23 protein-coding genes are annotated in these 51,103 nt (G+C 64.7%); 8 read left to right on the top strand and 15 right to left on the bottom strand.

Annotation, left to right across the window (positions count from 1 at the left end; all coding sequences use genetic code 11):
- Positions 1-1,698: 1,698 nt before the first annotated feature.
- The 4 genes from cas7u to ACIRG5_RS47575 are packed head-to-tail and all read left to right on the top strand — an operon-like array spanning position 1,699 to position 8,232.
- The gene (gene cas7u, locus ACIRG5_RS47590) at positions 1,699-2,910 is read left to right on the top strand and encodes a type I-U CRISPR-associated RAMP protein Csb1/Cas7u (RefSeq protein ID WP_402918151.1); all 1,212 of its coding nucleotides are present in this window, start codon (positions 1,699-1,701) and stop codon (positions 2,908-2,910) included.
- A gap of 5 nt (positions 2,911-2,915) precedes the next feature.
- A complete protein-coding gene (gene csb2 / locus ACIRG5_RS47585) occupies positions 2,916-4,454 on the top strand; it encodes a type I-U CRISPR-associated protein Csb2 (RefSeq protein WP_402918148.1) in 1,539 nt (512 codons plus the stop codon).
- Positions 4,451-7,210, top strand: a complete 2,760-nt coding sequence (gene cas3u / locus ACIRG5_RS47580; protein WP_402918146.1) for a type I-U CRISPR-associated helicase/endonuclease Cas3 — start codon at positions 4,451-4,453, stop codon at positions 7,208-7,210. The genes csb2 and cas3u overlap by 4 nt, the downstream gene beginning before the upstream one ends.
- Positions 7,207-8,232: a hypothetical protein gene (locus ACIRG5_RS47575; protein WP_402918143.1), complete on the top strand. Its 1,026-nt coding sequence runs from the start codon at positions 7,207-7,209 to the stop codon at positions 8,230-8,232. Before cas3u ends, ACIRG5_RS47575 begins: the two co-directional genes overlap by 4 nt.
- Positions 8,233-9,880: 1,648 nt before the next feature.
- Here the strand turns inward: ACIRG5_RS47575 and ACIRG5_RS47570 are convergent.
- A complete protein-coding gene (locus ACIRG5_RS47570; RefSeq protein WP_402918140.1) occupies positions 9,881-15,088 on the bottom strand; it encodes an NACHT domain-containing protein in 5,208 nt (1,735 codons plus the stop codon).
- 880 nt (positions 15,089-15,968) lie between these two features.
- Here ACIRG5_RS47570 and ACIRG5_RS47565 point away from each other — a divergent pair.
- Positions 15,969-17,690, top strand: coding sequence for a ribbon-helix-helix domain-containing protein (locus tag ACIRG5_RS47565; protein WP_402918137.1), 1,722 nt, complete (start codon positions 15,969-15,971; stop codon positions 17,688-17,690).
- A 986-nt stretch (positions 17,691-18,676) separates the two neighbouring features.
- Complete coding sequence (locus ACIRG5_RS47560) at positions 18,677-21,271, top strand: tetratricopeptide repeat protein (RefSeq protein ID WP_402918134.1); 2,595 nt, start codon at positions 18,677-18,679, stop codon at positions 21,269-21,271.
- On the opposite strand, the gene ACIRG5_RS47555 is transcribed toward ACIRG5_RS47560, so the two are convergent.
- The 3 genes from ACIRG5_RS47555 to ACIRG5_RS47545 all read right to left on the bottom strand — a co-directional run bounded on the left by ACIRG5_RS47555 (position 21,263) and on the right by ACIRG5_RS47545 (position 24,872).
- Positions 21,263-22,234: a phosphotransferase gene (locus tag ACIRG5_RS47555; protein WP_402918132.1), complete on the bottom strand. Its 972-nt coding sequence runs from the start codon at positions 22,232-22,234 to the stop codon at positions 21,263-21,265. The genes ACIRG5_RS47560 and ACIRG5_RS47555 overlap by 9 nt on opposite strands.
- 118 nt (positions 22,235-22,352) lie before the next feature.
- A complete protein-coding gene (locus ACIRG5_RS47550; RefSeq protein WP_402918129.1) occupies positions 22,353-23,519 on the bottom strand; it encodes a hypothetical protein in 1,167 nt (388 codons plus the stop codon).
- Between the two features lie 282 nt (positions 23,520-23,801).
- Positions 23,802-24,872, bottom strand: a complete 1,071-nt coding sequence (locus ACIRG5_RS47545; protein WP_402918128.1) for a sugar phosphate nucleotidyltransferase — start codon at positions 24,870-24,872, stop codon at positions 23,802-23,804.
- A 1,164-nt stretch (positions 24,873-26,036) separates the two neighbouring features.
- Between ACIRG5_RS47545 and dprA the strand changes: the two genes are divergently transcribed.
- The gene (dprA, locus tag ACIRG5_RS47540; RefSeq protein ID WP_402918125.1) at positions 26,037-26,918 is read left to right on the top strand and encodes a DNA-processing protein DprA; all 882 of its coding nucleotides are present in this window, start codon (positions 26,037-26,039) and stop codon (positions 26,916-26,918) included.
- Between the two features lie 529 nt (positions 26,919-27,447).
- Here the strand turns inward: dprA and ACIRG5_RS47535 are convergent.
- From ACIRG5_RS47535 to ACIRG5_RS47520, 4 genes are read right to left on the bottom strand one after another with little or no spacing between them, the layout of a single operon-like run.
- Positions 27,448-29,550 (bottom strand): DEAD/DEAH box helicase, encoded by a 2,103-nt coding sequence (locus tag ACIRG5_RS47535; RefSeq protein ID WP_402918122.1) that lies wholly within the window; start codon positions 29,548-29,550, stop codon positions 27,448-27,450.
- Entirely contained in the window at positions 29,543-30,862 is a 1,320-nt protein-coding gene (gene brxD / locus ACIRG5_RS47530; protein WP_402918120.1) for a BREX system ATP-binding protein BrxD, read from the bottom strand. The genes ACIRG5_RS47535 and brxD overlap by 8 nt, the downstream gene beginning before the upstream one ends.
- A complete protein-coding gene (gene pglZ, locus ACIRG5_RS47525) occupies positions 30,862-33,522 on the bottom strand; it encodes a BREX-2 system phosphatase PglZ (RefSeq protein ID WP_402918117.1) in 2,661 nt (886 codons plus the stop codon). The genes brxD and pglZ overlap by 1 nt, the downstream gene beginning before the upstream one ends.
- Positions 33,509-37,186 carry a hypothetical protein gene (locus ACIRG5_RS47520; protein WP_402918114.1) on the bottom strand — a complete coding sequence of 1,226 codons (3,678 nt, stop codon included), beginning with the start codon at positions 37,184-37,186 and terminating at the stop codon, positions 33,509-33,511. The genes pglZ and ACIRG5_RS47520 overlap by 14 nt, the downstream gene beginning before the upstream one ends.
- A 212-nt stretch (positions 37,187-37,398) precedes the next feature.
- Here ACIRG5_RS47520 and ACIRG5_RS47515 point away from each other — a divergent pair, with 212 nt between their 5' ends.
- A complete protein-coding gene (locus tag ACIRG5_RS47515; protein WP_402918111.1) occupies positions 37,399-37,893 on the top strand; it encodes a hypothetical protein in 495 nt (164 codons plus the stop codon).
- A 4-nt stretch (positions 37,894-37,897) separates the two neighbouring features.
- Here ACIRG5_RS47515 and ACIRG5_RS47510 read toward each other — a convergent pair whose 3' ends face one another.
- The 7 genes from ACIRG5_RS47510 to ACIRG5_RS47480 form a co-directional block, all read right to left on the bottom strand.
- Complete coding sequence (locus ACIRG5_RS47510) at positions 37,898-38,233, bottom strand: hypothetical protein (RefSeq protein ID WP_402918108.1); 336 nt, start codon at positions 38,231-38,233, stop codon at positions 37,898-37,900.
- Between the two features lies 1 nt (position 38,234).
- Complete coding sequence (locus ACIRG5_RS47505) at positions 38,235-38,642, bottom strand: YbaB/EbfC family nucleoid-associated protein (RefSeq protein WP_402918105.1); 408 nt, start codon at positions 38,640-38,642, stop codon at positions 38,235-38,237.
- An 8-nt stretch (positions 38,643-38,650) separates the two neighbouring features.
- Complete coding sequence (locus ACIRG5_RS47500) at positions 38,651-39,304, bottom strand: hypothetical protein (RefSeq protein ID WP_402918102.1); 654 nt, start codon at positions 39,302-39,304, stop codon at positions 38,651-38,653.
- Between the two features lie 15 nt (positions 39,305-39,319).
- A complete protein-coding gene (locus tag ACIRG5_RS47495) occupies positions 39,320-39,703 on the bottom strand; it encodes a hypothetical protein (RefSeq protein ID WP_402918099.1) in 384 nt (127 codons plus the stop codon).
- Between the two features lie 97 nt (positions 39,704-39,800).
- A complete protein-coding gene (pglX, locus tag ACIRG5_RS47490) occupies positions 39,801-43,700 on the bottom strand; it encodes a BREX-2 system adenine-specific DNA-methyltransferase PglX (protein WP_402918096.1) in 3,900 nt (1,299 codons plus the stop codon).
- Between the two features lie 449 nt (positions 43,701-44,149).
- Positions 44,150-48,364: a BREX system serine/threonine kinase PglW gene (pglW, locus tag ACIRG5_RS47485; RefSeq protein ID WP_402918094.1), complete on the bottom strand. Its 4,215-nt coding sequence runs from the start codon at positions 48,362-48,364 to the stop codon at positions 44,150-44,152.
- A 104-nt stretch (positions 48,365-48,468) separates the two neighbouring features.
- Complete coding sequence (locus ACIRG5_RS47480) at positions 48,469-50,457, bottom strand: DUF262 domain-containing protein (RefSeq protein WP_402918091.1); 1,989 nt, start codon at positions 50,455-50,457, stop codon at positions 48,469-48,471.
- Positions 50,458-51,103: the final 646 nt, after the last annotated feature.

The raw sequence follows: 51,103 nt of genomic DNA, 5'->3' as shown, positions 1-51,103 counted from the left end.
CGGATGCGTTGAGAGGCGCACGTCCGGTGCGGGAGGCGGCTCGGGGAAACGGACTGGCTGCGAGGCCAGCACCGCGTCCCGAGTCGACCTCACCCTGGTCTCCTGCAAGCGATCAGCTCAACGAGTCGAGTGCGTCTTGTGTTCGATGCTGATCGGTCGGCGCCGCTTGCCACTGAGAAGTCGGGCTTTGGCACGCCCGAGCCGCAGTCCCACCTCGATGAGGAGGCGGTTGCGCCGCATGTTGACCGGCAGACACGTGGCAGGAGAGCGCCGGAAGACCTTCTGGTGCGGGCGCGGCGAGAGGATGCAGCTCATCGGGCAGCTCATCAGAAGCCGATTTCGGCTAACACCTTGCGTATCAGGCTCGGTGTGGGTGCAGCTCGGGCCCGACGGCTCGTCAAGATCGTCCGCTCTGAGTTCGACGAGCAGGCCCAAGAACCCGAATGCAATGTTGCGCGAGAGACACGCGGTGAGACGATCGTGGCAGCCTGAAGCTGCCGATGCCCGCAGCTGCGGCTCTCGAACAGATTGAAAGACGAATCCCACTGTCAGTGCGCGCCGAGGTCGAGTAAAGCGAGGAGATCCAGGAAACCGAACGCGGACTGCTCCCTAAATGAAGGGCGGTTCGCGAGCGAACCGCGATCTTGCGTGATCATCTGCAGCCATGGACCAAGACAGTCCTGGCCTCAATGAAGAGCGGTTCACGAGCGAACCGCAGTTTCGGTCCGGTGACGGTTGTAGGCCTTGGCACCCTCACCTCAATGAAGGGCGGTTCGCAAGCGAACCGCGATTGAAGTGCTGCAACGACGACAGCCGTTCGAGCTGCTGGCCACCTCAATGAAGGTGGTTCGCGGGCGAACCACGATCCTGGCCTGTTCTAGCGGGATCACGCCCGTGCCGTTGGCACCTCAATGAAGGGCGGTTCGCGAACAAACCGCGATCGCTCGCGGGCCTGGAGTACGGCCTGACCCGCGGCTACGACCCGCAATGAAGGGCGGTTCGCGAGCGAACCGCGATACGCATTCGCGCGACACCGGGCGGTGAGCCCATTCTCGGACCTCAATGAAGGGCGGTTCGCAAGCGAACCGCGATTGCGGCCGCTCTTGGTGCGGCCGTGGTAGCCGGTGCGCGTACCTCAATGAAGGGCAGTTCGTGAGCGAACCGCGATCAGGCGATCCACACCATCGCCCCGGCAGTGAAGATCATCTGGCCGCAATGAAGGCGGTTCGCTCGCGAACCGCGATCGATCATTCTGCCGTGGGGAACGCACAGCGACACCTACACCAGACCTTAATGAAGGGCGGTTCGTGAGCGAACTGCGATTGGGTGGTCATGTTACCGCGTGTGAGCTTGGTGGACAGCGCGCTTCGTAAGGGGTCCGCCATGGAGGTGACTTGCTGGAGCGCGGAGAGGCCTGGTGGCTGTAGTGGAGGTCCTCTGAGCTGCGGCTTTGAGCGGCGAGAGGTTCGTGCCTGGGCGGTGGTCTGCCGGAGCCTTCGGGGTGTTATGGGACAAACGGCCCGTCTGCGGTAAGTGGCCGTCCACGTCCCAGGTAGTCCAACTGTTGGGCGTGGTCGCGACGGAGCGGTCACTCGATCGGGTGACAGTTTGGGTCTCTCTCGACGGATGGGCCCGTTTTTGTCAGAGGGCGTCCCTATGGTCCGCCGCGTTAGGTGATCGCGAGAAGGGATGTCGTCTGTGACCGCGTTGTTGACGGTGGAGCGGCTGGTGCGGGCCGTATCGCCGGGCGGGCCAAGTTGTCTGAGTTCGATGACGGAGCTGGCGCCGGCGGGTGGGCCGCAGTGTGCGATCGCTCCGGCCAAGTTTGCGATGCCGCGGTCCGCGCTGGGGACCTACGCCTATGAACGCCGTTACCTCGATGGAGAACTTCGGCAGGCGGTGATCGTGGACTCGAAGCAGAGCCAGCTCAACCGAGCCGAAACGGCGTTGCAGCAGGCCATTGACGATGGGCATCCGCTGCTGGGGCGGTTGCCGCGAGTAGAGGTGACCTACCAGCGCGGAGATACGGCTGAGCACTACACGGATTTGACGCTGCCGCACCGGGTGTTCGACGCGCACATCCGGGCCGGCACGGTGGAGGGCGACGCGGTGACCGCGGTGCCGGCGTACCGGGCGGCTCGGGACGCGACGGCCGCTGCCGCGCGGGCGTTGCTGGAGCTGAGCCCGATCACCCTGGTGTACGGGGGCTGGGACTCCAGCCGTGCCGCCCGGCAGGGGCGGTGGCGCAGCATCCTGGTCGGTGAGGTGCTGGGGTTCTGCGACACCATCGAGACCCCAAAGCGGGGTGGGGCACGGGTAGACGGGGTGGGCATGCGAGTCAGCCTGCCCGGCCCGGTGCTCAAGGAGATCGCTGAGACGCAGCGTGCGGAGCTGAGCAGCAAGACCTACGACAAGGTGATCAAGGAAGCGGGCAAGCTCGCCAAGGGCGCTACGGCGTCGGCGTCGATGTTGGGGCTAGGGGGAATCCCGCCGACGCTGGAACAGTTGGCCGGGGTGGCCTGTGACCGGATCGTCCGCTCGCACGTGCTGTCGTTCGCGGCGTTGCGGCAGCTGCGGTTCGGCGCAGGCCCCGAAGGAGACGCGGCCTGCCGGGCGGTGCTGGCGGCGTTGGCGCTCAACGGGTTGGCCCGGTCGGACGCGGAACTGTGCCTGCGCGCCAACTGCGACCTGATCGAAGCCGGCCCGACCGTGGTTCGGATCGACCAGCGCGGCGGGCAAACAGACCAGCTGACGCCGCTGGACATTGCTGCCGCGGACAGTTTGCTGGCCGAGGCATTGGCATTGGCCGAAGCGGCCGCCGGTCTGCGCTGGGACGGAGTGGCACTCCAGGTGGCCGGGAATCCGGCCATCGTGGCCGGTGCGGTCGACGACACCGATAGCGACGAGTGACGCCGGTGAGTTTCGCGATCATCGCTGATCTGCCGCTGGGCGTGTACCGGGGGCATGTCGGTGACGGGGATCTGGACGTGGTGGTCTCGCCGGCGCGTCTGCACGCGGCGTTGCTTTGCGCGGCGGCGGCCGGCCCGCGCGCAGTGGAGGAGGACGGCCGGCTGGTGCCGTGCGAACAGGACGATGTGGCGCTGCAGTGGCTGGAGCGGCACCCCCCTGATGGCATCCGGCTGCCCCGCCGGTGGTTGAACACCGGCGCGGCGGTGGCGTTTCGTGACGAGGGGTTGCTGAAGAAGTCGAAGGCCGGGTGGGCGGTGAAGAAGAACGGCAAGCCGGCCGCGATGTCGGTGGCCGTGGACGGGCCGTTTGCCTGGGTCTGGCGTCAGGATCCGCCGGAGGCGGTGCGTGCGGCGCTGGCGGCGATGTGCGCGGATGTGTCGCATCTGGGCATGGCGGAATGTCCGGCGCGGATGTGGACCGGGACCGGTGAGGCGGTGCAGCCCAGCCACGTGTGGGACACCGAGGCCACCTTGTTTGGCGGTTCTGGCGCGGGGGTGGATGTGGTGGCGCCGGCACCTGGGAGGGGCACGGTGCTTGCCGCCGCGCACGCGGCCAGGGTGGGGGTGACGCCGTCGGTGAAGGCGGATGCGATCAAGACTGACGAGCAGAGCGTGCGTGCCCCGGTTGCTGGTGAGGCGCTGCAGATGCTGCGTTACGTTCCCTGCGGCGGTCCGGTCTCGGCGGCACCGTGGAGCACGGTGTGGCTGGCGCCGTTGGATAAGCCGGTGGAGCACGACGAGCGCGTTGCTTGGGCGGTAGCGGTGCATCGCGCGTTGATCAGCATTATCGGTGACGGCGCGCCAGGCGTGATTACCGGCGCTTACCCGAGGGGCGTGTCGCGTCCGGCCAACCGGGTGGCGATCCAGTTCCTCGAAGTGGGGATGCCGTTCGCGTACGCCACGAGCGCGCCTTCGACGGTGGCGGTGCTGTTGCCGTCGGATGCCGCCGAGATGGACGTGCAGGTGGTGGGGGAGGCGCTGGCGCGCTTGCGGGTCATCCGGCGGCCCGGAGGCGAGCAGCGCGCGGTGGTCGGTCAGATCGCGGTCACCACCGGCGAGGACTTCTGGCCCGCGCCCCGAGCGGGCCTGCGCCGGTGGTGGATCACCGCGCCGGCTGCGGTCGCTGACAATCGCCCGCCCCGTGGCGCGTGGTCGGTCGCGGACACCGTGGCGACCTCGGTCGGGCTGGTGTGGCGGGACACGTTCCCGGTTACCGGACGCAGCGACGCCCGCTACCGCGCCCTGGCCCACGCCGTCGCGGAGCGGGGTGTTCGGGTCAGCTGGGCGAGCCTGATCACCAGTGGGAATCCGCGCCGGTTCGTGCACAAGATCCAACCCGGCGCCGTGCTGCAGCCGTATCGGGCGTTGTTGTCGCTGGGCAGCTTGGCGGGCGAGCGGACGCTGGTCGCGATCGGGCAAAGCCGCCACCTGGGCGGCGGGCTGCTCACCCCGGTCGACCTTCCGGTCGAGGAGGTGGCCGAGTGAGCCTGACCCGTGAGGACTTCGCCGCGTTCTTCGACCACGTCCACGGTTCGCAGGGGTACAAGCCGTTTGCCTGGCAGTGGCGGCTGCTGGACCGGGTGCTGGACACGGGCCGGTGGCCGGACCGGATCGACGCGCCGACCGGAGCGGGCAAGACCGCGGTGATCGACGTGCACGTGTTCGTGGTGGCGCTGATGGCCTGCGGGCATCCGGTACGAGTGCCGCGCCGACTGGCACTGGTGGTCGGCCGCCGGGCGCTGGTCGACGACCAGTACGAGCACGCCCGCACGGTCGCCCGGTTGCTGACTGAGCGGGATGACCGGCCGGAGGTGCTGGGCCGGGTAGCGGCGGCGCTGGCCACGTTGCGCTGGCCTGGTGAGGACGGTTCTCCGCTGCTGGTGGGCCGGTTGCGGGGCGGCATTCCCCCGTCGCGGGCGTGGCGAGGTGATCCGACCGCCTGCGCGGTGCTGTGCTGCACCCCGGACATGTGGGGCAGCCGAATCCTGCTCCGCGGCTACGGCACGAGCCGCCAGGCACGCCCGCGAGAGGCCGGTCTGCTGGCGTTCGACAGCGTGCTGGTCGTCGACGAGGCCCACCTGTCACGCCAACTGCTGACCACCGCGCGCCGCGTTGCCAGCCTGGTCGACGTCGCCGACGCGCGGCTAGGGCCGATGGGGCTGCAGGTGGTGGAGACCACGGCCACCCCCGACACGAGCACGGCCGTCGAAGGCACGGTCGGCGTCAGGGCTGAGGATCTGGACCATCGCGATGGCGCAGAGCTGGCGCGGCGGATGCGGACCACCAAGCCGGTGCGCACACTGAGCATGCCGGTCTGGCCGGTGCCGAACACGGGACCGAAACGCGCAGCCGCCATCCAAGCGCTGGCCGAGGCGGTGGTCGCCTTGCGGGAGGAATTCGGCCCCACCGTGGGATGTTGGGTCAACACTGTTGGCGTCGCAGTCGCTGTCAACACCGAACTGACCCGCCGTGGCCTGAGCACCGCGCTGGTGTGCGGCCGGATGCGCCCACACGACCTGGACCAGCTCACCCGCTCGGGACTGCTGACCGCCCAGGGGAATCCTTCAATCGACGTCCTCGTCAGTACACAGACCACCGAGGTGGGCGCGGACCTGGATCTGTCGGCGGGCCTGAGCGAACTGGCTCCCGGCACCGCGCTGACGCAGCGCGCGGGCCGCGTCAATCGCCGGGGACAACGCGACACAACGGCGTTCACGATCGCGGTGCCCGCCACCGGCGTGAACGGCAAGACCACGTCCGGTCCCTACCGTCCCGACGAGCTTGAGGCGGCGGCCGACTGGGTCGCGGGCCTGACCGAATTCGCGCCGTGGCCGCTGCGCACGACCCCGCCACCCGAGCCTCGCCCGCGGCGGGATCTGTTGCAGCGCTTGGAACTGGCCGATGCGTGGCAGCTGGCGCGCACCAGTGACGAGCTGGCCGCCGAGCCGGATCTGGATCTGTGGCTGGCCGAGGACTTCGACGACGAACTCGACGTCGGCGTCGTGGTCCGCGCGGACATGCCCACTGACCCGCAGGACGCCGTGGCGCTCATCGAGGCGCTGCCGCCTCGCGCCCACGAGGTGTTCCCGACCCCGATCTATCTGGCGCGCCAGGCCATCGAAGGCATGTTGCCGACCAGGGACACGGTGGGGCGGGTGCCGAGTGTGGTGCGGGTGCGAGGCGAGGAGGTGTGTGCCCTCGACCATCCCGAACCACAGTCCACAGTGGACGTACATGCGGGGGATGTGTTCGTTGTTGACGAGACCGCCGCGATCTTCCAGTCCGGGGTGGTGCGCCCGGCCGGTGGCGAGACCAGTACGGACGTGTTGGAGGACTACGACACACCTGGGCCGGGCCAGGTCGTGATCCGCCTCGGTACCGGATCTACGCTTCCCCACAGCGACCATGTGGCCGCGGTCCTGGCTGTGATCTATGAGGCCATGGCCGAGGAGGACACCCAGCTCGCCCATAAGGCAGTGGCCGAGGCGCTGGATGGGATCGGCTATCCACGGCCGCGGATGCTGGCCGCCGCGATCGAGCTGCTGCGCGAGAAGACTGAGCAGTGCGAGGTGCTGCTGCATCCGGACACGCCGGGAGAAGAGCCGCCGACCCGAGTGATCGTGCGGGACTTGCGTACCGCCGTGCGAGACGAGCTAACTCGGCAGAGCTGGACCCCCACTCACGAGGTGCCGCTCACCATGCACAACGAAGCGGTGGCCGCCCGTTCGATGAAGCTGGCCGAGCGCGTGGGGATGGTTGCGGAGCTGCAGGAGGTGCTGCGGTTGGCCGGGTTGCACCACGACGACGGGAAAATCGACAGCCGATGGCAACGCTGGCTGGGCGTCGATCCCACCGCGGGCGAGCCACTGGCCAAGAGCAGCCGCACGACCGTCACCCAACGGCGGCAACGACAACGAAGCGGCCTGCCACTGGGCTGGCGGCACGAACAACTGTCGGTGCTGAACTGCTGGCCCCACCTACCCGTGCACGAGCGGGAGACGATCGCCCGGCTCGTGGGCACCAGCCACGGACACGGCCGACACGAATTTCCGCACACCGCCACCGAACTCCTCAACCCTGGCCTCCCGGCCGATGCCGAGCTGGCGCGGTGGCTGTTCGACGAGGGCGGCTGGGACGCGCTGATCGACACCACCCACCGGCGGTGGGGTGTGTGGGGCTGCGCGTTCCTGGAGGCGGTATTGCGTGCCGCCGACGGCCAGATCTCCGGGGAGGGTTCATGAATCCCCTCGTGCTGGACCGCGGCGATCCGCAGGTGTTGTTGTCGCACATGGCCTTCTACGGCCTCACCACGATCCTCCACGACGCCGGGCACACCGATGTTCGGATGTCGTGGACACTGGGGATGCGGCCGCGTCCCCAGTTGTCTGCCGCGGATCTGACCTGGCAGCAGGTCGGCGAGACGGTCCGCGCCCACGCCGCGCACCAAGCCAACCCCGACGGGTGGCTCGCACAGAACATTGTCCTGAAAGGCAGCCCGCGGGGTGTGATGAGCCCGCGGATCACCACGATCCCCGACCAGCAGTGGCCCGAGGTACAGGCCCTCCGGCATGTTGTGCTCGATCACCTCACCGCAGACCGGCGTCAGCTGGATCTCCGGCTCCTCGCCGCACTGGGCGAACCCAGCTACTGGCGGCGCAACCCTCAAGGGGACCGGCTGCAGGACGACGGAGCCAGCCGCCTGGAGATGCAGGCCCGCAACCAAGGCTCCGAAATCGTCGGCAACAAACTCCGCAAAATCGCCGACACCGTCGGCCACTGGCCGGCCGAGTACATCATCGAGGGCCTGTCCGGGGCCGCCGTCCGAGACGACATCAACCACAACAAACACGACAGCCGCACACCGACCGGCTTCGCCGCCCCGGGCCCCACCGACAACGCGGTCGCCTGGTGCGCGCTGTGGGGTATCTCCCAATTCCCCCTCGCCCACCAGACCTCCCGCACCTCGGTCACCACCGGGCATCTGGGCGCCGCCGGCTCGGGCTGGTTCTACGTCCCTGTCTGGAACGGACAGTGGCTACCAGCCCGGCTGCGCACCGTGCTCGCCTCGGCAGCGTTGCGCGAGGTCGCCGGCCACGGACTCCACACCAACGCCAACCATCCACCCCTGGCCCAAGAAGCCGCACGCCGACGGTTGACCGCCCAGGGCGTCACGGCGATCGTCCGGTTCCCCATCCACCGGTACGGCTCCGACAACGCACCCGAACGCCGCGCCCAACGCGGCCAAATCCTGCGCTACCGCTAACCACACCGAACCAACATGTGCGTATGCGCTGTGGGGGTTCCCAGCTCCGAGGAGCAGGGAACCCACGCAACAACAGCGGTAGCGGACGTAACCACGACCAGGCGCGGCGGCGGGGGCGTCCGGCTGTGGACGGCGACCTCAATGAAAGGCGGTTCGCGAGCGAACCGCAATCTGCTCGCCTGCACCGTGGCGTTCGTCGTCGGCGTCGCGGCACCTCAATGAAGGGCGGTTCGCGAGCGAACCGCAATTGCCTGGCCTGTCGGGCGTCATCGGCCACGCCGACTGGACACCTCAATGAAGGGTGGTTCGCGAGCGAACCGTAATAATTTTCTACGAGCGTGCGGGTCTGTACCTCGATTCCGAGGCCTCAATGAACGGTCGTTCGCGAGCGAACCGCGATCAGCACCGGCTTTGCGCCCAGCTCCTGACCCGCACGCGTGATACCTCAATGAAGGGCGGTGCGCCGGCGAACCGCAATGCGCGGTGCTGGTTGCGCGTGGCCTCGTCCTCGCCCGCACCTTAATGAAGGCGGTTCGCGAGCGAACCGCAATGCCCTGCGGTGCGGCAGCTCTAGGCGTTGTACCTGGTAATCCAAATGAAACGCGGTTCGCGAGTAAACCGCAATCGCGATGTCGAGGGCGATGTCTTCAGTATCGAAGAGACCTCAATGAAAGGCGGTTCCCGAGTGAACCGCGATCCGCCTGCGCAAGCAGAACGTCCCCACGGTCGGTGGCTAACGTCAAAGAAGGGCGGTTCGCGAGCGAACCGCAATGTCCAGGCGGTCCGCGTTGACGGGCACGCGCTTGAGCGGACCTCAATGAAGGGAAGTTCGCAAGCGAACCGCAATCGTTGAGCTTCTCGCCGGCGAAGTCCTCTGCTTTCTGACCTCACCGAAGGGCGGTTCGCGAGCAAACGCAATCGACCAGCCGCCGGACACCTCACGCAGTCAGGACTCGACGAGGCCTCAATGAAGGGCGGTTCGCGAGCGAACCGCAACGGACGCGGACGGTGCCGGCCAGCAGCGCGGAGCCGTCACCTCAATGAAGGGCGGTTCGCGAGCGAACCGCAATATTGGTCAGGCCTGCGATCTGGGCCTCGGCGATCGTACCTAAATGAAGGGCGGTTCGCGAGCAACCGCAATCTGGCCGCCGACGACACAGTCCGCGCACACGGTGCGGCAACCTCAATGAAGTGCGGTTCGCGAGCGAACCGCAATTTCTGCGGCACCGCGGTGTTGTTGCCCTCGCCCCAACCTCAATGAAGGGCGGTCCGCGAGCGAACCGCAATCGTGCGCGTCGGCCGGCCAGTCGAGGTGTACGAACGGCACGTCGCCTCAATGAAGGGCGGTTCGCGAGCGAGTGAACCACAATGCTCACCCAGAGCCAGCCCTACCGGCACGTCATGGGTCCTCAATGAAGGGCGGTTCGCGAGCGAACCGCAAAGGAGGCCGCCATCCTACCGCCTGTGACCTCGGCGAACAGGACGCTCTGCAAAGGGTACGCAGTCGGAGGCAGCGGGTGGACAGGCGTGGGGCTGGCTCGCTGGAGGGAATGCCCGCTGAGCTGCTACTTCGCGCCGCGAGAGGTCCACGCCTGGACGACGGCGCCCGCAGCCGCGGCTCTCGAACAGATTGGAGGGCGGATCGCAGTCAGCGCGCGGCGAGGTCGAGTACAGCGAGGCAGAGTGGACCCTCGTGGTTGGTGAAGGGGTTGTGCACGACGGTGTCCGGCGACGCGGATTCCAGGACGTGGATGGCCGCTGCCGCGTCCGGCTGCGGTAGGGCACCCGTTTGGCGCAGTACCACGGCGAAGAGGTGCGTACGTTGCAACGGTTGCAGTTCCAGGTATGCGTGGGCAATCGGATCCCAAGGAGCCGCCATTATGGGACTGTTCTGACGAATTCCCATTGGTTCTCGTAGGGCGGCTTGGAACGCTTCGACGGCGTCTGTGTCCACTCGCAGCCGTCGCATCAGCGGCTTGGTGAACATGGGCAGGTACCAGTCCGACATGCCCATCCGAATTCTGGTGTGAACGCGGGTCGCTATGGCTGGCAGATCTTGCGGTTCGGCTGCACCGAAGGCGATGCCCAGCGTGTCGTTCCAGCCTCGGTGCTCACGAGTTGCGGAGTCTGACTCGAACCACGTTTCGAGGTCTCGGAGCGCGGCGATAGCCAAGCTGTCCGTTGGAAACAGCTGGGTGTAGGCAGCTAGCTCTGCGCTCGGATAGATGTGGCCTGACTGGGTGTCGAGGGCGTCCTCGGCGAGGATGGCCTTGAACACCGCGTCGGGCACATTCCAACTGTCTCGGTCCAGCACCGAGTCGAGGAGCTGGTCGTCCCGGAGGTGCATTGTGTGGCCGAGTTTTGGCACGAGTGTACGAAGGACTCCTTCGTCACCCCTGTTCTCTTCTTTGGCCCACAAGAGAAAGTTGCGATCTTCGCGGAGCGTGGCATCACTGTCGGCCTCGTGACGGAGCATCTCGGCGATGGCCGGGTACCGGGAAGCGACTGTCGCGAGCGCGGACATGACGTGGCGCCGTTGCTCGATGGCCGACATACGCCGACTGTCGGACTTCCCGTTCAGCCGCTCGAAGATGTCGTCGCCGAAGTGATCACACAACCGTTCCCAGTTCTCGGCGACGAGGTCTACGAGGATCTGATCCACATCACCGAGTGGGACATCGAGTTTGACGCCGGGCGCGCCTGAATGACCGATCGTTTCCTCAATGCCGTCAATCAGCGTGAGGTCACCGAGCATGAGCATGCCGATCCACGCCAGTTGCCGGCGCTCTTCGAGTTCAGGGCCGTAAGCGCACAGGTCCCGCTTGATCTCCTCGCGCAGCCATTCCATCTCTGACGTGAGAGTGTCAGAGCCCGCTAGGTCGTTGTGGGCCTGCTGGTGACGCGTGATCGCTTGGATGAGCCCAATGAAGGCATTCCGGCGAACCTCGGTGTCCGGCTCGTTCTTCCATTCCGCCATGACGTCGATGAGGTCGGCCGCGGCGAGCGAGCTGCGTGAAAGCTCGAACGCCAGGACTTCGCGCAGCCCTGGCTCGATGTGCTTAAGCAGGTTGAGGGTCTTGTCGAGGATCCGGAGGGAGGGTTCGTCGGTCCTGCCGCAGTACGCACTGAGGATTGCGGCTGGAATGGTGTCCGGAATTCCTGAAGTGATGGGCCTTGGGTCGTGGATGAGCTTGTCGGCGAACTCCTGGACAGCTGGCTGCCCAGGCCAGGCGGTGATGACCTCTGGGACGTGCCACATCAAGATGTGCGGGCTCACGTCCGTGCACAGCGCTGCCAGTTCGGCTGGATCATAGCTGGCAAGCACCTCTCGCATGGCGTCGGCTTCAGCATCCGGCTCCCTGACGGCATTCTCGAACCGCTTCCAGGCATCGGCTACGGCTTCGGCCACGACGACGCGATTCTCGCTCGGACTACCTGGGTCGGGCCGGCGCAGCAGGGACACCAGGACGGCGAAGCCCTCGGTCGGACCGAGTACGTCGACGGCTACGCCGGCCATAGGCGCGGCCTGCGCAAAGTCGCCGCGGAGCCGGCTGGCGAGGACTGTCTGGACGTGCTCGTCTTCGGCGTACCGCTCGACCAGCGTGCGGGCCGCGGCGTATGGCCGCATGCTGTCCAGACCTTGCAACAGCACCGTCCGCGCGTCGGAGGGCGGCAAGGTGGTGGCGAGACCAGTGACGCTGTATGCCGTGAAGTCTTGCACTTTGACGTCCACATAGGAGCGTAGAGCCAGTGCAAATTCCGGATCGTCGCTCCACTGCTCCGGGATCATGCCGACGTTGTACAAGATCAGGCCGCGTCCCTCCGGATCTGCGAGCTCTGCGGCCACCCAGTCCTTGAAGCGGCTATCGTCGCTGAAGGCGTTGCAGGCCAGGATCCATGCGAGCTCACGATCGCCGCCATTTCGGCCGTTCGTCGTCAAGGTCTCCAATGCGAAGTCGGCCGCTCGCGCATCCCCGGTGGCGGCGATGTTGACGAGGTCCGCTCCGGGCCATGGTCCGGAGAACTGGCCTTCCTGGTGAAGCAATGACAGCAGCCAGTCGCGTTCCTCCGGCCGGAACCGTGAGGCATCACCGTGCGCATTGCCGCGTTGCAGCATCTGCAGGCCAACCAGCCGGAGGGACATGGATGGCTGACGACGTGCCCAGTCGATCAATCGTGTGGTTTCGGATGCGTCAGCCCAGCCTTTGCCGAGAGCAAGGATGGCAGCGGCCTGGGTCGCCGACGATGGTCCGGTCTCGGTGAACGCCACCAGCCGCTCCATCAGGCCCTGCTGGCCACCGAACCGATGTGCGATGGCCAGCGCCGCATGGACCTTCACGTTGTCTTCGGGATGCCGGAGACCCCAGAGCAGGTACTCGGCAGCGACGTCGTCGGCGATGGCGAGATCGCGCAGCGCCCACATGGTTGGCGACGGGTCCGGACGGGGCCCGGTCAGCCACCGCTTCATGATCGGCAGCAGGTGGGTCCGCGCGATGTGGCTCGCGAGCGTGCCGGCAAGCGCCGTGATGAGATTCGCCCGATGGCGCAGCGACGGATGGGTCTCCACCCGTTCGACGAGCCTGTTGAGGTAACCGGTCTGGGATCTCGGGGTGAGCTTGACACCGGCGGCGAGCGCCTCGGCGAGCAGCTCGTACCCGTCAATGTCCGCCCATCGTTGGCTGCCCGTGTCAAGGGCAGCGGTAAGCAGTGGCTCCGTGGCATGAGAGCTGACCTGCGCAGTCAGCAGCGCGAGGAGCACATCTCGCCAGGCCGGATCATGCACGAACCTCTGCATGGCCTCAACCTGCGCTTCAGCAGCCAGCGTGGCGAGATACTGGCCAGCGAGGTGGTCGAGCACCACTCGATGCAGGAAGCCGACGGAACCCGCGCCGTGCGACACGATCAGCCCGAACTCGTCTTCTGCCATGGCGAGCACAGCGTCGGCAATCCTGCGGGCCTCGGCTTGCTGATAGCCCAGGACGGTGTCGTCGGTCATCGACTCGACGATGAGCGTGCGCATCTCCGGCTTGGTGACAGTGCCGGACGGATCCTTGACACGAAGACGGTAGGCCACGGCGCCGAACAGCGCGGTCACCTCGGTGGCCGGCAACACTGCCCCTCTGGCGTGTGAGGCACGTTGCCGCATCTGGGGATGCTTTTCGAGGAGCAACTCGACAAGCCGAGCGTAGATCTTGAACCGTTGACGGGGCAGAGGTTCGCCTTGCCACGTTGCGGCCAGCAAGGTCAGGAACAGCGGAGACCTGGAAAGCTCGGCCAGTTCCGGGATGGCGTCCAGTTGGTCAAGGAACGGCTCGACGCCGACCGTCCACATCGCCAGGCCTGCCGGAGAGGCTTCCGACTGCGTGACAGGCTGAAGGATTTCGGCCACGATCGTCCAGCGCTGCCGGTCGGTCAGCGGCGTGATCTCAGCCTGAGCCCAAGGACGCCTCCAGTTGAGCCGGTCAACCGCATAAGGGCGTGTGGAGAGAATCGCTGACGCGCTGGTGCGGCCAAGGAACGCTTCAAGGATCCCGAGAGCGCGTTCGGCTGCTCCGACGTCGCTCCATTCATCGACGCCGTCAACGAGCAGCAGCAAGCGGTCGTCCCGCAGGGCGCGCTGGACCAGCGGCCACAGGTGGGTGGCGCTCTGCGACTTCAGCCAGGCTTCCGCGGCCGAAACGAGCGAGTTTTCCGTAGATGCTTCAAGGTGGCGGCACAGGAACCCGAACGGCAGCCAGATCGGCAGGTCAGTGGCATGTTCCCGTTGCAACGCGATGGACTGCGGTTGGGACGACAGCAAGTCCGTTGCCACGAACCGCAAGAGGCTGGACTTCCCAGCTCCCGGACGGCCGATCAGCAGTCGGTACTTACCACCGGCCAGCCACTCGTCAGCCGCAACGGCGCCAACCGTCCCTGACGCGGCCTGGCTTCTACGCTTGATTAGCTGGCGGGCAGATCGGAAAGACTGCCGGCGGGCGCCTAGTCGCGAGGCGATGAAGGTGTGCCCATCGCCTGAGCTTTCCGCCGAGTGTTGATTTTCAACGGGCGGCTCTGACCGCTCGGCGTCGATCACGTCGGCCCGTTGACGGTTCGGGTCGACATCCAGGATGACGAACTCGCCATCGGGGTCTGGGCTCTCAGCCAGGTGGACTCCCCCCTGGGCAGAGAAGACGGCGTGGTAGAGGTCGCGAAGCCCTGCACGGAGGTCTCTGCTGTCCTGGTGCGACAGGTTGTTCGCAAGAGCTTCGGCTGCGTCTGAGCCACAGAAGCGTTCTACCCAGGGACGGCCGAAGAAGTCATCGACGATGCGGGGCTGGTCTTTCAGCAGGCTGGAGACTTCCTGCACACCCCACGGAACGAAGGTGATCTTAAGTTTGGCCAGACGATCGGTCTGCTCACGGATCGCATCGTCCAGCTTGGTGTCCTGCAGGTCGAACGAGGTAGCGAAGTGGAACGCCGCCGTCTTGTCCGCCCATTCACCCTTCAGCAGGTCGTCGACAGCTTTCTTCATCCTGGCAGCCGTCAGCTTTTTGATCCGCCGAGACTGCAGTGTGATGTAGTCCCGACCGCCGGACGCGCCGTGCGTCAGGTCAAGCGGGAGCCGAGCATAGGCGTCGATCCCAGCTTGGGCTTGGCCTGGAACCCCGAAGAGCTTGGCGAACTGGACAGGTCGGACGGTGTGCAGCAGCCTCAGAAACAGCCGCTCAGCGTCGGGCCACTCCAGTTCACCGATGGGAAGCACCTGAGCCCTGGTGTCGATCGGTGGCGCCGGCAGCGCCCCCGTAGGTGCAGACCAGAGGAGCGCTTCAGGGCGGTCTCGGCCACCCGCTTCGTCCGCGAACGCGATCGTCGTCATCCTTCGCTGCCTCCCGCCTCGGCTCCGACCGCCAAACAAGCACAAGAGACTCACCCACATATGCTGGGTACGCGGCCCTGGTGCGGTTGGGCGTGGGCTCGTCGGTTGCCGGCGAACACCCCGTTATGCCGTTGACGAGTTCTGCCGTCCCTGCACCGGAAGGTTAACGGTGAGAGTCGATGTCGATGCTGAACGGGTCGCTTGATGCTGGCAGATCTGGTCCGGCGTCATCGGACCTGCTGGCTGCTGCGGCTGGGAGTGACAGCTCGCTCAGCACCAGGTGAAGCGCCCGGCAGCACGCGAGCACGCAGGCCAACGGCGACACGATCACCAACGCCGTCGAACACGCCATCGGGCGACACCACCATTCCTGACAGCTCCGTCAACCAGCCGACGCACATTGGCGCGATGCCTTCCCTAGCACTGGAAGCCCGTCAGGGAGGGCATCGCGCTGCGTGCGCTGACGCATCTGAAGGACGTCGAACCTCGATGACTACCAACGAAATTCACGACGCCCGGCAACTCATTGCCGCGATCAACATCCCCACAGAACGGCCGCGCTGCACTTGGTGGGCCTGGGTAACGCCACCCGGTACCTCGCGTCCGGAGGCTCCCTGGTGGGCCACACTGAGCGGACGTGGCCTTGCCGCGGGACACCGCGGCACTGCTGGACGCGTCGCACAGCGGCGCTACTTCCTCGAGGTGGGCGACCGGATCACCCGACTGCCCGCGCTGCACCGCCGTAACCCTGCTCTGACCGGCTGGAACAGGCTCCCGCGCCCCCTTTGCTGCACAACTTCCCGCATCAACCAGGACCCGAGTCTTCAGCCTGCGGCAGGTCAAGGATCGTGCAGCACGTATCGCTGGGAGGATCATCGGCATGTCGGTCGGGCGTGTGGAGACCAATGTGCGCGTGCCGAAGTCGGCCTTGGCGGCGCTCCAGGAGTTGTGCGCCGAGAGAGGCCGCTCTCGTGACGCGGTGCTGCGTGAATTGCTGGACGAGCACCTGCGGATCCAGGAGCCGTTGCCGCCGGGAAAGCGGTTGACGCACGTGTGCACCCTGCTGCGCCACCCCGCCCCGCCCGAGTACCGCAGGCAGAAGGCCGGCGGCGCGGTGCTGCGGCTGCGGTTGGACCCCGGTGTCGCAGATCGGGCGCGGGCGGTGTCGCTCCGGCTGCCCGGCCAGCCCTCACGCCGCGGGCCCGGCGACTACCAGGCGCGCCCGCTCACCGACGAGGTCCTCGATGGCCTGCAGCTGCGGCTGATCACCCACGACGCCGCGAAGGGTCTGTGGGGGCTGGCAGTGTCCGCTTCCCTGACCGGCACCGAGGAGGAAGTGCTCGCCGACGCCGACCCCACCTGGCCCGCGCTGAGCCACCGGCCCGCCCGCCGCCGGTTCACGCGCGAGCATGCGGAGTCCGTGGCTGAGGCGCTGCGGGAGCGGGAGGCGTGGCACGCCCCGTATCGGCACGAGCTAATCGCCCACTTCACGTACAAGCTGCTCGCCAGCCCGGACGCGAAAGCGAACGTGGAGATGCTGCATGAGCAGGGCCGCGACTGGGAGGCACTGCGGCACGATCTGCACCAGCACACCGACCACGAACACTGGCTGCTCAAGGGCGCGCCGAGCGTGCCTGCGGAGGTGCTGGCGGGCCGCGGCAGCTCTGCGGTGTGGCGGGCCCGCCGCCGGGTGGCACTGGAGGACATCGGGGTGTGGCTGCGCGAACAGGACCGGCCCGGCCCGGCGCGCGTAGTCGACCCACCTGGCTGGACGTTACATATGCCGCCGGGATGGCACTCGCTCGTGCTGCCACCGGGAGCCGCCCCGGCCCCGGTATGGGCCGGGCACCTAGAGCAAGGGCGGTTGCTGGCGCTAGCGGTGGGCTCCAGGACGGTGCTGTGGCCGGTTCTCAGCCTGCCTGGAGGCGGCCTACCCGGTCCTGTGCCTGGCGTCGAGGCCGCGTTCGCTGCGCTGGCGCGGACCGCACGGCGGGCCCCTCTCGTGGTGGTCGAGGCCGTTCTGGCTTGCTTCGACGACACCCCCCAACCACCCGAGGAACCGGAGCGGGAGCCGGATTCGGCGGCCTACCCGCGTGAGCCTGAGTCCGGCCGCGAGAACGCCCTAGTCGTGCCCGACCGGAGCGAGCAACACGAGAGCCAGTTGGGCAGGGTGCTGGTGCCAGCCGGCACTGCCCGCAACCTCGGGCTGATCGACACCGCCACCCGCGACCGGCTCATCGCCGAGGCCCGCGAGCGCACCCTGCAGGCCATGCGGGAAGTCCTGGCGTTGGTCGAATCCACGCCCACGGCCGGCCTCGACGAACGTGCCGTTGCCGCGCTGCGCTCCTCGATTTCGCTGGACAAGGTCGGCTACTTCACGAAGATCCTCACCAATGCCGAGGTCTCCTTCGCGCCGCAGGCCGCGCTGTGGCACTGGCCGATCGCCTCGGTGGCCGACGCGATCGAACGGGACTGCGAGCCCGCAGCGGTGGGGTGGTTGGCGTCATGGTCCGCAGAGGCGCTGGGCACGCTCGCGCGCGAGCGCAGGGTGCAGGCCTGGGACGCCGGATTCGTCCGGTTTCGGGCGAAGCGGTACCCGTAGGGGGCCAGGATGAGCGGATGTGACATTGAGGATTACAGCCGCTCCCTGCGCGACGAGAAGAGTGGTCAATATCAGAAGAAGTGGTCCCGGTGCGGCGCGGCGATTGCGACGTTCAGGGGTCCCAAAAGGAAGTGACCGCGATGCCGTTCTGGACTCCTCCACCCCACATTCCTGACGATGCCGGTGCTCCGCGCCGCGAGCAGCCTGTCCCTGTGCGGGTCGCGCTAGTACTGGGCAAGGTGCTGCTCGGCCAGCTGATGGCCTGGGCGGTTCGGCGCTGGTGGGAGTGACCGGTCTGCTCGCACGCTGACCGAGCAGGGGCCCGCCTATGCCGCAGGCGGGCCCCTGCTGACGTTTGGTGTGACCGTCGCGGTCGTCGACCTCCCTGTCATCACCAACGCGGGCGGCCCTGGGGTGGGGACTGGCGGGCTTCTGCGTGCGCGACAACCACATGGAGCCAGGAGAAATGATCACGACCGACGTCATCGTGCCCCCGATTCAGTTGTCGCTACTGCACTTCCCGACCCTGAGCGGACTGGTCGCGCCCTGGATCGGGGCATGCACAGCCGACGGTCGATACCTGTTCGGCTCGAGTCGATCGCGATCGAATTGGCCGCGCTCTGATGAACTGGTGGTGCGGAGCGTGCGGATGGGATCTGCATCAGCGGAGCCGTCCATGAGTACTGACGCACCGTCTGTCTGTATGGACAGGGTCTTGGGCGCCCACAAGATCACCTTAACTGGGTGCCTTGGGTTTCGGCCGCGTTGAGGCGGACAATGGTCTCGTGCGCAACGAAATGTCCGGTGAGGCGACGAACGTTGTACAAGCGCGCCGGGTCGGCACGGTTAACCTCTATGGAGTATCCGCTCCAGCCGACCCGTGGCCGGTCGTCGTTGGCGCACTACCCGCCCTGGCATCTGCGCTACAAGCTCGTCCTGGAATTGCCGAGCAGTTGCGCCCAACGACGACCACAGTGCCAGGTATTGTGCCGACACAGGTTCTCGTTGGCAGCGGCGGAACGGGCAAGACCCAGCTTGCAGCGACCATTGCGTACCACACACTCAACGTGCCTGCTGATGCGCGCGATCTAATAGTGTGGGTAACCGCGGTATCACGTGATGCTATTCAATCCATGTATGCGGAAGCCGCTCGCAGGTTAGCCCTTCTGGGTGCGGATGGCACGGACGTCGTTCGCGACGCCGAAGTTCTTCTATCCTGGCTGACTACCAGCAGCCGGAGTTGGCTCGTCGTGCTCGACGACATCACCGATTTACACGATGTCGACGGGTTATGGCCGAGAGGGGCGTCGGCCCGCGGTCACGTGATCGCCACAACGCGCCGTAAGGATCCCACATTAACTGGCGGCGGTAGGAAGGTAATCGAAGTGCGTACTTTTACGCCGACAGAGTCGTCTTCGTACCTTACTACACGTTTGTCTCAAGCAGGCTTCGGGCACCTGCTGGACCAGTCGGTTCCCGAACTGGCGCATACACTGGGCTACCTTCCGCTCGCCCTCTCGCACGCCGCCGCCTACATGCTGCGAAAGCAACGCCTTACTTGTGCCGACTACCTCGCACGTTATCGCGAGCAATACTCATCCCTGAGGGACTTACTACCCGCATGGGCAGACACAGAAGCATACGGTCGACCAGTGACTGTGACGCTGACTCTTGGGCTGGCTGCTGCAGACTCTGCAACTCCGGTTGGCGGCGCTCGCGCAGTACTGAGGGCCGCTGCGCTGTTGGATCCTGCAGGACATCCGATGCGATTCTGGGAAACTCGTTCGATGGCTGGCTTTGTAAGTGAGCTCATTGAACGAAATGGCGCGAATGCTACTGTCACTTCTGAAGACTTGTGGGACCTGTGTTTGGAGCTAAATTCATACGGCCTGTTACAGGTCGACCCTTCAGTCGGAGACCGCGCAATAAGCATGCACGCAGTAACAGCTCGAGCGGTTCGAGAATCTATCGACTCGGACGAGTTTCCGATAGTCGTTGCCGCAGTTGCCGACGGGCTCGCAGAATTATGGCCTCAGCGCCACTATCTCGACCCGCACCTCATTTCAGTGCTACGCCCCAATGTGGACGCGCTTTGGTTGAACGCCACGGATCAGATCTGGAAACTTGGTCGCTATCGTCTACTGTTAGTTGCTGGCGATAGTCTTTTTGATGCAGGGTTGCAGACCGCTGCAGTTGGCTACTGGAAACGAATTTCGCACTCGGCGGCAGAATTTCTCGGTCCTCATCATCCTGACGTGTTCACGGCACGTGCCCAGGTCGGGCGTGCCCAAGGCCACGCCGGCGATCCGGCCGCAGCGGTTCAGACGTTGAGGGCAGTCGTCGCGCAGCAAGTTGAAGTGCTCGGCACCGAGCATCCAGATACGTTGGCGTCGTCGCAGGATTTGGCTCGTTGGAAGGGGCACGCCGGGGACCCGCGTGGAGCAGTCGCCGATACGAACGCGGTACTGGAAGTGCGGCGACGAGTCCTTGGCCCTCAGCACCCAGATACATTGGCGAGCCGAATGCTCTTGGCACGTTGGCGAGGCGAGACTGGAAACGCGACGCTCGCTGCAGAAGAATTGTCAGAACTGCTGCAAGAAATGCTCGCGGAGTTGGGATCGGATCATCCCGCCGTCCTCAAGACACGCAACAGCCTCGCCTATTGGCGAGGCGAAGCAGGTGATGCTGCAGGAGCTGCACAAGCGCTGGAAGGCTTGCTCGAGGACCACCTGCGAATACTTGGAACGGATCACCAAGAAAGCCTCAAAACTCGTAACAATATGGCCTACTGGCGCGGTGAGGCCGGGGATAGTGCAGGGGCTGTACTGATTCTTGAAAGGTTGCTCGGCGACAGGCTTAGGATCCTCGGCCCGGATCACCCGCAAACACTAGCGAGCCGTAGCAATTTAGCCTACTGGCGAGGCAAATCGGGAGAAGTACGAGCCGCTGCGTCTGAGTTCCGAGCGCTATTGGAGGATCGAATTAGGGTGCTCGGCCATGATCATATAGACACGCTTGATACTCGCGCGAACCTTGCGCGGTGGAGCGGCGAAGCTGACGGCTCGTCGCGAATCGCAGTGCTATTCGAGGAACTTTTGGCTGATCGCCTTCGCGTGCTTGGTCCGGATCACCCAGACACACTCACTACACGTCACGAAGTAGCGCGTTGGCGAGGCCACGGCGGAGATCCGGAAGCCGCAGTTCTTGGGCTCACTGAGGTCCTACCTGATCGAGTCCGTGTTCTTGGTTGGGATCATCCCGACACGCTCGCCACTCGTCATGAAATAGCTCGCTGGCAGGGTGAAGCTGGCAGGCATTCGATTGCGACTGTAGGTCTAACCGCTGTGCTCACAGACCGATTGAATATCCTGGGCCCGAAGCATCCGCACACCTTGGTCACGTTTGCTGAATTGGGTCGCTGGAGAGAGGCTGAAGGAGACCTTCAGGCGGCAGTTGATGCTTGGGAGACCGCCTATCATGGCCGCCTGCAGGTACTGGGGTCCGAGCATCCTGATACTTTGCTCGCCCAACGACAACTCCTGCGTCTCCGCAAGCTAAACGGTTCTCGAGACTTAGATTAGAGTCAACAATCGATTGAATAGTGTCGTACCGGAAAGCGCTAGAGCAATCGTCTCCTGCCGGGCCGATGCATGATGTGGCAGCATTGCAGCGAAATGCATGGCGGCCTGGTAAAGCGATCGAAGATACATGGGGTCGCCAAGGTAGCCAATGAACTGTTCAGCAATGCTGCTGTAAGTAGGCAATGTCGCCACCGTGAACTCGTATTCGCAACTCGTTACCTGTCGAAGCTGATATCGGCCAGTCATCACCATGCCATATGCGCCCTCTATCGACTGTATGAGTTTTCCGTAGTCGTACTCCATCGGCAGTAATGGCCCACCCCGCGGATCGACCACTTCTGTAGACGAGCCGTCCGGCAGGATGTTGCCAAAGTGCAGATCGCCGAAGATCACCCCGACCTTCCTGGGCCTCAAATGGGAGCGCAGCCTCTCCGACTCCTTGATCAATTGCCAGCATTCCTGCATGCCGGTCATGGGAACATCATTTATGGTCAGTACTGGGCTAGTCAGTAGATCGTGCAGATAGCCGTACTGAAGGCCTTGTTCGTATCGCTGGCTAAATCTTTGGGCAAGGAAGTTGTCAATGGCAAATGGGGGGGCGATATTTTGACTGCGTTGAAATAGTGCGCCCTCCATCCGGAGTGCTCGCCTCAGATGTTCTTGTAGGGCTGAGGCGGGTTGCCTCGCAATTGCCGCGTCGTCCAAGGTGGATGAGTCGCCAAAATAATGCAGCACAATAAAAGAGAAAGCTTTGCCCAAGCAGTCTGCGACGTACAGCCGCCTCGGGAAGCCAATCGCGCTGGCTTTTCTGTACCAGGCGATCTCGTTGCGCATTGTAACGGCGGAGCCAGATTCCATCTTCAGGACATAGGATTGGTTCTCGATTCTGAAATGCCAAAGGGCGGAAGGCGTGTTGTGTGAACGGACCGTTGAGACGGCGTAATCTTGCAGAAGCTCCGTCACGCCGGAATCGGCTATTGGTGATGACTGAAACGCCCGAACTCGCAGGCGGTCTACTACCTTGAAGAGTTCGTCGTTCAGAGCAGGATGGGCATCTAGCGTATCTTGTCCTTCAGTGCGACTACGCACTAACGACCCCTTTGATAAAATCGATTAGATCTATACTGGAACGTGCTTCCTGTAGTTGGTCGGCAAGAGTGGCGGCATTCAGTCGAAACTTCGGCTCATCAATGATCCGCTCTAGGTTGTAACTCAACTCGGCGACGGTTATGCCCGTTGACCAATGACCTGCAATTGGAATTGCCGAGTGGACAATTGGGTCCACACGCCAATCCAGTGGCTGGCGATAAGCTGGGTATAGTAAGCCAGCCCCGAACTGCTCCGCCTGTATGGCCCAAGCGGCCTCGGATGAAGTCCAAGGTAGGCACAACACCGGTACTGATCTTTCCAGCGCGTGCACAAGTGTCGTACCGCCTGCAGTGATCACAACATCGGCATTGTTAAGCAAGTGAAGGTACTCATCCGGTGAAACTAAGCCGCGATATGTATCACCTAGCGTAAACCAGTGACCGTAACGCGTCTTTTCGCCAATGACAACGAAGTTCATAGCAGAAGTTTGGGAAACGAGACTTGCGAGCGTTTCTGGATACGCAGACTCCGGCCGGTTGTTACCTTCCGCAAGATATGACACGACTAGTGGTCGACGCCGGCGAGTGTGAGTCTTTTTCACTGGTGCAGGTGATAATGGCCCGACGTGTAGATCTTCTTCTGCCCTGGCTTGTAAAGGGTCCAGTTCTCGACAGGTGGGGACTAGATTGGCCACCCCTTCAAACGTTTCGCGTTCGTCGACGTAAGGTTCTAAGCCGTGTTGCGCGCGTACCTCGTTAAAGCAGTCGAGACATTCCATTGTCGGTCGATCTATTAACTCGTTACGTTTCCAGTCACCCAATCTTCTCCCCGAGCGCAGGCCATGTGCCATGGCGAAAGAAACGACTGGCACCCCTACGGCATCGGCCGCGATTCTTATCGTGTCGTGATAGTCGTTCACGATGATGTCAGGGCAGTACTCCTGAATCGCTGCTATTGCAAGCTGGACGTTGACTGCCACAAACTTGGAGTCGAATCCAAGGGCAAGCCTGCGCTGTGCGTGCCGGAAAGCATGTGAGTAAATAGGCATTGGTATGGCTCTGGAACGACGTCGCGGTGGCCGGTTCGGTAATTCGTAAACCTGTGCGGCGGGCGCAAGCTGGCGAACCAACGCGGTCTTGTTCTTGCTCGCAACGAGCATGCACGAGTGGCCGCGTCGGTCAAGTAGTGTTGCAAGATAGGAGACTCTGGCAAGATGACCTGAGCCGCCGTCCCAGAACGCTAGAAGTACCCGCATGATCGAACTCCTCATTTGCGCCGAAGATCAACGGTGTACTGTGCGGTCACAAAATGTGTCCGAGCGAGATTTCAATGGTTGCAGGCTGCTTGGCTAAGTTGGTGCCAGCGAAGATGGTGAGCGTCAGATGCAGTGCTGCTGGGCTGGTACTGGAATGATTGTCGAATGAGAGTCTGCTTCGTGGGTTCACAGTAGATCCCCCCAGCCGCGTTCAAAGATGGTGGCAACGAGTCTTTTCATATCACACGCGTGTGCTCGGTTTGTTATGACGAGAACGTCTCCGGTGTTGACGATTATTAGGTCATCAATTCCGAGGATGGCGTAGCGAGTGCTCGGGGCGTCGCTGTGAGCGAATACAGCCGGGGCCGTGCCATCAACTGTGACTACATTTTCTGGTGCGAATAGCGCTGGGGCTCTAGTCGCCAAGGCGTCCCACGTGCCCATGTCAGCCCAGTCGAATGATGCGGGCACGACCTGAACGACGCCCGCGGCAGCCGCAGGCTCGAGCACGACGTGGTCGATGGCAACAGCCTGTATGCGCGACCATGATTCGGCCTCCGGTTGGCCATATTGGTCCAGTGCTGCCTCCACCGCGGCTATCACGGACGGAGCAAACGCGCGCACGTGCTGGAGGAAAGCCTCAGAACGACAGGCCATGATCGCCGAGTTCCAGAAGTGCTCGCCGGTTCGCAGATAGTGCTCCGCCGTAGCGCGGTCGGGCTTCTCCTTGAACAATCGTGCGCGATGAGGCGTCGATGGCGATGATGGGTCCGGCGCATGGATATAGCCGAGGGTTGTGTCAGGTGAGCGCGGACGTACGCCGACGCAAATCAGGTCGCCACTCTGTGCATCGATAACTGCCTGCGTTAGGGTATCGACCCACTGGCTCGATTCACCTGAGATAAGGTGGTCGAAGGGGGTGCTTACGATGAGTGCGTCCGGATGCTCCTGATGGATAAGCATCGCGGCCAGGCACAACGCCGGCGCCGTGTCTTTGTATATCGGCTCGACGATAATCGAGGTGATGCCGAAGGCTGCTCCGATCGTTGTTATCGATTCCTGGTGGTCGGCCCCGGTTACGAGGTGCACCCGGTCGGACGTCGTGATCATTAGGGCCCGTCGCAATGTCGCTTCAATGAGTGTTTCGCCGCTGCCGAGATCGAGTAGGGATTTCGGATGGTCATGCCTGCATAGCGGCCATAATCTGCTGCCGTGCCCGCCAGCGAGTATGATGACGTGCACTTCAGCAATATTCATGAAGACTTCTCCAGGCTCGTCGGACGACGGTTTCTATTTCGGCAAACGCCTGCACGTATTTTGGAGCGGCGCGAACGTGAGTGCAGGCAGATCTGACCACGGCAAATATTCAAGGTTTCCGCGTTACATGCGTCGCTAATAGCAACTGCACTTTGTCTCAGCGTGCCCGGCTGACTGGGAAGATCATCATGATCCGGGACGAGTCTCACGGCACCTATTGTGCAGTACCGCTGTCTAAAGTACGCCAGCGTCGAGGGTGACGTGCTGTGCTCCGTATGGGTGACGTGGGTCAGTGTGGCTGCGCTACTGACGTGTTGCGCCGCGGATTGTTCAGGTGTCTCGCAGGTCATGTGTCTGCAACCATGGGTGCTTGCATATCGAGCGGTGCATCATTATGCAGCCCAGGTCCATCCATGCTAGTGGTACGCATCTTTCCGGCAGGGCTGGGCATGCAGCCACTCCGGATATGCAGCCGCACGCCAGCTGGCTTCGTGGCTAAATCCATCCATGCCTTACGGAATCGTGATCTCGCCGTAGAGCGCAACCTTCTTTATTTGACGACGTGCAACAAATTGGCGACTCAGAACACTAGATGGGATCCCGGCAAGGTTCAGTCGATCAGGACAGCAGCTGAGGCGAAGGTCTGGACGTCGACGAGCAGATCCGTCATGACCTACGCCGCGGGTTCGGCGGAAACACCATGCGGCATGACGGAACTTGACCAGTTCCGCGAACGCGGCGACGACGTCATTGAAGCTCCGGTCGTCAGGAAAGGGCAGCGCGCGGAGATTCTGACCGACGCGGTCCACAGACCGAACAAGGGGATAGTCGCTCCCGCTATCCACACGGCGATCATCGGCGTTGGGAGGCGCGGCCGCTACCCGGTTTCGCCGAGACCTCCGCACCTTCCGACACATCGCACCGAGCGTCTATCTGGTGTTCGAGTACGGCCGCTACGTCGCACGCTCCACTGACGCCCTGCCCGACAAGTGGTTCATGGCCTCCGGCGCTCACCTACACACAAGCGATTCCTGCAGGCACGAGCTGATCGGGTCACAGCCTGCCCGTCCCGCTGCACGACCGCACCGAGCCCGAGCCGGACCAGCACGTCTAGGCACGGATCACTTCCGAACCGCCAAACCGACCCCATCAAGGAGTCTGACCATGCCTTCACGCGATGAACTGCAAGCCAGGCTGTACCTGCTGCGCGCAGCCGAACCACCAGCACCCGCCATCCATCAGTACGTCGCCGTCCACGGGCCGATCGACGCCGTCGAGCGGATCCGGCACGGCACCGCCCCCGCCGCCGTCGTCAGCGAGATCACCCGACCCGAAGCCCGGATCGCCGAGGACCTGCAGGCCCTCGGCGATGGCACGGCGCGCTTGCTCACGCCCGAAGACGACGAGTGGCCGTTCGGCCGACTGACCAGCCTGGCGGCCGGCCACGGCGCTCCGCTCGCGCTGTGGGTGCGCGGCAGCGGCTCGTTGGCCAGGCTCACCGGCTCCGCGGTCACGGTCACGGGCGCCCGCGCGTCTTCGGCGTATGGCAACACGGTGGCCGGGGACATCAGCTACGAGCTCGCTCACGCGGAGGTGACCGTCGTCAGCGGGGGAGGTCTCGGGGTGGACGAAGCTGCGCACCGCGGCGCGTTGGCAGCCAAGGGCAGGACGATCGTCGTGCTCGCCAACGGAATCGACCGGATCCACCCGCACCAGCACGCACGGCTCTATCAAACGGTGATCGACCAGGGCGGCCTGCTCGTCAGCGAGTACCCGATCGGCACACCAACGTCCCGTCTCCGGTTCCACGCCCGATGCCGGCTATTGGCTGCGCTCAGCGCGGCGACCCTGATCGTCGAGGCCGGGCAGCGCAGCGGCGCACTCACTGTCGCCCGAACTTCCAACGAGCTCGGCCGTCGGGTCTACGGCGTGCCCGGACCGATCCACTCCGTCACGTCGAAAGGAGTCAACGAGCTGCTACGCACCGGCGCCGCCACGGTAGCCCGTTCGGTCGAGCACATCGCCTATCGGGAGGGATTGCGATGAACAGCCCAGACCGCTACCAGGCTGGCCTGGCCGATCTACAGCTCCCTTACGAGTGGGGGTCTGCTGCACCGTTAGGTGACATCTGAGTTGGCTTGCCCAGATGGTGAGCTGGGAGGGTGCCGTGCTATCCGACTTGTGGTTTGCTGACCGTGGCGGTAAACCGCTGAAGCCCAATGGCATCAAGATCTCGTTGTTGATCGATATGCCACCCTCTTGATGTGGGTGTGCTGGAGGGTCCGAGCCACCGGCCGAAGCCTGTAGTCGTAACGCGCGAGCTGGCGAAGATGACGATCTTCGGCCCGCGTGGATCCTTGGCGGGGGCCGCACCAGCAGGTTGACGAGTGCGTCGCGTTTGGTGTCGTGTGTGATCGCGTCGCGAGCGAGGTGGCGGAGGTGGCCCAGTCCTCCTGACGGGGTTCACCGGACAGCCACGCCGTTGCCTGTCGCGAACCGCGGTCGTGATCGGCGTCGCCTGGAGTCACCCTTTGAGTGACTACGACAGGCAATGCGCTGTCAATGATTCAACGGTTCAGTGGGCGCCGTCTTGGATGAAGGTACGTGGTTCCTGGAGAACCGCGCGCATGCTCGAAAAGTCGGCGAGCCGCTCGGCCACTGTGGCACGCGCGAGGTCGTCAGGGAGCGCGGATGCGAACTTCAGCCCCTCAACAGCACTCTCGCTTACCTCCGGCAGCTCTTCTCGCAGCGGGCCTGTAAGCGCGTTCTTGACGTCGCTGAAGCTCATACCGGAGAAAAGACGGACCGCGTTGTCTCCGACACGCTGTCGCCGATCGACGAGACCTGGAACTGACGCATGCAGTGTCCGGTTGGCGGCTGAGCCCGCCCACGTCCACCAGTGCAGGTCACCGTTGGGGGACCGTGAGATGACTGTTCCGTCGGCAACGACATGACTGCTGTGCAGTTCCCGCAGTTCACTGAGCGCCCTCACTGCTCGACGGGTCAGCACGACACCATCAGGAGACGTCCCGAGCAGCACCGTCCTCATACCGCGCGTGATTTCGAACGAGAGACCACGGCCGCCTCCGCCCCAACGGGCTCGGCCAGGCAGGTCGCTCGGCTCGACGAAGCAGCGCCTGCGCTTCCAGTCGACATGGTTGACCTTCCAGGCGCGGCCGGCCAGTAGGAGTACCCGTGGCCCCACCACCTCGACCAGAAGTGCGTCGTCACCGACTTGCCCGATCTCCTCCCTGCCGAACAGAACCAGAAACTCAGGCGCCGCGGTGAACACCGCGGTGAGATCGGAGAAGTACCTGCGGCCGAATCTCCGTTCGGCTTCCGGGCCGATGAAGGCGAGGTCACCGTCGCGGTCCAGGAACCCATTGGTCAGCAGGTGCTCCATGATCTCCGTCGAATCTGGCCCGAACAACGGAAGGCCGCCCCAGCTCTCCCGCCACGTTCTCACTCCGACGGTCTTCTGTTGCAACGCCAGCGCGAGAATCTGCTGAGCGACGATGTGCCTGGGCGCGGCAGGTGCCGTGATCGGTTCGACCCATCCTTGAGCCCATCTGGTGAGCAGGCCGGCCGCGTGCAGGACGGCTTCTTGTTTCAGACACAGGAACAGGCAGTTGCGGTTGCTGCCGGCTCTTCGACCGGTCCGACCGATCCGCTGCAGGAAGGACGCAACGGTCTGAGGAGCGTCGATCTGGATGACTCGGTCGAGGTCGCCGACGTCGATGCCGAGCTCGAGCGTTGAGGTGGCGACGATCACGCAGTCCCGTGCCTCGCTGAAGGCCTCCTCGGAACGTTTTCGTTCGGCAGCCGAAAGCGACGAGTGCGAGAGGAACGTGGTTACGTCGTTCGCACGCAACGCGGCGCCGAGTTCCTCAGCTCGGCGGCGGCTGTCGACGAAGACCAGTCGTTTCTCGCCGCGATGCAGCGTTGTGATGACTTTCGCCGCGTTGTCGATGGTGCCCACATGATCGAGGCTGATGTCAGCGGTCACCGCGCCGGTTGCCTGAGGAGCCACGACCCGGCGAGGCCGACCGCTGCTGCTTCCCTGCAGCCAAGCCAGGAGCTCGTCGGGGTTACCTACAGTCGCAGAGAGACCGATGCGCTGCAGCTCTCGCCCAGCGACCTGTGACAGCCGTTCCAGCACGGCCAGCAGGTGCCACCCGCGGTCGTCACCGGCGAAGGCGTGCACCTCGTCCACCACCACTGTGCGGATGTCTTGGAAAGTGTTCCTCGTATCGATGTTGGCTGATACGAGCATGGCTTCGAGTGATTCCGGTGTGGTGAGCAGAATGTCGGGTCGTTCCCGAAGGATCCGGCGGCGCTGGGCTTGTCCCACGTCGCCGTGCCACACGTCGGCGCTTCTGCCCAACCATGCCGCGTAGGAGTTCAGTCGCGGCGTGAGGTTGTTGAGCAGTGCGCGCAATGGGCACACGTACAACACCGAGATTCCGGTCCAGCCCTCCGCGGCCATTCTGGACAGAACAGGAAAGGCTGCCGCCTCTGTTTTGCCACCGGCGGTCGGAGCCAGCAGCAGACAGTCGACCCCGGCGAGCACCGGCTCGACGGCTGCGCCTTGCAGTGGCCGCAGACCGGGCCACTGCAAGGTGTTCACCACGTGATGCTGCACAGCGGGATGAAGTGCGGCCAGCCCGATGTCAGACATCGAGATCGATGTCATCCGGGCTGACCGCGGCCGCCTCACGTTCAGCGTTGGTGAGCTCGCCGCGGTCGATGGTCAACGCGTAGTCCTTGAGCGGGTTGAAATCCTGGTACTGCTCAACGGTGTCCAGCACGTTCAGGACGAGTTTGCGCAGGAAGAGCCGCGGCGCGACACCGACCTTGCCTCCCAGCCCGCCTGCCACGGCGGCCGCGAAGATCTTGAGGTACTCGTCGTCGACCAGGGTTCTCACTCGATGCGCCGCGGGAGAGCCTGATGCGTACAGGTCCCGCACCCGGCCACCGAGTTCGACGAGCCGGTCGATGGTGAACCCGGTCAGCCGGATCTGGGGCGCGCGAGGATTGTCGAACCGGGTGTTCGCCGTGAAATCGGTGTGCAGCCGTCCCGCGAGTGGAGGCAGCAGCTGAACGCCCTGGCGTCCGTCGAAGAACGCGGGCGTGCCGGTGACAAGTAGGTACAGGCCTGGGAATCTGCCTTTGTCCACCTCGTCGATGAGCTGCCGCAGCGCGTTGAGCGCTTTGGCCCTGGCGTCGCTGCGTACCCGCTGAAGGGTCTCCACCTCGTCGAGCACCAGGAGAAGCCCCGGATGCCCGGCGTCCCTGAGCACGGTCAGCAGGCCTTGCAGGAACCCCAACGCTTGGAAGTGGTCGATGTCGCCTTTCACACCGGCGGCACGCTTGGCTCCCGCTGCTACGTGCGGCTGGCCCGCCAGCCATGCGGCCAGACCATCGGCTGTTTCCTGGTCACCGTCTGCCACCGCCTTGCGATAGCCGCGCAGCCCGGCCGAGTAGCCAGGTGTCGTACGGGCGATCTCTCCGAGGCGAAGTTCGAGCAACGCGTCCACCGCGCCGCCAAGCTTTCCAGCGTCGGCGCCGTCCACTTCACCTTCGGCGAGAACGTCCTCCTCCAGCGCGAACATCCAGCTGTCGAGCACTGCGCGGAAAGCACTGGGCGGACTCACTGCTGTCGTCAGGTTCTCGCAGAGCCGTCGATACACCGTTTCCAAGCGGTGCAGGGGCGTCTCGGTCTCCGAGATCTGTACCTCGCTCACCGCCATGCCAGCAGCCTTGGCGCGCTCGGCGAGCCACCTTGCGAGGAAAGTCTTGCCTGCGCCGTATTCCCCGCGGACAGCCTTGAACTCCGCGCCGCCGGACGAACACGATGACAGCTCTTCGTCGAACGTAGGGGCGATTCGTTCGAGGCCGACCGCGAACAGGTCGAGCCCGGTCTCTGGAACCGTGCCACGGCGCAGAGCCGCCAGCACTGCACGCCGGCGCGCTGGGCTGATCACTCCCATCAGCCCTCCTTCGGGAACTGCTCGTTGAGCAACTTCTCGTTGATCAGAACCGTGCGCCCGTTGTCGATCAGGTCGACGACCGGGAACTGGTCGATGTTCAGTACGCGTCCCAGCGCGGCCACCAGACCCCTGGGGTTGCGGCCAGGAGTTCCCGCGGCGTGCAGTACGTCCGCGACAGGTAGCCGACCGCCTGCGACCAGTACCGCGTCCACGACGCTGGCGAACACCTCAGGTTTGAGCACCCGGTTCGCAGGCTGTCCTTTGTGTGTGTTGACGAACGTCTCCGAGGCGACGAGCTGAGCGCCACGCGAGAGCAGCGGCCCGTCGGCCGCGAACAGGTCCGGCTGATCGACAGAGGGTTTCCGTGCGCCACGTTTGCTCGGCTTGGCTACAACGGGACGCTTTACCGGTGCGGCTGTCCGTCCTGTCCACCAATCCGGTGCGCCGAGCGAGTTGACGGCCCAGCCGTCCAGCTCATCCGTACCGGGTGGGAGCAGGACGGCGAGTGGGATGGCAACCTCCGCGAGGGCTGCACCACCGTGATAGCCGTGAGTCCGCGGGCCGTAACGAACGGTCTCGCTCGTTGCGAGCACCGCTGATCCACCGGGGACCAGCACTCGGCGTCCCGACAACAGGACTTCGTCCGAGCCGATGTCTCCGCCGGGCAGACGCCACCGCGCACCGCCTGTGCTGTCTGGCCGGTGGGTCGATCCGTGCTCGAGCACGTGGCCGTGATCGCTGGTCATGACCACGACCCAGCCGTTTTCGGCGGCCCGGCCGAGAAGTTGAGGAAGACCGGCGACGTGCTCGTACTGCCACGCCGGCTCATCAGCCTGCCTGCCTCGGCTCAACGCGTCGTCCACCGTGTTGAGTACGACGGTCATGACCTGAGGTTCCTTGCGCGGGACGAACTCCGCGTCGATCTCCGCTCCGAGGTCACGCCCGTCGGAGCCGCCGAGCCCCGCCTTGTGCACCAGAACGGCGCGGGTCCGAGGTGGCCAGAACGTGTGTTTCGGGAACGCCCGTTGCTCGTCGTCCTGCGTCCCACTCACCAACGAGGCTGTCAGCAGAGATGTTCTGCTGTAGGCGGTCTCGGTCGGAAACGCGGCCAGGACCGCTTCACGGCCTCCGTCCGCCGACCGCACGACCTCGGTCCAGCCGAGCCGCCGGTTGTCCGCGATCGAGTTCACGATCTCGGTGGCCGCGGCACCGGACATGCCGTCGATCACGATCAGCAGAACCTTGTGGTTGCGCACGAGCGGCGCGACGATCTTGGGCAGGAAGTCCTCGACCGCACAAACGTCGTCCGGGACGGTTTGTGCGACTTCGGGAAGTCCTCGCACAAACTGCTGATCGAGCGTGGCACGGCGTGCCCCTGCCTTCTTCGAGATCGCGCCGAGTGCCTGTGCCACCACGGAATTGGACGATCCCCGGCGCACCTGTCCGAGCTCAGCGTCCACCCAGGAGAGTTCCCGGGCGTGTGCGCGCAACGCGGCAGCGGGGCTGAGCGATTCCGGGGATGGCGTCGACAGCCAGCGACGCAGTCGCACAGCGGCTCGTAGCCGCCGGACGTGAGCTACCTCGCCGGCTGCCAGGTGATGATCGTCCACAACGGACAGGGCGGATTCGTCGAGGCTCGCCGCGGCGAACTCCAGCCGTGCGGTGAACCCGCTTGGCAGAACACGGCTCTGATGGGCTTGGGCGACACCGTTGAGCTGAGCCAGCAGTGTGTCCGCGTACCTGATCTGCTGCCACAGGTGATCTGTGCCGGCGTGGGTGACGAGCTCCACGGCCTGCGCCGCCGCTGCTGCGAGATCGTTCCTGCTGGGCTCCTCCGAACCGAAGCGGGTATGAACGAAAGCACCGAACGCGTGCCTGGCCTTCGGATCGTCCTCCGGACTGCGTGCCACCACATCGGCGACAAGGAGCTCCGCGATGAGGTCATCACGCGTGATCGCGAGCCGCAGTACCACCTCCGCCGCGCGACCTAGGCGCTCGACGAGGTGCTCGGTGAGACCGGCCCGTTCTTCGTCGCCCAGGCCTCGCCACCGTGTCCGGGTCGGCACGTCGTCCAAGGCGGTGATCAGGCCACCGAGGTCCAGCGTTGTCGGATCGACGGCCAGCCGGTTCCGCATGACATGGCCCAGCGCGACATCACGACCGAACGTGAGGCCGACCATGCTGGGCAGCTGGCCGGAACGAGCGAGGTCGACCAGTGCGTCGACGAGCCACGCGTTGTCGCCGCCACGCAGTTGCGGGTCGAGTTGCCTTGCCCGCAACAGGTCCTGGAGCAAGGTGTACTTGCTGACGTCGTAGAGCCGCTCCCGGTGCATCCGTGCCATCACGTCGTCGCCCAGCTCACCCGCATCGCGGTCGGTCAGCACGACAAGGACGGTGTAGGTGTCGGAAGGTGGCGGTGCCTCCGCCAGCGCGTCGAGAACAGAGAGAACCGACGGGCAGGCGACGAAGCGAACTGGATGGCTGTGCAGGACGTCGTCGGCCGGTCCGGTCCACACCGGCTCGCCACGGGTGCGGATGCCGATCACCACGCGACGGCCGACCGCGCTGCGGCTCGGCTCGCTGTCGATGGTCCTGATCAAGTCCCCGACTCGGCTGGTGACCGCGTTCCCGATAGCCGAGCCGAGCTCAGCCGCGGTCATCGGACGCCTCCACAACGCGGAACTGGACCTCGATGGTCGCATCGGGGTTCTTCTCACCGAACGCCCGCAGCTCCGAGAGAACATCGTTCAGGCGGCCCTTGGCCTGACCGGTGCTACGCGACCGCGCCGTGGGTGCCGTACCAGTCGCTGGAGGCGCGGGTGGTGTCGGCGCCGACGCCGGTCGGACCTGCTCGATGAGGCGCCGCTTCGCCGTGTCCAAGGCCTTGCGCATGCTCGATACGTGTTCGTTCGAGTTCGCGCTCTCCTGCAGGGCTTCCCTGATCGGCTCGGCGGCGGGGTTGTCGAGCCAGTCGAAGATCGCCCAGTCGGCGCCGCGCAGCGCACTCGTCACCTCACGAGCGGTTTCGAGAGACTTGCTGAGGACGACGGGCTCCACGCCACCAAGATCGGCCCTCGCGAGGGTGGCCACCAGAGCTGTGGGGTCGTTCACCGTGTGCAGTTCGATCAGCAGGTTGCTCGCGGCGACCGCGACCGGGTGGCGTCCGTTCGGCTTGTCGTGATCAAGCCCGAGGCGGGGGGAGTACTGGTCGAGCACCTCCACCAGTTCCACCGCGGGCAGCCGGAGCTCTTCGACCTTGCCGGTCAGAGCTCGGGCGAACCGCGCGACGGCACGTGGTGAGATCACGCTCGTCCGCAAATCCTTGCCCGTCAACGCGGCGGCTCGTTTGCAGGCAATGTCCCAGTCGTCAGCCGAAGGCAGCGCCTGCCGGTAGAGCACCATGTCGTCAGTGACGATGTCCGGCGTGTCGGGCGGATCGATCCGGCGTTCGGCGCGCATCCAAGCGCGGTGGGTGAGTTCCGCGAACGTCGCGATGATCAGGTTCTCGACGCGGCGTTCCATACCGAGATCACGCAGCCAGGCACGAACCGTTCGCACCGGCAGGGCCGTGTCCGCGAGGTCAGCCTGTGCCGCCTTGCGGTCCAGCTCGTTCGGCCAATGCCTGCTCAGCACGAACGGGCCGTTGTGCTCCTCACCAAGCCGAAGAGGGTGCGCGATGCGGCGCAACGCCTCACGGTCGGGCTTGTCCACCTCGGTCCGGCCTTCGGGGTCTTCCGCTGCCGCACGGACGTGCCGCAGCGTGGTGCGCAGGTCGGCATCGCGGACCACGTCACCCTTTCGCTGCGGGTCGAAGTCAGGGTGATCCGGGTAGGTCGCCGCGTACAGTTGGTCCACCAGCGACCGCAGCGCGTCGGCGAACGGCCTGCCCGCGTCGAGCCTCGGGTTGACCGTCGCATCCAGACTGGCGAGGTGATCGTGCCAGTCCTGGACGATCTCTTCCTTCGGTCGTGCGACTAGGCCGTACGCATTCTTCAACGCTTCCCGCAGCTCGCTGCGCAACGATCCTTGCAGGTTGCGCAGCAGGTCGCGAGCTCGCTGCCGGTCCTCCGCGCCGATGTTGAGAGTGTTCTTCTCCAGATGGTTGCGGTCCTGCAGCAGATAGTCGACGCGGATCAGCCGGCTCAGTTTGTCGAGCACGTCCGCGGTGAAGAAGCCCGGCAGCCAGGCGATCGCAGACCGGTTACCCAGACGCTCCCGCAGCTTGAGCACCCGCGTCCGGTCGTCGGCCGCGGAGTGCGTCTCCGTGTCGAAAGGGAAGTCGAGCAACAGCCGCCAGCGGTCCTCCTGCGACGGCTCGAAGACGTCGTCACGCAGGTCCTGCTGGTCGCGCACGTTGCCGTACACCAGTTCCAGCATCCGCCGGCTGCCCCGCCAGGCAACCGGGTGCTCGACCGGCATCGTGCCGGTGTCCTTGACCCCGAGCTCGTCGAACAGCAGCTCCCGCACCAGCTTGCGTCGCGATGCCTGATTGTCCAATGTGGTCACGCGTTCGAGGATCGCGTTGACGTTGACGCCGACGAGGTTCAACCGGACGGTCGGGTCGTTGCCCTCACCGACCTGCAGCTCGGCCACCCGGCTCGCCCAGCTGCGCAGCCTGCGCACCACCTCGCCGACCTCCTGGCCGGGGATCGGTGTGGTGATGGTGCCGTGGTTGAGCGCGGCGAGCCTGCGCGCGGTCAGGTCACGCAACGCCTCGACGTCCGGCGCGAGCGCGGCCAGCAGCAACGTCTTGATCAACCTGTCGTCGCTGCGGAACGCCTGCAGCAGGCCCGGTTGCGTCTCCGCGTGGCCGGCGACCTGGTCTTCGCGCAGGTCCCGGTCACGCAGCAACATGGGCCGCAGAGTCCGCTGGTAGAGAGTGCGGGCCTCATCGAACTCGTGCTTGAGCTTCTCGGTGAACGGCTGGTCCGCCCCGTCCGCCACCGCGTCGAAGAGATCACCCAGCGGGACGAGCTGACCCAGTTTGAACTCGTCGCGCCGGTTCACCAGGATCTGCCGCATCAGCAACAGGGCCGTGCGTTCACGCTGGAGCGCGGAAGACACGTGCACCAGGGTGTCCATGAACGCGGGACTGAATGGATACGTCCGCGCGAATGCGTCGCCATCGCCCGTGCCGAGCAGCACGTCCCGGACCCAGCCGGGCAGAGCATTGGTGCGCTGGAACGCCTGGTTCAGCACTTCTGCCTTACCTGGCAACGGTTTGAGGACGCGTTCCTGGGCGATCAACGGCAGGTTTCGGTCCTCGAGAGTGATGCGCTCGATGCGGCCGTCCCAGTGGTTCAGCCGGTCGTGGAACGACTGCAGCTCGGCACCGGTGCGTTCCGCACCGATGCCCAGTTCCCGGAGGTCGCGCTGGCGAGCGATGAAACTGATGATCGGCGCGGGACGGTTGGCATCGCCCGCTTCGACGAGCTTCGCGACCTTCTCCGTCTCGCGACTGATGAACGCCTGGTCGCCGATCTTTCCGGCGAGCCAGAGCACGAGCTCGTCCAGGAACAGCACGATGCCGTCGTAGCCGAGTCCCTTGGCGTGCTTGCTGATCGCGGACAGTCCCTGGTCCAGCGGGATGAAAGCGTTCGCCGCACCACGGACCGAGTCGACGTAGCTCGGGAAGTACGACTCGATGACCTTCGCGATGAGCTCGTTGGACGCGTCGCTGTCGATCGGCGCGTCGAAGCCCTTGTCGAGCTTCTCGACCGTCATCGCCTGACCGAGGTCACCCCATGTCGCGTCGGCCTGCTTCGACAGGCCGGCGAGAAACTGCTCGTCGCCGAGCTTCTCGCGTAGTCCCCGCGCGTCGTCGAGGAGTCCTTGCGCGCGGTAGACCTGCGGAATCGTCTTGCCAGGGTGGTGCTGCCGCACGTGGTGCACGTAGCCGCCGAGGATCGCCGCCTCGAGGCTCTCCGACCCGGTGAGGTGATAGGGGATCAGCAGGAAGCGCCTGGTGCCGAGCCAGCTGTGCCGAACGGCCACATCACCGAAGTCGCGCCGGTCCAATGTCGCCTGGTGACCGTCGAGCATGGCGTGCAGCACGGCCATGAAGTGGCTCTTACCCGAACCGAACGAGCCGTGCAGGTACGCGGCCTTCGAGCTGTCCTCCTCCAGTGAGGAGTTGATCAGGTCCAGCGCCTCGCCGAAGGCGACACGAAGCTGGGGCGTGACCACGTAGCTGCGTAGGGCCTCGTCACGCTTGGAGTCGACGCCCTCGGTGAGTTTGAGGACGAAATCACCCCGGTGGACGCTGAGCGGGATGTCGATCAGTTCCCTGAGCAGCGGCGCTGTGCTCGGCCCGGCCATGGTCACGCTGTGAACCCCCTGGTTCGCGGTCTGTCGACACCCACCGTAGTGGGCTGAGCGGATTCGATCAGGACTACCTCGGCCGTTTGTCGGGGTCGTGGCGCCCGGTGTTTCATCCACCACTGCGCGATAGTGGCGTCGCCGTTTGTAGATCGTGAGAGAGGACGTGGTTGTGGCACGCACCTGGCTGTCGATTCAACTGGAGCTGGTTCACGGTCGTGGGGGAAGACCTCTGGCCGAGGCCGGGTCGTGTCTTCGCCGCTGCCCGCTCGCATACATTTCTGCAGCTGGCACAGGCCATTGACGCCGCCTTCGCCCGCTGGGATCTGTCCCACCTGCACATGTTCACGCTGGCCGACGGCACGCCGATCAGCATGCTGGACCGGTGGGACGGTGTGGAGCCGGACGGCACGGTGGACAGCCGGACAACCAAGCTGAGCCGTCTGAAGCCGGGCGACCAGTTCGCGTATGTTTTCGACTTCGGCGACGACTGGGCGCATCTCTGCACTGTCGGTGCCGAACGCATCGACCCGCTCGACGAACTCGGGATCCTGCCGGACTGGCCGTTGCCCTTCCAGGGCTGGGGCGCGATGCCCGACCAGTACGGCCGTCGCTGGGCCGACGACGACGGTTCCTCGCCGGTGCCGAAGCGACCGAAGAACACGCTGAGCGACCTGCCGCCGATCCTGCCCTGGTGGGGTCCGCAGCGCTGATCCGTCAGGCGGCCGTGCGCGCATCTCGGGCGGTGCGGACGACGACGAACATGCTGATCGCCATGCCGACCACAGCGAACACGATCGTGGCGACGGCTGGGCTGATCGGCAACTCTAGCGTCGCGGAACCGTTGTGACATAACACAGCCGGCGTGCTGTCGAGCTGAAGCTCCACCGTGGAGTCGGCGCCTGCTCGCATCTGTTTGACTGCGTCGCTTTCGCACCACTCGTGAAGCGAGAAGATCTGAGCGACGCCAGCGAGGGCAAGTCCGAAGAACGTGGCGAATACGAACGTCGCGGCGATCGCGACCGCACGCCTGGATGAGCGATTTTTCGACATATCAGCGTAGGTGGCTCCGGTTCTCGAACGACTCGTCATCGTCATCGGGGCGACGAGTCGTAGTGCGCTCGGCCGCTGGCTCAGGCGTGGCGGTGACGCGTTGCTTGAGCTGGAGGGCGTTGTCGAGTTCCTGCACCAGGTCAGCCATGCTGAAGTCGAGCGTCTCGGCAGCGCGCTTGGCAGCCTCGTGCGCGGCCATGATCTCGGCGGTGAGCCATGGTTCGCCGCCTTCGTACATCGTGTTCGGAGCCAGGTGCACGCGCACGAGCTTGCCCATCATGTCCACCCACACCGTGACCGCTCCTGTGGGTGACACGCCCTTGTACTCGCTGAACAAGGCTTTCTCGGGGTCACGCCGGATCTTGGCGAACCGCTCCTGTGCCTGCGCCACCATTTCCTGCGGATCCATGACCTCTCCTAGGGCTGCAGCTTGCCGAGCGACTCGATCGACTTGAGCGCGGCCGCCGACGCCTCGGTGCACTTGGCGATCTGCTCGTCTGCCTTGAACTTCTGCGAGTGCCACCACGCGGCCATGCCCACAAGTACGCCGAGGATGCCGAGGATCAATCCGACGACCGCGCCGATGCCCGTGAGGCCGACGATGATGCCCGCGATCACACTGATGACACCCAGCACGAAGCCGATCGCGCTCCAGATGTTGTTCCACAGGTCGGAGACCTTGAACTCGAAGCCGTCGGCGACGTCGACCAGCGCTTGGCCGACATCATGTGCGGGCTTGCGCATGTCGCTCAACGCCTGCTTCATCTTGCCGATCCGCTGGGTGTAGGCGTTGTTCGCCTCACCGGTCCACGCCGATGCCTGGTTGGATGCTGTCTCCAGGCCTCGGACACATCCGTCGATTGCCCGGCCCAGATCGTCCGCGCCATCGGACTGCCCGGTGCCCCAGACGTCCCTGCCGATCCTGCGAAAGGCATCCGGGTCGATGTCCTTGATGATTCGCAGCGTGGACTCGATGGAAGGCAGTCCAGCGCCGTGCTTCTTGGCGAACCCGTCGATCTCTCTCGCATCCGAGAGCAGCGAGTCCGTGATCACCTGCTGTAGAAAGCTCATGTCACTCTCCCCGCGTCATTCCGGATACGTCCTGCGCAGGCTGTCTCCGACAAGCCGCTCGGCCTCGAGGTATTCCTGCTGCGTCTTGTGGACAACGTTGATCGCGGTCTCGATCGTGGTGTGCACGCGGTTGATGAAGTTGTGCATCGTCTGACTCGTCGCCGCGTAGTCCTGATCGACGAACTTCGTCAGGGCCATGATCGCCCCACCGACGGTCTCTTCCACGTTCTCGTAAGGACTGACCGACTGCACGGTCATCGTCCCTTCGAGACTCGCCTTCGCTTTGAAGTCTCGCAGCCCCAACGCGTCGCTCGCGCCTTTGAGCGTGACCTTCAACTGATCGAACTCAGCTGGATCGAGCGCGTATCCCTTCCCAGGCTGACTCACGCCGTACGCCACCCCCTGTGATCGTCCAATCCCGGACTGTAACAGGGGGCGCGTCGGGCGGCCCGCGATTCGAAGAAAGAGCGTTGGGGCTTGATCGCCCCAACGCCGGTCACCCCGTGGAGAGTTCGAACCTGGTTCCGCGCTTCTGCCCGGTCTGGACGAGGTCGCCGCGGTCGACGAGGTGCTTGAGCAGTGCCCTGGTGGCCGGCGTGGACAACCCCGTGACCTCGGCGGCCTGAGCCGTCGTCATAGGCCCATGGACGGCGAAGTCGACCACGACCTGGATCTGCTCGGCGGTGAACACGATGTCGACCTTCGCCCGAGGCATCGCCTTTTTGGCTCGGCCCGCCTTGCGGGGGAGCGGCGCGACGTCCACCCGGCCCTTCGGCTGCCAGGCCCGCAGATCCTCACGGGGAATGTGCAGATCGCCCAACTGCCCTTCGAGGAAGCCGTCGTAGATCGCGAAGGGCGACGCACCGAACGCCGGGTCGATCTCGCCGTGCCACTGCTGCACCCATGGCAGCACCTCGTCGAGACCGGCGAGCATCGGCAGCAGGCGTTCGCCGTCCCACCCGTCCTCGCCATGGCGTGCGGTGATCAGCACTGCGAGCGCGTGTGCCTGCTCGCGGTGGTCCCAGCCGGCCCATCCGAGCAGCAGGCTGCCGTCACCGTCGCGGGTCGCGGTGGGGTAGGAGATGAACCGCTCCTTCGGCACGTCGAGCTTGCCGCGGTGGCGCCAGTACGAGGTGCGCAGGAAGTCGCCGGAGCCGTACTTCGGTGGCACGGGGATGTCGCCGAGCGTCTCCTTGACGGCGTTGCGCACTGCGGGGTCTGTGACGTCTTTGTTGAGTTCCGCGGCGATTGCGTCTTCCTGGCGCTGCAGGTTCCACACGTGTTCCCAGTCGGCGCGCTTGCGCAGGCCTGCGGGTTTGTAGCGGTAGACCGGGAGGAACGGGACGTGCTCCTCGTCCACCAGCGTGGCGACGATCTCGGCCAGGTCGGCGTCCTGGTTGCCCAGTGCGTCCGTTGCCCATAGGCGGGCTACCTCGGTGAAGTCGTCGTCTGCGCGGATCAGGTCGGTCAGTTCGGAGACTGATCGCATGGTCGGCTGCTGTACGCCGTTGGCGTCTTCGGCGAACCACAGGTGGCGTGCTTCTAGTCGGTCCTGGAGCCAGTTGGTGAGAGCCTCTTCCTGCAGCTCTTTCCATCGCTGCGGGCGATTGTCCTTTGTGCTCCACCATCGCCGCTTGTGCTCAGGACGTTCTATGAGAGCGATATCTCGACGTTTTTCGATCAGGCTGATCCGTGCCTCAACAATCTTCTTGTAGTCGGCAGGCCAGTGCGTAGGGATCTCGGAGACCATATCTATTTCATGTCGCGTGAACCATTGGGTCTCGATCTTCCCTGCGTTTACCAGTCTGGCCAACATGATCTCGAAAGATCGTTCACCTGGAAGAATTGGGGGAACGTCCGTTGTGGGCTGAGCAAGCACTGTCGACGCTTCATTTTGAGACAAAATATTATAGCTGGAATAGACCTCCCAGTCTAGTTCTTCCTGGTTGGAAACCATCTGGGACCGGATGGTTTCGTAGTTTCTCGCGGCCTGGCTGAGTCGATTCCTGGATGGAGTCTCTCGGTCTGCGACTCTTGTGGGTGATGTCGCTATGAGCGATTGGCTAAGTCTGTCAAGTGTGCGTCCTCGTTCAATTGGGGCAATCCTGGGCAGAGGGAAGTCTTCAAGCTTGGTGCCTGTGAATTCGTAGAAGACTTCCCATGCGTCGTGCATGAAGCCGCCCGAACCTGATTGACTTCCCTTGCTGTGGCTTACCTGCTTCATCCAGAAGCAGGCTGTCGAGGAGTTAAGAACACTGAGTAGTCCGAGATGGTCGTCTTCACTCGCGCCTTCAGGTAGCTTGATGATGGGCGCCGACTGTTTGAAGACCTTGCCGCCTCGGTCTAGTACGAAATGATTGTGTGTAGCGACAAAGGCAAAGGCTACTCCGAGTGGAACGGAAAAACGCTCAGGGTGCCACCTGCTCCACTCATACCACGTGAGGCCAATTTCCTCGTGGGTTCCTGCGGGTTCCCTGCGGGCACGTAGTCCAGTTCTATTTGGCCACAGGTGTTTGAGTATGGCCTTGTTCAAATTGGCATCAAATGTGAGTGGCGAATATGGGAATGTAATTTGGGTGTCGGTGGTTATGGACCAGTCTCGCACGACCTCGCCGTACACGAGAGGTTTGGACTCGTCTGTAAGATTTATGCGGTTAGCGGCGATCTGCGAAATGAAATATGCGTCGTCCGAGCCGGTGTGGGTAATTCTTCCTATTGTCTTGAAGTGGGAAGACAAGCGTCTATCTTGGGTAGATAGTCGCATGAAAAGTTCGTTAGCTCCGCCGCCGCTTAGAGACCATGGATGCTTGGCCAGGGCCGTTCGTGGAAAGTCGCTGACACTTACCCAGTCGGATTCGCTGTCGACCTGTTCTATCTGATTGCGAATCGCCGTCCACACCAGGCCTGCAGCCGGGTTCGCAGGCTGCGATGGTTCGCCCTGGATGCCCAGCACAGCGCGAACCGGACGCTCGCGGTCGGGCGCACGGTGGCGCCCTACCAGGATGATCGTGGGCGTGCCATGCTCAGGAATGAACGCGCCGGACGTGTCGATCACGTGGGTCAGGTCGACAGCAGGGAAGAACTCCTGCACAAGCTTGGTGCCGAACTCGCGCTTCATGAAGCCGTTCGAGGTGATCTGGCCAACGATGCCAGCGCCGCAGCCGTCGGAGCCTGCGCGGCAGGCGAGTTCGAAGAAGCGTTGCGCGAACGGCACGGTCAGCTGAAACTGGCGGTGGCAGGCCGAGTAGTTACGTCGGTATTCGCCGTTAAGGGCGGAATCGCTGACTGTGATGTATGGCGGATTGCCGACGACGACGTGATACGAACTTTCATCAAGAAGGCTGGGGAACTCGTGCACGTCCTCAGCAGCGAGTTGGAGGCCGATCTCTTCGTCCATGCCATCGAAGCTGCCGCGCTTGCCTGCCAGCAGCGAGTCTCCGGTCGCAACCGTCACTGTCCAGCGCTGGCTCGCTGCATGCCTGATCGTGCCCACACCAGCCACGCCCCAAGCGGCGAGAACGAGACGGAATCGGGCGATGGCGACGGCGAACGGGTTCAAGTCGACGCCGTGTACTGAGTCCAGAGCCTTGCGGGCGATCTCGGTGTCGCTCAACCCAGGTGCTTCGTCCCGCCATGCATCAACCAGCCTGCGGAACGCGCCCAGCAGAAAGTGGCCTGATCCGCACGTTGGGTCGATCAGGCGGAAGCCTTCGAGGCCGAACTCCTCCAGCGCGGGCTTGAGCGTGTAGTCGAGGATGAACTCCTCGACGAAGTCCGGGGTCTGGAGGAGGGCGTACTTGTCCTTCGCCGCCTGCGACATGTCCTGGTAGAGGTCGCCGAGGAAGCGGGTGTCCCAGGAGTCGTCGCGGAAGTCATGGATCAAGGTGCCGTCGGAGCGGCGGGTGCGCCAGAACGCGATCAGTGCCTTCGCGCCGTCGTGGGACACCGGGATGCGGTAGGCCGGGTTGTGCTGCTTGTCGAACAGCATCGCGCCGGCGTCGCTGCGGCGCAGTGAGTCGAAGCTCTGCTCGATCCAGTCGGCGTCGGTCGCGTGCGGCTTCTGGCGGAAGTAGGCGTTGTGGGCGTCCTCGGCCTCGGCCAGGCGATCTTCTGGGCCGGAGAGCATCGGGTCGATCAGGCGGTTGTCCTCGCACCAGCGGGCGAACACGGTGCCTAGCACCCATGCGACGGCGGCCTGGGTGATCTCGTCGCCGAGGAAGGTGTTGAACGTGGCCGCGGTGCGCCTGGCCTTGGTGGCTCTCGCGTGATCGGCGGCCAGCTTCGCCTTGACATCGGGTAGCAGGTCCACCTGCTCGCGTAGATCGTCCTCCAGAGCGATGACCTGCTTCTGGAGGTTGGCAAGCAGTGCGGAGTGATCAGGTGCGGGCGACGTCACGAAGAGTCAGGTTAGTCACCCGCCGCAAGCGTTCGCACGAACCTCGCGAAGACGGCACGCCTCACTTCAAGATGGCCTGACTCAGGACTCTTCGAGTTCGATGAACTGGACCAAAATGTCGAGGGCCGTGCTGGCGTTCTCAGCGATCACTGTGGCGGCATCTGCGACACGTCGTCCTCCGCCAGGGCCTTCCCAGAAGGTTGTCGCGCTCCCTGTCCAGGAATTCCTGGACGGTGTCGCGGACCGCCTCGTACTTGGCCTCCAATTTCAGGATCTCGCCTGGCTCGATGCGCATGGTCACGCCCGCGCCGGACCCTCCACCGCCACCCGTCGCTGCCATGAACGGCATGAGCCTCCTTTCTCGCACCTCAACACAGCGCCACTGAGACGTCGCTGTGCGTTTATAGGTCCCACGCGCGTTCACCGTGCGCACACAGGATGGAACCGAATCAACCCGCCTGTGACCGAGGCTGCATCCCGGAAGGCCACGGAGAACGGGCGATCACCCACTCCTCGGGCGTGTTCACCCGGATCACGTGGTCGCCGATGCGCGGAACCTTCGTCTCGTCTCCGGCCGGGGAGATCAGCACCAGGGCATCCGGGCCGGATAGGCCCTCGGTTCCCGGTCCGTAGCGGGCCCGCGAAGCCAAGCGCTCCAGCAACGCCTGCCCTGCCGGATATCGGCCCAGCGGCGTGAGCGCGTCCAGCGGCAGCACCGGATGCCGCGACCACTCTGTCTCCAGCAGCTCGCACGCCTGCGCGACCACGCGGTGCAGGTTGAGCTGGTCGTTGCTGCCCGGTTCGGCGGCATCAGCCAGCAGCACTCGGTCGAAGCTAGGGATGTTGAGCTGGCGAGCCACCTGTCGGACCGCGGCGACGAACGCGACCGACACGTCGATCACCGGCATTCCGAGCGCGATCTCCACGGCCGTGCGGGCACGCTCCCAGCGTTTGCGTCGGACGGTGATGATGCGGACGCCACCGTGACGCGCGGCTTCAACCAGTCGCGCGTCGACATCGCTCGCGGCGGTGCCTTCCACCAACGGTGGGCTAATCGTGCCCGTGGAGGTGGATGGATCCGGTGTGACCGCGGTGATCGCGGGCAGCGGCGGCCGGTAGTGCTCGCCATCCCAGACCACCGAGAAGCCGGCCTCGGTCAGCAATGTCACCAGCGCTTTGCCGGTGGGCAGCCGCTTCAGACCGGGAAAACGGTTGTCGACGCGTTGCTGGAGTCCGCTCGCGTCGAGACCGGTGTCCGGTAGTCCAGCCCCGGCTTGGGAGAGGCGCAGTGCACGTACGAGCGGGAGGTCCTTCGGGTACAGCTCCAGGCGCACGTTTGCGAGCACGGACCCCGACGCCACGGTGGCGAGTTTGATAAGCCGCTTCTCGTCGAATATCTCGCCGGAACGCTCCGCGCACGCCGCCAGCACGCGAACCACGGCGGTGGGGGTCGGCAGCGGGTCCTGCGTGGCCAGCTCCTCAGCTTTTTTGATCAGCTGCACCGCGAGGTCGAGCAGTGCCTCGTCGGACGGTGTGTCGACGGGGTCCTTCGACCCGACCTGCAGCGCCATCAGCACGCGGTCGTGGTGCCGCCGGAGCGTGAAACGCGGCTCGTCGAGCACCGAGTCGGTTTCCACAGCAGCACGGAGTACCGCGTACGCGTACGCCTTGCGGTGCGCCTGGTCGGTGGCGTCCGAACAGCCGTGCTGGGCAAGGAGGTGGTCGGCGAGTTCCTCGGCCGCGGCCACCCGACGCAATGCAGTTAGCGCTTCGACGATCTCGCCCCGCACGACGCCGAGGACGTCAGTACCCGACCATGCCTTACGCCGCCCGGACAGAACTTGGGCGATTCGGCCCTGCGTGAGGTTCGTCGACTTGGCGACCTGCACATTGGTCGGCCAGCGCAGCTCCGGCAACGCACCACCCTCGTCGGGCAATCCGAGCAGGAGCCGGCTGATCGTGGTCTGACTGTCGTTGCGTCGCTTGGACGTGGGGACCAGGCCGGCCACGATCGCGTCGAGTGGCAACCGCGTCCCGTCGACGTCCGCGGGCAGCCGGGCGGTCCTGATGGCGCTCGGATCGGCAAGCAGTCGCGCTCGCCACTGGGTGATGCGATCGATCAGCTCGTCGCGCGTCTTGCGGCTCAAGCCACGAGCCTTGCGCACCTCGTTGAGCCGGAGGTCGAGCAGATCCCCGACAGTGTTCGCGCCCAGGCGATGGGCGACAGCGACGGCGCGCAGGGTGAGACCCGCTGCGTCGAGCGCCGCGTCGAGTGTGGCGCGGTCAGCGGCTTCCTGACGCAGCTCGACCGGGTTGTCCGAACCGGACGACGACACCGCGGCGGGGCCGGTCTCGTCGAGCGCGGTGAATACCCGTTGCCAGGCCTCGCGCATCTCCAGCGCCGACCCGAACCGCTGCTCTGCGTCGCGGTGCAACGCCCGGCCGAAGAACGTCCGCAACGGCTCCCGCAGCGGAGCTTCGAAGAGTTCACTCGATAGCGTCACAGGCTCGGTGACGAAGCGCGGATTGGTGCCGTCGTCGCCCCACGCGGGCAGCTCCAGGCTCGCCATCTCGTGCAGCGTGACCGCTGCGGCGTAGCGCTCGGCATGTGCGTCATAGACGGGACGCCGGTCGGTTCCGAGGAACGGGTCGATATAGCCGCGCGTGCCGGCATTGACGTCCGTGACGGGCGCCCCCGCCAGAGAGAAGTCGAACAACACCAAAGCGCGGCCGAACCTCGGATGGTTGCGCACACCGAGGTTGTCCGGCTTGATGTCGCGGTGGATGACACCCTTCTTTTCGAGGTATGCCAACGCATCCAGCAACTGGTCACCGAGTAGTTGCAGCTTGTCCGGCAGGAGCGCGCCTTCGTTGCGCAGCACGTGGGCGAGTGAGCGGTCGCCCGCGTAGTCGATCTCGATGGCGTGCCTGGTGCCCAGCGGGAACAGGCTCCGGCGCAGAACGACGATGTGGTCGTGTCGGAGGTGTTCCAGTGCCGCTGCCTCGTCGACGAGGCGGTCCTCGGCTTCCGCGGATCGCGATACCTTGACCACGGTGTCGATCCCGTCGTGCATCACCAGGAACGCTCGCGCGGTGGCGCCGGTGCCGAGAACACGCTCGACGACGTAGTCGGTTTCGGCCAGCGCCTCACCCTTGGAGGCATTCCAAGGATCGTTGCGTTCGCTGGCGGGCTCATCGGACTGTTGTGCTTTGTCGAGCTCGTCGATGAACTCGGCGACGTCGGTGAACCGCGAGCCGACCACGGGCGCCGTCGCGAGCGCGATCACCGTGTCGAGCTCGTCGGGGATGCCGTCGTCCACGGCACGTGGGTGCAGGCCGCCCTGCTTGCTGAGCTGCTCCAGCAGTTCCGGCCGGGTCGACGCGGGTGGTTGTCCGGTGAGGAGCAGGTACGCGATCGCGCCGACGCCGAAGACGTCGATCGCCACGGTGCCGTCCGGCTCCTCGGTGAAATCCGGCGCCAGATAGGCGGCTGAAGCCTCTTCGACGTGGGCGGCCGCGCCGGTGCTCGGCCGCAGCTGGTGCATGGTCGACGGACCGGACAGGCCACGGGCGGCGGCCTGCCACTCACCGACCTGCAGACGGGGCTTGGTCCAGTCGTCGCCAGTCGGCTGCACGATCACGGCGCGTGGCGACAGCGCCCGGTGCACCAGCCTGCGTTCGTGGGCGTAGTTCACCGCTTCGGCGAGCTGGCGGATCAGGTCAAGCCGGGTCGGCAGGTCCAGTTCGCCGTGCCGCTGCGCGACGAAGTGGTCGAGCCGTTGCGCGTCCTGCGCCTGCTCGATGAGCAACGCGGGTCCGGCCTCGTGGTCGACGAAGTCCACCGGCCGGAGCAGGCCTGGGTGATGGATGCCTTGGCAGGCACGGAACTCACGTTCCGCGGCTGCACGGATCGATCGCTGTTTGTCTGGATCCGCTTCGCGTTCGTAGAGATAGATGCGGACCCTGCGGTACTCGCCCGGCATGTCCTCGCGCGTCGCGTCGTGGTCCTGCCACGTCGGGCCGCTCGCATAGGGGCGAGGCCCGATCTGCCACTGGCCGACGGTGACGCTGCGCCTGGTTCGGTGAATCCCTACCCGTTGCAACAGGCGGGGAAGAGCGCGAAAGAAGTCCGCGCTCGGTGGTGTGCGGCTCACGGCGCCGAGCAGCAGGTCAGAGCCGATCTTGGGTAGCGACGTGCCGTCTTCGGGGCCGAACACGTTGTACTTCTGTCCTTCGGCGAGCTGGCACACCAGGCTCGGTTCTGACAGGAAGATGGCGGCCGACACGTACGGAACGGTGATCCGGTCCTGCCTGGCTGCCTGCACGAGCAGGGACTTGAGCTTCTTGGCCTTCAGATCGGCGTCGCCCAGCGGGTTGTCGAACGTCCACGTGCTGCCGTTCGGCCGGTGCTGTACCCAGGTGGCGAAGTGATTGGACAGCCTGCCTCTAAGGCTCTTGATCTCGATGAGGTGCAGGCCGCTCGGCGTGGCGACGAGGAGATCGACCTCTGGCTGACCGCCTTCCTTGGGCGTGAAGGTGAAGTTGGCCCAGGCTGCGTAGGGATGCCGGTCGGGCAGGAGCTCCCGCACGTGCCGCAGTGCCGCGCGCTCGTGTTTGAACGCTGACTGCGTGATCTCGTGCCACCTGCTCGACTGCTCTTCCACCCCGTGTCCCTCCAGCTCGACGATCCATCATGCCCGACCTCATCGCTGACCAGATGATCACCCTCCGCGATCAGCGCTGTTCGTTGTGACGTGTCAGGCCCTCGTCAGTCGACACTGGTCACCGGGAACGGAACGCGCTCGCCTTCCCACGACGACGGCTTCGGCTCGGTGAAGTTCGCCATCGGCTGTGCGTCGTCCTTCTCACGGCCGAGCACCTTCCCCCACTCCGAGGTGGTTCCGGTGACGAGGAAAGGGCCGATCGGAATCTCGATCAGGTCGTCATCAACCAGGACGGGCATGCTTTCACCGCCAACGACCAGGTCTCCGTTGACACCCGCCGCTGCCGCGGCAAGCACGTCGTCCAGGTCCACGGTCGAAATCGTGCCTGACCAGTCCGCACCTGCTCCGTGTGCCGTCGCGACCAGTACGCCGTCACCAGAAGGGTTGTCGTACCGCACGAACTCGAGCACGGAGCCGGAGATCGGATCGACGGACTCTGCCGCAGACGTCAGCCATGCGGGTTTGAACTGTTCGAGCAGGCTGGTCATCGCATTGGCGAGTAATCCGCGTCGCGTGGCCAGGAACGACCTGTACGCGTCGGCATCCCGCAACGAGCTGTCGAGCGGAATGAGGTGGGTGGCGAGCTCCTGGTCACCGAGGGTCGGGAAGTAGTCAGCGGGAGACCTGTGGCTGATCTTGCGATTGGCCTTGCCCGAGATGAACGCCAGGTTCGCGAGGTCGTTGATCTCCGACTTGCTGTACTTCGCGGTGTGGCTCTTGAGCGTCGCCTGTGGGTGAATGTGGTGGTACTCCAGCCTTTGACTTCCTTCCGCAGCGGCGGAGATGGCGATGCTGCCCCACCAGTCCTTCGCTCCTGCCTCTTTCGCCACGAGGAAGCTGAGGAAGAAGAACGGACTTCCCACTGTCCGGCCGACGAGGTCCTGAGGTGTCACGGTCATGCCGGCGTCGACTACGCCGAGGTTGCCGAGCAGCTGCTTCACCGGCGCTTCTGTCCGAGCCGCGGGTATGTCCTGGCCGAGGCGAGTGTCGGTGGAGCCGCTGTAGCGGTTGCGGATAGTCGCGAGCAGGAACCAGTAGAGGATGCCGTTGGCGCTTGTCGTGTCGAGTTGCTCATCGTCGCGCTCACCGAGCAGCACGATCAACGGGAGCAGCACGATCATCGAAGGCAGCAGCTTGCTGTGTGACGCGCCGAGGTTGTTCTGTAGCAAGGGAACGAGATGCCGCAGGCCGCGCTGCACGGTCGCCCAGCCGCTTTCCAGTTGGTCGTCGGTGGCGGCGACCAACCTGGCATGCGACCAAGCGGACAATCCGCGGCCGAGCACTGCCCCGGTGAGCGCTCTGGTCAGGAAGGTGACGTCGACGTCGCCGTATCCGCGTTGCGTCCAATAGAGTGCTTCGTCCTCGAGTTTCGTCAGCACGCCGGGCCACCGGGCCGACAGCGTTGCGAGGGCCAAGTCTGATGTCCTGAGTGGACGCCCACCGCTGTTCACCCGCACGAAGATCTGAGTGACCTCGTCGTATGGGAAGTCACGCAACACCTCCATGTGGAACTTGTGACTCGGGATGGTCGCCAGGCGCTGCAAACGCTTGCTGATGTCATTGGGACCAAGGTCGGGATTGAGCTGGTGCAGTCTCCCAACGAGCTCCCACTGGTCGACGCCGGGCTTGAGGACGTCGAAAACCTTGATCCAGCGTGGATCCTTGGCGGTAGCAGCGCTCTGGTTCTGGAACTTCTCGTTCTCGATGTTGAACACGATGGCAGCCTGCGGGTGATCAGTGAGAACCCGATGCAGAGACGTCACGCGCTGCTGTCCGTCCAGCAGGTACAGCGGTATCACGGCCGGCTGGCCAACCGGCTTGCCGATCGCCACCGCTCGGGTCTGCGGAGCATCGTCGGTCTGCCAGAACAGCAGCGAACCCGACGGGTAGCCGCGGTACAGCGACTCAACGAGTTTCGCCACCTGGGTCGGCTTCCACACGTAGCCGCGCTGGATCTCCGGCAGCTTGATCTCGCCGCGTTCGATCTGGCCTACCAATGCGCCGATCTCGCGCTCGGTCTTGTCAACGGGCATGTTGCCGGAACTCCCACCGTCGATGAGTGCGTCGATCGACTCATAATCGCGGGGTCGTGCACAGGCGTTAGCAGGTCGAACCCCTCGATCGGTCTACCGAGTTGGTTGATTAAACGTATCCGCATGATCACAGCTGGTGCCGCGATCTGAACGAGGAGATGAGCAGTAAGCCATCTGGGTGACGTGAGCGTCATCGGCACGCGATGGACCAACGCACGCAGCACTCCCTGGCGAGACGTGTCGGACTCCGAGTTTTCCGTTGTGAACTGAACACGAATCGTGCTGATCTTGCCCTGGAAGAGGGTCACGCGTTCCCGGCGCTCGTCGAACGACAGCACCTCGCCGTCGGCGCTCACGCGATGGACCGGCGCTGAGGGGACTAGTGGCCTGGGACGTGCTCGGGCCCCGACAGCCGCGGATCTGCCTGACGGCGTCAGGCAGATCCGTTCGAGCCTTGGATTAGCGACTCCTTGCTCGGCCAGTTACACTTGGAGACGACCTGGAAGAATAGGCCGGAGCACGACGCTCAGTCGTTCCACGCTGGGGGTCAAGGGGCAATGCCACGTAGCTTAAGTTGATCTTGGTGTTGTGTGGATGGTCCGGCGTGGTGTCCTGATCATGACGCCGGGCGCTGGCACGGTGCTGC

Source organism: Lentzea sp. NPDC102401 (assembly GCF_044765805.1).
Taxonomy (GTDB): domain Bacteria; phylum Actinomycetota; class Actinomycetes; order Mycobacteriales; family Pseudonocardiaceae; genus Lentzea; species Lentzea sokolovensis.
This window is presented reverse-complemented; position numbering and strand designations above follow the sequence as displayed.

Bases quoted from the DNA above. Each gene is read 5' to 3' on its own strand.
- ACIRG5_RS47575 (WP_402918143.1), top strand. From the start codon at position 7,207: ATGAATCCCCTCGTGCTGGACCGCGGCGATCCGCAGGTGTTGTTGTCG.
- ACIRG5_RS47570 (WP_402918140.1), bottom strand. From the start codon at position 15,088: ATGACGACGATCGCGTTCGCGGACGAAGCGGGTGGCCGAGACCGCCCT.
- ACIRG5_RS47565 (WP_402918137.1), top strand. From the start codon at position 15,969: ATGTCGGTCGGGCGTGTGGAGACCAATGTGCGCGTGCCGAAGTCGGCC.
- ACIRG5_RS47550 (WP_402918129.1), bottom strand. From the start codon at position 23,519: ATGCTCGTTGCGAGCAAGAACAAGACCGCGTTGGTTCGCCAGCTTGCG.
- ACIRG5_RS47545 (WP_402918128.1), bottom strand. From the start codon at position 24,872: ATGAATATTGCTGAAGTGCACGTCATCATACTCGCTGGCGGGCACGGC.
- dprA (WP_402918125.1), top strand. From the start codon at position 26,037: ATGCCTTCACGCGATGAACTGCAAGCCAGGCTGTACCTGCTGCGCGCA.
- ACIRG5_RS47535 (WP_402918122.1), bottom strand. From the start codon at position 29,550: ATGTCTGACATCGGGCTGGCCGCACTTCATCCCGCTGTGCAGCATCAC.
- brxD (WP_402918120.1), bottom strand. From the start codon at position 30,862: ATGGGAGTGATCAGCCCAGCGCGCCGGCGTGCAGTGCTGGCGGCTCTG.
- pglZ (WP_402918117.1), bottom strand. From the start codon at position 33,522: ATGACCGCGGCTGAGCTCGGCTCGGCTATCGGGAACGCGGTCACCAGC.
- ACIRG5_RS47510 (WP_402918108.1), bottom strand. From the start codon at position 38,233: ATGTCGAAAAATCGCTCATCCAGGCGTGCGGTCGCGATCGCCGCGACG.
- ACIRG5_RS47505 (WP_402918105.1), bottom strand. From the start codon at position 38,642: ATGGATCCGCAGGAAATGGTGGCGCAGGCACAGGAGCGGTTCGCCAAG.
- ACIRG5_RS47500 (WP_402918102.1), bottom strand. From the start codon at position 39,304: ATGAGCTTTCTACAGCAGGTGATCACGGACTCGCTGCTCTCGGATGCG.
- ACIRG5_RS47480 (WP_402918091.1), bottom strand. From the start codon at position 50,457: ATGCCCGTTGACAAGACCGAGCGCGAGATCGGCGCATTGGTAGGCCAG.